Annotated in this window: 62 protein-coding genes and 2 tRNA genes (2 of these 64 cut by a window edge); 20 read left to right on the top strand and 44 right to left on the bottom strand. The window is 47.4% G+C overall.

Features of this window, described 5'->3' with window-relative positions:
• The 7 genes from hscA to uvrB form a co-directional block, all read right to left on the bottom strand.
• Window positions 1–388, bottom strand: partial view of a Fe-S protein assembly chaperone HscA gene (hscA, locus tag QUE62_RS02695; RefSeq protein ID WP_286224302.1) — the 5' end (the start) only. Its footprint begins 1475 nt before the window's first position; the window shows 388 of its 1863 coding nt (coding positions 1–388); the start codon lies at window positions 386–388; its stop codon lies off the left edge, out of view.
• 11 nt (window positions 389–399) lie between these two features.
• Window positions 400–924, bottom strand: a complete 525-nt coding sequence (gene hscB, locus QUE62_RS02690; RefSeq protein ID WP_286224301.1) for a Fe-S protein assembly co-chaperone HscB — start codon at window positions 922–924, stop codon at window positions 400–402.
• Window positions 902–1225: an iron-sulfur cluster assembly protein IscA gene (gene iscA, locus QUE62_RS02685; RefSeq protein ID WP_286224299.1), complete on the bottom strand. Its 324-nt coding sequence runs from the start codon at window positions 1223–1225 to the stop codon at window positions 902–904. The genes hscB and iscA overlap by 23 nt, the downstream gene beginning before the upstream one ends.
• An 8-nt stretch (window positions 1226–1233) precedes the next feature.
• Complete coding sequence (gene iscU, locus QUE62_RS02680; RefSeq protein ID WP_215371770.1) at window positions 1234–1620, bottom strand: Fe-S cluster assembly scaffold IscU; 387 nt, start codon at window positions 1618–1620, stop codon at window positions 1234–1236.
• 33 nt (window positions 1621–1653) lie between these two features.
• Window positions 1654–2913, bottom strand: a complete 1260-nt coding sequence (locus QUE62_RS02675; RefSeq protein ID WP_286224294.1) for an IscS subfamily cysteine desulfurase — start codon at window positions 2911–2913, stop codon at window positions 1654–1656.
• 2 nt (window positions 2914–2915) lie between these two features.
• Window positions 2916–3485: a Fe-S cluster assembly transcriptional regulator IscR gene (gene iscR, locus QUE62_RS02670; RefSeq protein WP_108508047.1), complete on the bottom strand. Its 570-nt coding sequence runs from the start codon at window positions 3483–3485 to the stop codon at window positions 2916–2918.
• 148 nt (window positions 3486–3633) lie between these two features.
• Window positions 3634–5796, bottom strand: coding sequence for an excinuclease ABC subunit UvrB (gene uvrB / locus QUE62_RS02665; RefSeq protein ID WP_286262120.1), 2163 nt, complete (start codon window positions 5794–5796; stop codon window positions 3634–3636).
• A 133-nt stretch (window positions 5797–5929) separates the two neighbouring features.
• On the opposite strand from uvrB, the gene QUE62_RS02660 reads away from it, so the two are divergent.
• Genes QUE62_RS02660 through QUE62_RS02635 form a run of 6 tightly spaced genes read left to right on the top strand, consistent with a single transcriptional unit; the run spans window position 5930 to window position 10923 of the window.
• Window positions 5930–7135, top strand: coding sequence for an amino acid aminotransferase (locus tag QUE62_RS02660; RefSeq protein ID WP_286262118.1), 1206 nt, complete (start codon window positions 5930–5932; stop codon window positions 7133–7135).
• 28 nt (window positions 7136–7163) lie between these two features.
• Window positions 7164–8435: a polyhydroxyalkanoate depolymerase gene (locus QUE62_RS02655; protein WP_286224290.1), complete on the top strand. Its 1272-nt coding sequence runs from the start codon at window positions 7164–7166 to the stop codon at window positions 8433–8435.
• A gap of 21 nt (window positions 8436–8456) precedes the next feature.
• Window positions 8457–9137, top strand: a complete 681-nt coding sequence (rsxB, locus tag QUE62_RS02650) for an electron transport complex subunit RsxB (RefSeq protein WP_286262116.1) — start codon at window positions 8457–8459, stop codon at window positions 9135–9137.
• Window positions 9134–9790, top strand: coding sequence for an endonuclease III (nth, locus tag QUE62_RS02645; protein ID WP_286262114.1), 657 nt, complete (start codon window positions 9134–9136; stop codon window positions 9788–9790). Before rsxB ends, nth begins: the two co-directional genes overlap by 4 nt.
• Complete coding sequence (locus QUE62_RS02640; protein WP_286262541.1) at window positions 9783–10205, top strand: DUF1841 family protein; 423 nt, start codon at window positions 9783–9785, stop codon at window positions 10203–10205. The genes nth and QUE62_RS02640 overlap by 8 nt, the downstream gene beginning before the upstream one ends.
• Window positions 10165–10923, top strand: a complete 759-nt coding sequence (locus QUE62_RS02635; protein WP_353506838.1) for a class I SAM-dependent methyltransferase — start codon at window positions 10165–10167, stop codon at window positions 10921–10923. Before QUE62_RS02640 ends, QUE62_RS02635 begins: the two co-directional genes overlap by 41 nt.
• Here QUE62_RS02635 and QUE62_RS02630 read toward each other — a convergent pair.
• The 4 genes from QUE62_RS02630 to clpB form a co-directional block, all read right to left on the bottom strand.
• Complete coding sequence (locus QUE62_RS02630) at window positions 10915–11343, bottom strand: HIT family protein (RefSeq protein WP_286262109.1); 429 nt, start codon at window positions 11341–11343, stop codon at window positions 10915–10917. The genes QUE62_RS02635 and QUE62_RS02630 overlap by 9 nt on opposite strands.
• A 99-nt stretch (window positions 11344–11442) precedes the next feature.
• On the bottom strand, window positions 11443–12741 hold the full coding sequence (aceA, locus tag QUE62_RS02625) for an isocitrate lyase (RefSeq protein WP_353506819.1): 1299 nt from the start codon (window positions 12739–12741) through the stop codon (window positions 11443–11445).
• 273 nt (window positions 12742–13014) lie between these two features.
• Entirely contained in the window at window positions 13015–14262 is a 1248-nt protein-coding gene (locus tag QUE62_RS02620) for an MFS transporter (RefSeq protein WP_286262107.1), read from the bottom strand.
• 40 nt (window positions 14263–14302) lie between these two features.
• The gene (gene clpB / locus QUE62_RS02615; protein ID WP_286262104.1) at window positions 14303–16906 is read right to left on the bottom strand and encodes an ATP-dependent chaperone ClpB; all 2604 of its coding nucleotides are present in this window, start codon (window positions 16904–16906) and stop codon (window positions 14303–14305) included.
• 94 nt (window positions 16907–17000) lie between these two features.
• On the opposite strand from clpB, the gene QUE62_RS02610 reads away from it, so the two are divergent.
• A complete protein-coding gene (locus QUE62_RS02610; RefSeq protein WP_286224281.1) occupies window positions 17001–17255 on the top strand; it encodes a GIY-YIG nuclease family protein in 255 nt (84 codons plus the stop codon).
• Here QUE62_RS02610 and moaE read toward each other — a convergent pair.
• The 6 genes from moaE to QUE62_RS02580 are packed head-to-tail and all read right to left on the bottom strand — an operon-like array spanning window position 17245 to window position 23257.
• A complete protein-coding gene (gene moaE, locus QUE62_RS02605; protein ID WP_286224280.1) occupies window positions 17245–17700 on the bottom strand; it encodes a molybdopterin synthase catalytic subunit MoaE in 456 nt (151 codons plus the stop codon). The two genes, QUE62_RS02610 and moaE, sit on opposite strands and share 11 nt — an antisense overlap.
• 1 nt (window position 17701) lies before the next feature.
• Window positions 17702–17959 (bottom strand): molybdopterin converting factor subunit 1, encoded by a 258-nt coding sequence (gene moaD, locus QUE62_RS02600; RefSeq protein ID WP_286224279.1) that lies wholly within the window; start codon window positions 17957–17959, stop codon window positions 17702–17704.
• 9 nt (window positions 17960–17968) lie between these two features.
• Window positions 17969–19231: a molybdopterin molybdotransferase MoeA gene (locus QUE62_RS02595; protein ID WP_286224278.1), complete on the bottom strand. Its 1263-nt coding sequence runs from the start codon at window positions 19229–19231 to the stop codon at window positions 17969–17971.
• 2 nt (window positions 19232–19233) lie between these two features.
• On the bottom strand, window positions 19234–20676 hold the full coding sequence (thrC, locus tag QUE62_RS02590; RefSeq protein WP_286262100.1) for a threonine synthase: 1443 nt from the start codon (window positions 20674–20676) through the stop codon (window positions 19234–19236).
• Window positions 20677–20690: 14 nt separating this feature from the next.
• Window positions 20691–22001: a homoserine dehydrogenase gene (locus QUE62_RS02585; RefSeq protein ID WP_286224713.1), complete on the bottom strand. Its 1311-nt coding sequence runs from the start codon at window positions 21999–22001 to the stop codon at window positions 20691–20693.
• A complete protein-coding gene (locus tag QUE62_RS02580) occupies window positions 22001–23257 on the bottom strand; it encodes a pyridoxal phosphate-dependent aminotransferase (protein ID WP_286262099.1) in 1257 nt (418 codons plus the stop codon). The genes QUE62_RS02585 and QUE62_RS02580 overlap by 1 nt, the downstream gene beginning before the upstream one ends.
• Window positions 23258–23341: 84 nt before the next feature.
• Here QUE62_RS02580 and QUE62_RS02575 point away from each other — a divergent pair, with 84 nt between their 5' ends.
• The 10 genes from QUE62_RS02575 to QUE62_RS02530 all read left to right on the top strand — a co-directional run bounded on the left by QUE62_RS02575 (window position 23342) and on the right by QUE62_RS02530 (window position 33390).
• The gene (locus QUE62_RS02575; protein ID WP_286262096.1) at window positions 23342–23719 is read left to right on the top strand and encodes an Mth938-like domain-containing protein; all 378 of its coding nucleotides are present in this window, start codon (window positions 23342–23344) and stop codon (window positions 23717–23719) included.
• A 4-nt stretch (window positions 23720–23723) separates the two neighbouring features.
• Complete coding sequence (locus tag QUE62_RS02570; RefSeq protein ID WP_286262095.1) at window positions 23724–25418, top strand: glycosyltransferase family 39 protein; 1695 nt, start codon at window positions 23724–23726, stop codon at window positions 25416–25418.
• Window positions 25419–25422: 4 nt separating this feature from the next.
• Window positions 25423–26580, top strand: a complete 1158-nt coding sequence (locus tag QUE62_RS02565) for a DegT/DnrJ/EryC1/StrS family aminotransferase (RefSeq protein WP_286262093.1) — start codon at window positions 25423–25425, stop codon at window positions 26578–26580.
• 28 nt (window positions 26581–26608) lie between these two features.
• Window positions 26609–27571, top strand: coding sequence for a glycosyltransferase (locus tag QUE62_RS02560; protein WP_286225808.1), 963 nt, complete (start codon window positions 26609–26611; stop codon window positions 27569–27571).
• A 3-nt stretch (window positions 27572–27574) separates the two neighbouring features.
• A complete protein-coding gene (locus QUE62_RS02555) occupies window positions 27575–28474 on the top strand; it encodes a formyltransferase (protein WP_286262090.1) in 900 nt (299 codons plus the stop codon).
• 40 nt (window positions 28475–28514) lie between these two features.
• On the top strand, window positions 28515–29555 hold the full coding sequence (locus QUE62_RS02550) for a bifunctional UDP-4-keto-pentose/UDP-xylose synthase (protein WP_286224266.1): 1041 nt from the start codon (window positions 28515–28517) through the stop codon (window positions 29553–29555).
• Between the two features lie 11 nt (window positions 29556–29566).
• Entirely contained in the window at window positions 29567–30502 is a 936-nt protein-coding gene (locus QUE62_RS02545; RefSeq protein WP_286262087.1) for a polysaccharide deacetylase family protein, read from the top strand.
• 21 nt (window positions 30503–30523) lie between these two features.
• Window positions 30524–30991 (top strand): peroxiredoxin, encoded by a 468-nt coding sequence (locus tag QUE62_RS02540; RefSeq protein ID WP_286262085.1) that lies wholly within the window; start codon window positions 30524–30526, stop codon window positions 30989–30991.
• Between the two features lie 220 nt (window positions 30992–31211).
• Entirely contained in the window at window positions 31212–32876 is a 1665-nt protein-coding gene (locus tag QUE62_RS02535; RefSeq protein WP_286262083.1) for a PhoH family protein, read from the top strand.
• Window positions 32857–33390 (top strand): C40 family peptidase, encoded by a 534-nt coding sequence (locus QUE62_RS02530; RefSeq protein WP_286224260.1) that lies wholly within the window; start codon window positions 32857–32859, stop codon window positions 33388–33390. Before QUE62_RS02535 ends, QUE62_RS02530 begins: the two co-directional genes overlap by 20 nt.
• Here QUE62_RS02530 and dnaB read toward each other — a convergent pair.
• From dnaB to QUE62_RS02500, 6 genes are all read right to left on the bottom strand, one after another.
• Complete coding sequence (gene dnaB, locus QUE62_RS02525; protein ID WP_286262540.1) at window positions 33387–34790, bottom strand: replicative DNA helicase; 1404 nt, start codon at window positions 34788–34790, stop codon at window positions 33387–33389. The two genes, QUE62_RS02530 and dnaB, sit on opposite strands and share 4 nt — an antisense overlap.
• A gap of 64 nt (window positions 34791–34854) precedes the next feature.
• A complete protein-coding gene (rplI, locus tag QUE62_RS02520) occupies window positions 34855–35307 on the bottom strand; it encodes a 50S ribosomal protein L9 (RefSeq protein WP_286224259.1) in 453 nt (150 codons plus the stop codon).
• A gap of 13 nt (window positions 35308–35320) precedes the next feature.
• Complete coding sequence (gene rpsR / locus QUE62_RS02515) at window positions 35321–35602, bottom strand: 30S ribosomal protein S18 (RefSeq protein WP_108508018.1); 282 nt, start codon at window positions 35600–35602, stop codon at window positions 35321–35323.
• 9 nt (window positions 35603–35611) lie between these two features.
• A complete protein-coding gene (gene priB / locus QUE62_RS02510) occupies window positions 35612–35917 on the bottom strand; it encodes a primosomal replication protein N (protein WP_286225802.1) in 306 nt (101 codons plus the stop codon).
• A 45-nt stretch (window positions 35918–35962) separates the two neighbouring features.
• Window positions 35963–36334 carry a 30S ribosomal protein S6 gene (gene rpsF, locus QUE62_RS02505; protein ID WP_286224257.1) on the bottom strand — a complete coding sequence of 124 codons (372 nt, stop codon included), beginning with the start codon at window positions 36332–36334 and terminating at the stop codon, window positions 35963–35965.
• Window positions 36335–36436: 102 nt separating this feature from the next.
• Entirely contained in the window at window positions 36437–37426 is a 990-nt protein-coding gene (locus tag QUE62_RS02500; RefSeq protein ID WP_286262081.1) for an asparaginase, read from the bottom strand.
• 64 nt (window positions 37427–37490) lie between these two features.
• Between QUE62_RS02500 and lexA the strand changes: the two genes are divergently transcribed.
• Window positions 37491–38195 (top strand): transcriptional repressor LexA, encoded by a 705-nt coding sequence (lexA, locus tag QUE62_RS02495; RefSeq protein WP_286262080.1) that lies wholly within the window; start codon window positions 37491–37493, stop codon window positions 38193–38195.
• Here lexA and QUE62_RS02490 read toward each other — a convergent pair.
• The 5 genes from QUE62_RS02490 to uvrC all read right to left on the bottom strand — a co-directional run bounded on the left by QUE62_RS02490 (window position 38192) and on the right by uvrC (window position 41499).
• Window positions 38192–38650 carry a hypothetical protein gene (locus tag QUE62_RS02490; RefSeq protein WP_286224254.1) on the bottom strand — a complete coding sequence of 153 codons (459 nt, stop codon included), beginning with the start codon at window positions 38648–38650 and terminating at the stop codon, window positions 38192–38194. The genes lexA and QUE62_RS02490 overlap by 4 nt on opposite strands.
• An 81-nt stretch (window positions 38651–38731) precedes the next feature.
• Window positions 38732–38805 (bottom strand) — tRNA-Cys (locus QUE62_RS02485).
• Window positions 38806–38877: 72 nt separating this feature from the next.
• A tRNA-Gly gene (locus tag QUE62_RS02480) sits at window positions 38878–38953 on the bottom strand.
• A 65-nt stretch (window positions 38954–39018) separates the two neighbouring features.
• Window positions 39019–39588 carry a CDP-diacylglycerol--glycerol-3-phosphate 3-phosphatidyltransferase gene (gene pgsA, locus QUE62_RS02475; protein WP_286224253.1) on the bottom strand — a complete coding sequence of 190 codons (570 nt, stop codon included), beginning with the start codon at window positions 39586–39588 and terminating at the stop codon, window positions 39019–39021.
• A gap of 30 nt (window positions 39589–39618) precedes the next feature.
• Complete coding sequence (gene uvrC / locus QUE62_RS02470) at window positions 39619–41499, bottom strand: excinuclease ABC subunit UvrC (protein ID WP_286262078.1); 1881 nt, start codon at window positions 41497–41499, stop codon at window positions 39619–39621.
• Between uvrC and earP the strand changes: the two genes are divergently transcribed.
• Both earP and efp read left to right on the top strand, forming a co-directional pair.
• Window positions 41498–42541 carry an elongation factor P maturation arginine rhamnosyltransferase EarP gene (earP, locus tag QUE62_RS02465; protein WP_286262075.1) on the top strand — a complete coding sequence of 348 codons (1044 nt, stop codon included), beginning with the start codon at window positions 41498–41500 and terminating at the stop codon, window positions 42539–42541. The two genes, uvrC and earP, sit on opposite strands and share 2 nt — an antisense overlap.
• A gap of 79 nt (window positions 42542–42620) precedes the next feature.
• Window positions 42621–43181 (top strand): elongation factor P, encoded by a 561-nt coding sequence (efp, locus tag QUE62_RS02460; protein WP_286224250.1) that lies wholly within the window; start codon window positions 42621–42623, stop codon window positions 43179–43181.
• Here efp and nagZ read toward each other — a convergent pair.
• The 16 genes from nagZ to rpmF form a co-directional block, all read right to left on the bottom strand.
• Complete coding sequence (gene nagZ, locus QUE62_RS02455) at window positions 43178–44254, bottom strand: beta-N-acetylhexosaminidase (protein ID WP_286262074.1); 1077 nt, start codon at window positions 44252–44254, stop codon at window positions 43178–43180. The two genes, efp and nagZ, sit on opposite strands and share 4 nt — an antisense overlap.
• A 4-nt stretch (window positions 44255–44258) precedes the next feature.
• Window positions 44259–44693, bottom strand: coding sequence for a holo-ACP synthase (gene acpS, locus QUE62_RS02450; RefSeq protein WP_108508008.1), 435 nt, complete (start codon window positions 44691–44693; stop codon window positions 44259–44261).
• Window positions 44693–45439 (bottom strand): pyridoxine 5'-phosphate synthase, encoded by a 747-nt coding sequence (pdxJ, locus tag QUE62_RS02445; protein WP_286262072.1) that lies wholly within the window; start codon window positions 45437–45439, stop codon window positions 44693–44695. The genes acpS and pdxJ overlap by 1 nt, the downstream gene beginning before the upstream one ends.
• Window positions 45440–45447: 8 nt before the next feature.
• Entirely contained in the window at window positions 45448–46182 is a 735-nt protein-coding gene (recO, locus tag QUE62_RS02440; protein WP_286262070.1) for a DNA repair protein RecO, read from the bottom strand.
• On the bottom strand, window positions 46183–47103 hold the full coding sequence (gene era, locus QUE62_RS02435; protein ID WP_458574829.1) for a GTPase Era: 921 nt from the start codon (window positions 47101–47103) through the stop codon (window positions 46183–46185).
• Window positions 47104–47146: 43 nt separating this feature from the next.
• Window positions 47147–47938 carry a ribonuclease III gene (gene rnc, locus QUE62_RS02430; protein WP_286225791.1) on the bottom strand — a complete coding sequence of 264 codons (792 nt, stop codon included), beginning with the start codon at window positions 47936–47938 and terminating at the stop codon, window positions 47147–47149.
• Entirely contained in the window at window positions 47938–48741 is an 804-nt protein-coding gene (gene lepB, locus QUE62_RS02425; RefSeq protein ID WP_286262067.1) for a signal peptidase I, read from the bottom strand. Before lepB ends, rnc begins: the two co-directional genes overlap by 1 nt.
• Window positions 48738–50546: a translation elongation factor 4 gene (gene lepA, locus QUE62_RS02420; protein WP_286224711.1), complete on the bottom strand. Its 1809-nt coding sequence runs from the start codon at window positions 50544–50546 to the stop codon at window positions 48738–48740. The genes lepB and lepA overlap by 4 nt, the downstream gene beginning before the upstream one ends.
• Before the next feature lie 196 nt (window positions 50547–50742).
• A complete protein-coding gene (locus QUE62_RS02415; protein ID WP_286224242.1) occupies window positions 50743–52212 on the bottom strand; it encodes a DegQ family serine endoprotease in 1470 nt (489 codons plus the stop codon).
• A gap of 46 nt (window positions 52213–52258) precedes the next feature.
• Window positions 52259–53506: a beta-ketoacyl-ACP synthase II gene (gene fabF / locus QUE62_RS02410; protein ID WP_286225788.1), complete on the bottom strand. Its 1248-nt coding sequence runs from the start codon at window positions 53504–53506 to the stop codon at window positions 52259–52261.
• A gap of 19 nt (window positions 53507–53525) precedes the next feature.
• Entirely contained in the window at window positions 53526–53768 is a 243-nt protein-coding gene (acpP, locus tag QUE62_RS02405; protein WP_108508000.1) for an acyl carrier protein, read from the bottom strand.
• A gap of 79 nt (window positions 53769–53847) precedes the next feature.
• Window positions 53848–54591, bottom strand: coding sequence for a 3-oxoacyl-ACP reductase FabG (gene fabG, locus QUE62_RS02400; protein ID WP_286262065.1), 744 nt, complete (start codon window positions 54589–54591; stop codon window positions 53848–53850).
• Window positions 54592–54605: 14 nt separating this feature from the next.
• The gene (fabD, locus tag QUE62_RS02395) at window positions 54606–55544 is read right to left on the bottom strand and encodes an ACP S-malonyltransferase (protein WP_286224238.1); all 939 of its coding nucleotides are present in this window, start codon (window positions 55542–55544) and stop codon (window positions 54606–54608) included.
• 15 nt (window positions 55545–55559) lie between these two features.
• Entirely contained in the window at window positions 55560–56546 is a 987-nt protein-coding gene (locus QUE62_RS02390) for a beta-ketoacyl-ACP synthase III (RefSeq protein WP_286262063.1), read from the bottom strand.
• Between the two features lie 2 nt (window positions 56547–56548).
• Window positions 56549–57559 carry a phosphate acyltransferase PlsX gene (gene plsX, locus QUE62_RS02385; RefSeq protein ID WP_286224236.1) on the bottom strand — a complete coding sequence of 337 codons (1011 nt, stop codon included), beginning with the start codon at window positions 57557–57559 and terminating at the stop codon, window positions 56549–56551.
• A 72-nt stretch (window positions 57560–57631) separates the two neighbouring features.
• On the bottom strand, window positions 57632–57671 hold the 3' portion of the coding sequence (gene rpmF / locus QUE62_RS02380; RefSeq protein WP_108507995.1) for a 50S ribosomal protein L32. Its footprint extends 140 nt past the window's final position; only the last 40 of its 180 coding nucleotides appear in the window; its start codon lies beyond the right edge, outside the window; the stop codon is at window positions 57632–57634.

Here is a 57671-nt window from a genome sequence, read left to right as displayed (position 1 = left end):
CTGCGCTCACCTCCACCGGGCTTTTATCCCCTGCAGCAGTTCGTAACTTAACCATGCCTGGCTCATCGATGAACGTGTAAGGGAAATCGTGACCCGTGAAATCATTTAAACCGCGTCCCATGAAACGCTTAACTGAGACAATCGTATTTTTTGGATCCTCGATCACATGTTCTAAAGCCTCAAATCCACCCTGCGTTCTGCCATTTGGCAAATACCGAACCACCGAGGGAAATAGAGCCTGACCAGCAGCATCCGTTAAGACTTTTGGTAAGGCATCACGAACGACCGCAACCAAGGAGTTCGTCGTTCCTAAATCGATTCCAATGGCCACCTTGCGCTCATGGGGCGCCAATGCCATTCCAGGTTCAGCAATTTGTAGTAGAGCCATATTTGTTTGTCTTAGACCAGTTGCGCGATTGCATCATCGAGCTCGGTAGCAAATTTGTTGATAAAGAGTAAGCCACGCAAGATATCGACCGCTTTGGAATAAGAGGACTGCTCAAATGCATTGGTAAGCTGCTGTAATGAATCGCTACGAGAGGCTTCAACCTCAGTTGCAAGTTGCTCCAGAGCCTCCAAATCATCGGCATGGTCATCCAAAGCTTCGCGCCACTCCATTTGCTTCATGAGAAACTGGGCTGGCATTGCAGTATTAGTCTCGAGATCAGCTTCAACGCCCTGGAGCTGACAGAGGTAGAGGCCACGCGCGATGGGGTCTTTCAGGGTTCGGTAAGCGCTATTGGCATAAGTCGCCATTTGCATCGCTAAGCGTTGCTCGGCATCAGACCCCGAGGCGTGACGATCGGGGTGAACTTCCTTTTGAATCGCTAAATAGGCCTGATCCAATGCCGACGTATCAAATACGAATCGGGGAGTGAGGCCAAAAAAAGTGAAGTAGTTGTCAGACGCGGAAAGATTCGCCACAACCACACTCATCTTTCACATTGGGATTCTGAAACTTAAATCCTTCATTTAAGCCCTCGCGGACAAAATCAAGCTCGGTGCCGTCGATATAGGTCAGGCTCTTTGGATCAACAAAAATCTTGATGCCATAGGATTCAAATACTTGATCTTCTGGAGCGGCCTCATCAACATATTCCAATTGATAGGCAAGGCCTGAGCAGCCAGTGGTGCGCACGCCCAAACGCAAACCACAGCCTTTACCGCGTTTTTGCAAACTACGGTTGACGTGGTTAGCGGCCTTTTCAGTGAGGGTGATGGGCATAGTAGTTTTTATTTAACAGGATGCTTGTCTTTGTAATCTTTTACTGCTGCCTTAATGGCATCCTCAGCCAAGATCGAACAATGAATTTTCACGGGTGGCAATGACAACTCTTGAGCAATTTGGGAGTTCTTAATCTCCAAAGCTTGATCAAGAGTTTTACCTTTTACCCATTCGGTCACCAATGAGGAGGATGCAATCGCAGAACCGCAACCATAGGTCTTGAATTTCGCATCTTCAATGACACCATGATCATTCACGCGAATTTGCAATTTCATCACATCACCACATGCGGGCGCACCAACCATTCCGGTGCCAACCTGCTCATCACCCTTGGCAAAGGAGCCAACATTTCGGGGGTTTTCATAATGATCAATTACTTTATCGCTATATGCCATTTCAAATTACCTCGTTTAGAACAACAAACATCATTAATGCGCTGCCCATTGAATCGTATTGAGATCAATGCCGTCTTTGTACATTTCCCATAAGGGAGAAAGTTCCCGCAATTTTGCAATCTTGTCTTTGACCAACGCAATCGTGAAATCTACTTCTTCTTCGGTGGTAAAGCGACCGATCGTAAAACGAATCGAACTATGGGCAAGCTCATCGTTACGCCCCAATGCACGCAATACATAAGAAGGCTCTAAAGATGCTGAGGTACAAGCAGATCCAGAAGAGATCGCAATGTCCTTTAATGCCATCAACATCGATTCACCTTCAACATAGTTAAAACTGATATTGAGGTTATGGGCAACACGGTGATCCATATCACCATTGACATAAACTTCTTCAATGTCTTTTAAACCAGCTAACAAACGATCACGCAATTTGCGAATCCGCGCGGCTTCCTCAGTCATCTCAATCCGAGCAATCCGGAACGCCTCACCCATGCCAACAATTTGGTGAACAGGTAAAGTTCCCGAACGCATTCCGCGCTCGTGACCGCCGCCATGAATCTGCGCTTCAATTCGCACTCGGGGCTTGCGTCGCACATATAGAGCACCAATCCCTTTGGGGCCATAAGTCTTATGTGCTGAGAAACTCATCAGATCGACTTTGAGCTTTTCTAAGTCAATCTCAACCTTGCCGGTTGCTTGCGCAGCATCCACATGAAAAATGACTCCGCGCGAGCGGCACAATTCGCCAAGTCGTGGAATGTCTTGAATCACTCCAATTTCGTTATTGACATACATCACCGATGCCAAGATGGTGTCTGGACGAATAGCAGCCTCAAACTGAGCAAAATCAATTAGACCGTTTTCCATGACATCGAGGTAGGTAACATCATATCCCTCGCGTTCAAGCTCACGACAAGTATCAAGGGTCGCTTTATGCTCAGTCTTCACCGTAATAATGTGCTTGCCTTTTTCTTTGTAGAAATGGGCTGCGCCCTTCAGCGCTAAATTAATACTCTCGGTTGCGCCACTGGTCCATACGATCTCACGAGGATCGGCATGAACTAATTTAGCAACCTCAACCCGCGCTTCCTCGACCGCTTCCTCGGCCGCCCATCCAAATGCATGGCTACGGGAGGCTGCATTACCAAATTGCTCCCGCAAATAAGGCAGCATTTTGTCAACCACGCGCTGATCAATCGGCGTCGTCGCCGAGTAATCCATATAGACCGGGAAATGCTTGGGGCTATATATGGAAACGGGTTGTAAAGCTGCCTTCATGGGAGCGTTCATACTTAACCTTGTCTTGCTAAATTGAATACTGAATTAATTAAGGGCCGCTTAGGAGCCTCTTCTTTTTTAGCAACTGCAGCGACTGCGGGCTTTTTCAACTTCGCAGGCTCAACGCGCACTTTTTTCTCGCGCATATCAGCAATCACCACTCCGCGGCTTTCTTGCTGTTTGACCAAATCGCGTAAGGTGACCGAGTCTAGATACTCAACCATCTTGGCGTTCAAATTGGTCCATAAGTCATGGGTCATACAGCGACTATGGGTGTCTTCCTCGCTATGGCAATTTCCCTTGCCGCCGCACTGGGTAGCGTCTAAGGGCTCATCCACAGCCACAATGATGTCGGCCACACTGACCTCCTCGGCTTTGCGGGCTAATGTATAGCCGCCACCTGGACCGCGAGTACTCTCAACAATGTTAAAGCGACGCAATTTTCCAAAGAGTTGCTCTAGATACGAAAGCGAAATCTTCTGGCGCTGGCTAATTCCAGCTAGGGTTACGGGACCATGCGCTTCGCGCAGGGCTAAGTCAATCATCGCGGTTACAGCAAAACGACCTTTAGTAGTAAGTCTCATAAATCACCTTGGTTGTGGGTTGATATGGACAGCCATTGCCAGAGGGGTAATACCTGACAATTCCACTCAAGTATAACATATTCCCGAGTATTTTTATCAGGAATAAGCCATAGGAGTAATGTGGGGATAAAAACGATAAGCGCTTGATTTATATAGAATCTTTAGCAAGCGCTCCAAATGCCAACTCCTTAATTTTAGCAATCTGGTCTCGAGTTGCGGCCGCCTTCTCAAACTCGAGATTTTTGGCCTCAGCCATCATTTGCTTCTCGAGACGATTAATTTCGCTCGCTAACTCACGCTCACTCATCATCTCATACTGGGCCTTACGCTGCGCAACTTGCAACTCCGCGCGCTTTTCCTGAACATCGTAAACGCCATCAATAATGTCTTTGATTCGCTTCTGAACACCTTTGGGCTTAATGCCATGCTGCAAGTTAAACGCAATTTGCTTATTTCTGCGACGCTCAGTTTCCCCCATCGCTCTTTTCATGGAGTCCGTTATCTTGTCGGCATACAAAATCGCTTTGCCATGAACATTTCGCGCCGCCCTTCCAATGGTCTGAATCAAACTCCGCTCTGCTCGTAAAAATCCCTCTTTATCCGCATCCAAGATTGCGACGAGAGATACCTCGGGGATATCAAGACCCTCGCGCAATAAATTGATACCAACTAACACATCAAAAACACCTAAACGTAAATCACGAATAATCTCGACACGCTCAACCGTATCAATATCCGAGTGAACATAGCGTACTTTTACGCCGTTATCAGCCAAATATTCTGTTAATTGTTCGGCCATACGCTTTGTAAGCACTGTGACCAATATGCGCTCACCCGCTTTCACACGCTCATGAATTTGACCCAGTAAGTCATCCACCTGAGAGCTGGCGGGTAGAACCTCAATTTCAGGATCGACCAGACCTGTAGGACGTACGACTTGCTCAACCACTTGGCCCGTTTTTTGGTTTTCATAATCGGCTGGAGTTGCTGAGACAAAAATTGCTTGGCGCATCTTCGTCTCAAACTCTGGAAATTTCAGCGGTCGGTTATCCATCGCCGATGGTAAGCGAAAGCCGTACTCCACCAAGGTATGTTTACGAGAGCGGTCCCCGTTATACATCCCATTCAATTGCCCAATCAAAACATGGCTCTCATCTAAAAACATGAGCGCATCATCTGGCAGGTAATCAACTAATGTGGGTGGCGCTTCACCCGGTTTTGCACCCGATAAATGTCGTGAATAGTTTTCAATCCCTTTACAAAAGCCGAGCTCTGAGAGCATCTCCAGGTCAAAACGGGTACGCTGCTCTAAACGCTGCGCCTCCACTAACTTATTCCCTTTAACAAACTCATCCAAACGCTCCCGTAACTCAGCTTTAATAGTTTCAATCGCTCTTAAAACTGTTTCTCTTGGGGTTACATAATGCGAGCTTGGATACACCGTAAAACGCGGTAATTTTTGCTTAATCTTTCCGGTTAATGGATCAAAGAAATGAAGTGATTCAACTTGGTCATCAAATAGCTCAACCCGAATCGCCAGTTCATTATGCTCGGCCGGGAAAATATCGATCGTATCGCCGCGGACCCGAAAAATGCCTCGCTGAAAATCCATCTCATTGCGCTCATACTGCATGGAAATCAATCGAGTCACGATATCGCGTTGACTTAATTTATCACCGGGTCGCAAGGTCAACACCATGCTGTGGTAATCACCTGGATTGCCAATGCCATAAATGGCCGATACGGTTGCCACAATCACCACATCTCGACGCTCTAATAAACTTTTTGTGGCCGATAAACGCATCTGTTCAATATGCTCATTAATTGATGAGTCTTTTTCGATGAACAGATCGCGCTGAGGTACGTAAGCTTCTGGTTGATAGTAGTCGTAATAACTCACAAAATATTCAACAGCATTTCTGGGGAAGAATTCCCGAAACTCAGAATACAACTGTGCTGCGAGAGTTTTATTGGGCGCAAAGATAATGGCCGGCCGGCCCATTCTCGCAATGACATTCGCCATGGTGAATGTTTTGCCCGAACCGGTAACCCCTAATAGAGTTTGAAACAACAATCCATCCTCAAGTCCTTCGCATAACTGATCAATCGCAGTCGGTTGATCACCGGCGGGGGGAAATGGTTGATAGAGTTGATATGGTGAATTTGGAAAGGTAACAAACTTCGATTCATCCAGAGTCGTCGCCTCCTCAATCTGTAGAACAACATCCTCTGCGACTCCAGAAGAATCGGTAAAAACGACCGGATCTGGGTTCTTTTTTTTGCTGGTCGATTTTGGATTGAGCTTTGGCATCTCGGCTATCATTTATGGCCAGGGATGAATTACCTAGCAATTTATAAATAATCTTCAATTTTGCCGTTTTTATTCCGTTTATACCAACCGCTTCTAAGAGCCTGATTTACAACAACTAATCGAAATTTCCACCATGAATCTGTTTTCTTCCGTCCAGCTTGCTCCCAAAGATCCAATTTTTGGCCTAACCGAGGCTTATAACGCTGACCAAAGGCCCGGCAAAGTTAATTTAGGTGTAGGGGTTTATTACACCGATGAAGGCAAAGTTCCGCTCTTGCGCGCTGTCCTGGAGGCGGAGAAAGAAGTCGTTGCCAAAGAAGCGCCTCGTGCCTACATTCCGATTGAAGGACCCAATCCATATAACTCAGCTGTTCAGAACTTACTTTTTGGCAAAGACTCAGCATTGATTCAGGCTGGGCGAGTGGTCACTGCAGAGTGCCTTGGTGGCACTGGAGCCCTCCGAGTTGGTGGAGATTTTGTTAAACGCCTTGAACCTACTGCAAAAGCAGCCATTAGCTCCCCAAGCTGGGAGAACCATCGCGGTATTTTTGAAGCTGCTGGATACGAGGTTTTGGAATACACCTACTTTGACCCAAAAACACGGGGTGTTAACTTTGATGGCATGGTGAAATCGCTGGAGTCTTTTCCTGCGAAAACCTTGGTCATCCTTCATGCCTGCTGTCACAATCCAACGGGTGCGGATCTCAACAAAGATCAATGGCAAAAAATTATTTCGATTTGCCAACAAAAACAGTTAATTCCATTTCTTGATATTGCTTACCAAGGCTTTGCGGACGGTATTGAACAAGATGGTGCTGCCGTACGCATGTTTGCTGATTCGGGAATGTCTTTCTTCGTATCGAGTTCTTTCTCCAAATCATTCTCTTTGTATGGTGAGCGTGTTGGTGCTTTATCCATCGTGACACAAAGCAAAGAAGAGTCTGCCCGCGTTCTGTCGCAGCTCAAACGCGTGATTCGAACCAATTACTCAAACCCACCAACGCATGGTGCAGCGATTGTGGCAACGGTTCTCAACTCACCAAAACTGCGTCAAATGTGGGAAGATGAATTAGCCCAGATGCGCGATCGGATTAAATCCATGCGTCAAGGCCTAAAAGAGAAATTGGCAGCAGCTGGCGTATCGCAAGATTTTTCATTTATTGAAGCACAACGGGGAATGTTCTCCTACTCAGGGCTGACCTCTGACCAGGTCGCCAAGCTCCAAGAACAGGATGGCATTTACGCTCTGTCCACGGGACGCATTTGCGTGGCTGCTTTAAATACTAAAAATATAGATCGGGTCGCTCAGGCAATTGCCCGGGTTCTCATGTCAAAATAAGATCTTTGCTGGTTCTGGAGAGTATTCAATGCTTTATCAAATCTATGATTTTCAAAAAGCATTATTGCAACCCCTAACAGAGTGGGCTAAAACGACCGCTGAGACTTTTGTTAATCCCGCGAACCCGCTCTCACTGGTGCCGGGTGCCGAACGTCTAGCAGCCAGTTATGAACTCTTGCACCGTCTTGGCAAGGACTATAAAAAACCCGAGTTTGGAATTCGGAGTGTCAAGGCACACGGCAAAGAAGTGGTTGTCCAAGAATTTACTGCTCTAGCCAAGCCTTTTTGTAATTTGGTTCGCTTCAAGCGGTTTTCAGATGATATTGAAGTCATCTCCAAAATGAAGCAAGACCCTGTTGTTTTAATTGTTGCCCCACTCTCGGGTCATCACTCGACCTTATTGCGCGATACCGTTCGCACCATGTTGCAAGATCACAAGGTCTATATCACCGACTGGATCGATGCCAGAATGGTTCCAAATGACCAAGGTGTATTCGGCCTAGATGATTACGTCCATTACATTGAAGATTTCATTCGCCACATTGGCGCTGAAAACTTGCATGTGATATCGGTGTGCCAACCAACCGTACCAGTACTGGGCGCTGTATCTCTGATGGCTTCACGTGGTGAGAGCACACCTCGCTCACTGGTGATGATGGGCGGACCAATCGATGCACGCAAATCACCAACCGCAGTGAACTCTCTAGCGATGAGTAAATCGATTGAGTGGTTTGAGGCAAATACGATTCATAACGTACCGCCACCCCATCCTGGTGTCGGGCGACGAGTTTATCCAGGGTTCTTGCAGCACATGGGTTTTATTGCCATGAACCCAAGCAACCATCTGCAATCACATTGGGATTATTTTCAAAACTTAGTACGTGGTGACGAACAAGATGCGCAAGCCCATATCCGTTTTTATGACGAATACAACGCGGTGCTGGATATGGATGCTCACTACTACTTAGATACCATACGTACGGTCTTCAAAGACTATGCACTACCAAATGGAACTTGGATGGTACGCAATGAGCTCGTTAAACCTCAAGATATTCAGGAGTCAGCCTTACTGACGATCGAAGGCGAGATGGATGATATTTCTGGGAGTGGTCAAACACGTGCGGCTCATAAACTGTGCAAGGGAATTGAGGAATCGAGGAAAGAGCATTACGAAGTAAGCGGTGCCGGACATTACGGTATTTTTTCTGGAAGTCGTTGGCGCAATAAGGTCTATCCCCGCATCCAGCAATTTATTCGGGCTCACCACTCATCGAATCCTAGCAATCAAGACGCGAATTAAATTGCATCGGATTTAAAGTCCATGCCCTCAACCAAGCTGGCCGGCCTACTCGAAGACGCACTTCCGCAAACACAATGCACAAAGTGCGGCTACCCCGATTGCCGCGGTTACGCAGAGGCGCTCGCTGAGGGAGAAAAACCCAATCGTTGCCCCCCGGGCGGTGTCGAGGGAATTATTCGTCTTAGCCAAATCCTGAATTACCCCTTGGATGATGAGACCCGCACCATTAACCCAGAGTGCGGGGTTGAGCGTCCCCGCCCTGTCGCTTGGATTGATCCGAAAGCCTGCATTGGCTGCACACTCTGTATCCAGGCATGTCCCGTCGATGCTATCGTTGGCGCGTCCAAACAAATGCATACCGTTCTTCCCGAGTGGTGTACAGGCTGCGATTTATGTGTTGCCCCTTGCCCAGTCGATTGCATTCACATGCTCAATGTAACGGGTGAACAAACCGGCTGGAATGCCTGGTCAGCCGCCCAAGCCGATCTTGCGAGAGCTCGCTATGAGTCGCATTTAAATCGATTAGGACGTGAAGAGCGTGATCAGCAAGAGCGATTGGCCACTAAAGCCAAAGCTAAATTGGCTGCACTGGATCAAAATGAAGCCACTAGCCAAGCACAACTCGATGAAATCAAACGGAAACGGGCGATTATTGCTGCAGCCATTGCACGAGTAAAGCAATCAGGCTCATCAACATCATGAATCTTGAGCAGCGCATTGCCTTTTTTGAGCAATTGAAGGCAAATAATCCAAAGCCGACTACTGAACTCGAATACAGCTCGCCATTCGAACTATTAACTGCGGTCTTACTATCTGCGCAAGCAACCGATGTATCGGTGAATAAGGGAACTCGTCGATTATTCGTAGTCGCCAATACTCCTAGAGCCATCCTAGAGCTCGGCGAAGAAGGGGTACGTCCTTATATTCAACATATTGGACTGTATCGAACAAAAGGTAAACATTTACAGGAGACCTGTCGAATCCTGCTTGAGCGCCATGGTGGTGAAGTACCCAGAAACCGATCTGACCTTGAGGCACTTCCTGGGGTTGGGCGCAAAACCGCCAATGTGATCCTCAATACGGCATTTGGGGAACCAACGATTGCGGTAGATACTCATATTTTCCGAGTATCCAATCGGACAGGTCTTGCCCCTGGTAAAAATGTCATTGAAGTTGAAAAAAAACTCATGAAACGGATTCCGAAGGACTACCTCATGGATGCTCATCATTGGCTGATTTTGCACGGCCGCTATGTATGCAAAGCTCGCAATCCAGATTGCGCGCAATGCATCGTCGAGCCTTTATGCTCCTATCGATATAAAACCAATCAAGGAAGAATACGTGGCACTGTTTAACCCAAGCCGTGATGAGGTTCGACAATTCTTTTGCGGGGCATGGCAAAAAGAGTTATCTGGGGGTGTATTAACGCCCCTGGAGATGATGGCCTGCTCATGGATCAAGCTTCACCCTGAGTACCACGCTATTTTGACAAGCAATGAAGTGCTCTCTCATGAATTCACGCCCGAACAAGGGCAAACCAACCCTTTTTTGCATTTATCGATGCACCTATCGATTAGCGAGCAGATTTCAATTGATCAGCCCCCAGGAATCAAGTTGGTAGCTGAGCAACTTAGTCGAAAATTAGATTCCGAGCATGAGGCCCAACACCAAATCATGGAATGCCTAGGTCGGGCACTTTGGGAATCACAGCGAAATAGTCAGGCTCTCGATGCGCATGCATATATTGAATCGATCCGAAAATTACTCTAGGTTTTCAATGAATCAAGCGTCTGAATCTGACCCAATCACTTTATTTCGCTCCAATTGGGCGACATATCAAAAACTACTTGAGCATAACTACATGTTTCATCACGAATTGGTTGATGCCAGTCAACGGCTGATTCAGGCAATTGATCGACCAATATCCCTTGTAGATCTTGGTTGTGGAGACGCCACTCTCAGTCAAACACTTTTTAAGCATAATCAAATCTCGCGCTACATAGCATGCGATCTTTCACAACCAGCGCTACAGCTTGCTAAAACTAATTTGGCACCCTGGTCTTCGCAATTGGAATTAAATTGTCTGGATATGCTTGAGCAACTTCGTCAAATACCGGACTGTGCCCTGGATTTAGTATTTTCAAGTTATGCCATTCATCATTTGAATGATCAATCCAAGCTGGCTCTTTTTAAGGAATGCTTTCGAGTCTTAAAACAGTCGGGGTCGTTTGTGTTGATCGATGTAATGCGCAATGATCGACAAAGTCGAGATGATTATCTTGATCAATATTTATGCATGATTGAAAATGATTGGGTAGCAATCAGCTCCATCGAACGTGCCCGCATTACTGAGCATGTGCGAGCCAATGACTTTCCTTTGAGTCCCTCTGAATATCAATCGCTCGCGCGCCAGGCAGGCTTTCATCAGGAAGATTTACTAGACGCCCACGGCTTTCATCAAGCCTGGGGCTACCAACGCTTAAGATAAGTCAGCAATACCTGATCGGATCGCTTCTGGAACTCCCTTAGCAAGCTCACGTCGCGACTTCAGTACAGCTTCAGCTGTATCGCGCTGCCTTGAAGACCAAATTGACTCTGGAAAATATGGATCATCGGCAAAACGGGGGATCACATGCCAATGAAGATGGGGAACTTGATTACCCAATGAGGCTAGGTTTATTTTTTGGGGTCGCATCACACGGCGGACTGCAAACTCAACCACGTCCACCAAGGCCAGCAAGATTTCTCGCTCAACTCGTGATAGCTCACTCATCTCAGCAGTATGTCGATTCCAAATCACCCGGCAATAGCCAGGCAAATCGGGAGCATCGACCAGAACAACGCGCGCATCATCACCGCGCCATACTAGATGCCCGCCCTCGTCTTTGCAAAGAATGCAATGGTTCATAGTTACTACTGTAAAACAGAAAGGCGCCTAAGTCACCCTTTTGGGATGCTAAAGGCGCCTTCCATAACTGCATTAGCCGCAGATTAGGCGAATGAATGATTAATGAAATTGCTCTTCTTCGGTCGATCCAGTCAAGGCAGTTACCGATGATTTCCCACCTTGAATCACGGTTGTAACGTCATCGAAGTAGCCGGTGCCAACTTCTTGCTGATGTGAAACAAAGGTATAACCCCGATCGCGTGCTGCAAACTCGGGCTCTTGAACCTTCTCAACATAAGCCGTCATACCGCGCTTGACATAGTCTTGTGAAAGGTCATACATGTTGTACCACATCGAGTGAATACCGGCCAAAGTAATGAACTGGTACTTATAACCCATCGCACCTAGCTCGCGCTGGAACTTAGCAATCGTTGCATCATCTAAGTTTTTCTTCCAGTTAAATGACGGCGAGCAGTTGTAGGCCAACATTTTTCCGGGGAACTTCTCACGAATGGCTTCAGCAAACTTCTTCGCAAAATCCAAATCTGGGGTACCCGTCTCGCACCAGACCATATCGGCATATTCTGCGTAAGCCAAACCACGAGAAATCGCCTGTCCGAGCCCTTTACGAGTTTTATAGAAACCCTCAGGTGTTCTCTCACCAGTCAAGAACGGTTTATCGTTTTCATCATAATCCGAGGTTAATAGGTCAGCAGCCTCAGCATCGGTTCTTGCCAAAATAATGGTTGGCACACCCATGACATCGGCAGCCAAACGAGCAGCAATTAATTTCTGCACGGACTCTTGGGTTGGTAACAGCACCTTGCCACCTAAGTGTCCGCATTTTTTAACGGATGACAACTGATCTTCAAAGTGCACGCCGGCTGCACCATTTTTAATCAATGCTTTGCTTAATTCATAGGCATTCAGAACACCACCAAAGCCAGCTTCAGCATCGGCAACGATGGGTGCGAAATAATCGATGTAACCAGGATCGCCTGGATTAATTCCTTTTGACCACTGAATCTGATCTGCGCGCTCAAATGTATTATTAATTCGCTCAACCACCTTAGGTACTGAATCCACTGGATAGAGGGATTGATCAGGATACATTGCTGCATAGGTATTGTTATCAGCAGCTACTTGCCAGCCTGACAAATAGATTGCTTTAACACCTGCCTTCACTTGCTGCATGGCTTGACCACCGGTCAATGCACCCAAGCAATTTACATAGGCTTCGTTATTCACTAAATTCCATAACTTCTCAGCGCCCTGTTTCGCTAAGGTGTGCTCTGGGCGAACAGAACCACGAAGACGAACGACATCTTCTGCGGTGTAGCCACGCTTTACCCCCTGCCAACGTGGATTGGTATCCCAATCCTTCTGAATAATTGCTGCTTCTGCTTTGCGAGTCACCATATTGCTCTCCTTCATTCACGATAAAAATGGATATCGACGAGGGCTTGAGAAACCCAAACTCTTATGTCTTATATAAGAGTTTAGAAAGCAATTGATTATTAATGACTAAATCTACTAATGATATAAAAATAAATTAACTCAACAGATTCAATTACTTATTGATAAAATTTTGCTTTATGAAATAAAGAATTAGAAAATGAAATGGGGTAACAATTTTCATTTTTCTATCTTTCCATCTAATGAAATTTTGATTTCACTAGATGGAAATTAGATTTAATCCGCCGTAGCTGGTCGATTGGGGATGCTACTTGCAACCCTAAATGCGGTAAAGATAATTAAGCATTGGATAAAGGCAACCCCTAAGAAGAGCCAGTTGGGCCTGCCAGCATCGAGCAAAATTCCAAAGGCAAGAGGGCCGACTGAGGCGCCAAGGTCAATGCCTGAGTAGACAATGCCATAGACTCGACCAGAGGCGCCTTGCGGCGTTGCTGACCGAATCATTAAGTCGCGTGATGGCGCAGCAATACCCAAGCCAATTCCGATCACAACAAACAAGGTTGGAATGAAGGCAGCCGATACTAACTCTGCACCGATGATCACCGACATAAGCGCACTAACAAATAAGCAGATCACAACCGTTCGTTCCGGGGCAGCAAAACGACTTGCCAGATAACCGCCTAATAGCATGCCGCCAGCGGTTCCAAGTGCTAGGAGAGTTAGGAAAAAGTTTCCGGAGGCAACCGAGATTTCATAAGTCTTAAACAGGGCACTAGGGGCAAATGATTGAATACCTGACATCGCCACCATGCTAAAAAAGAAGAAGAGCCAGCATAGCCAAACGGCAGGCAACTTTAAGAAATCAAAAGTTCCCAAGGGGCTATGGTTTGGGTCTTCCTTACGCGCATTCGCTAAATTACTAGCTTGACGCTCTTTTGCATCATCCGTTAACAAGTCACGGTTAAACCAGAGCAACAACAGAACCGATATGGCTAAGATGGCTGCCGCCATCATCGCCGTTCGCCAGTTTGCCAATTCGGCAATCGCCACCATAAAGACTGGGGCTAAAGCCCAGCCTAGATAACCTGTGACCCCATGGAAGGAATACGCATACGGTAGTCGTTTTGGCGAAATCTTATGATTAATTAGGGTGTAATCAACAGGATGAAAAACGCCGTTACCACACCCCATCAAAATTGCACCAATCATCAACCCCAAATAGCTTGAACTCACAGCATAGGTCACTGCGGATAGAGCCAATAGTCCGATCCCGGCGAAAAGGACTGGTCGCGCGCCTTTGTGATCCACCAGAAAACCAGACGAGGCCTGAACAATGCAAGACACCACAAAGAAGACGGTCATCAATAAACCGAGTTCGGCGTACGACAAGCCGAACTCAATCTTGAGCCAAGGAAATAGTGGGGGAAGAACTAAATGGTAAAAATGTGAGGTACCGTGCGCAAGGCTAATTAAGCCAATCGTACGGTTATCACTAGAATAAAAACTGCCTTGGGCAAGCGACATGGCACTAGTTTAGCGCCAGTCGCTCAATCCGCCAAAACGCTTAATGCACGAGACGCGAAAAGCTGAAATCGCCCTTTTTATCGACATCCACCGGAATTACATCCTGCGGGCCAAATTTACCCTCCAAGATCATCTTCGATACCGGATTTTCAATATGTTGCTGAATCGCTCGCTTGAGTGGTCTTGCTCCAAAAACAGGATCAAAGCCAACCTCGGCTAACTTATTCAACGCGGCATCACTAATATCCAATTGCATATCAAGACGCGCCAAGCGCTCGGAGAGGTTTTGCAAGAGGATTTTTGCAATCGAGGCAATATTCTTTTGGTCAAGTCCATGGAAGACCACGATCTCATCGACCCGGTTTAAGAACTCAGGACGGAAATGATTCTTAAGTTCGCCAAAAACTGCTTCTTTCACTTCTGCTTGATTTTTTCCAGTCATGGACTGGATCAAATGAGAACCAATATTACTGGTCATCACAATCACCGTGTTTTTAAAATCAACCGTGCGACCCTGACCATCGGTTAAGCGTCCATCATCCAAAACTTGTAGTAACACATTAAATACATCAGGATGTGCTTTTTCGATCTCATCAAACAAAATCACGCTATAGGGTTTGCGACGCACCTGCTCAGTAAGATAACCACCCTCCTCATAACCCACATACCCAGGGGGCGCACCAATTAAGCGAGCGACGCTGTGCTTTTCCATGAACTCACTCATGTCAATACGTATGAGTCGGTCATCACTATCAAACAAAAACTCAGCCAATGCTTTGCAGAGCTCCGTTTTGCCGACGCCAGTAGGCCCTAAGAACATAAATGAGCCATAGGGTTTATTTTCCTCAGAAAGACCGGCACGCGAGCGACGAATCGCGTCCGATACCGCGCGAATGGCTTCATCTTGCCCCACCACGCGTTCGTGCAAATGTTCTTCCATTTTGAGCAGTTTGTCCCGTTCACCTTGCATCATTTTAGAAACAGGGATACCAGTGGCGCGCGAGACCACCTCAGCAATCTCTTCGGCACCAACTTGAGTACGAAGCAATTTCGGCCGGCCTGTATCTTTTTGTTCTGCTTTTGCCTCAGCAGCCGCCGCTGACTTGAGCTTTTGCTCAAGCTCAGGCAATTTACCGTATTGGAGTTCAGCTACTTTCTCGAGCTTACCCTCACGCTGCAGCTTGGCGATTTCTGCTTTAACGCGTTCAATCTCCTCCTTCACAGAGGCAGCACCCAAGGCCGCACCCTTTTCTGCCTTCCAAATTTCCTCAAGGTCAGCATACTCGGCGCCCAAACGGGTAATTTCTTCTTCAATGAGATCTAGGCGTTTTTTGGAAGCATCGTCCTTCTCTTTCTTGACCGCTTCACGCTCGATCTTTAATTGGATCAGGCGACGATCCAATTTATCCATCACCTCAGGCTTTGAATCAATCTCCATCTTGATGCGAGAACCAGCCTCATCGATAAGATCAATTGCTTTGTCCGGTAAAAATCGATCTGTGATGTAGCGGTGAGAAAGCTCAGCTGCGGCCACAATCGCTGGATCGGTAATCTCAATGCCGTGATGTAGTTCATATTTCTCTTGTAAGCCACGCAGAATCGCAATCGTTGCCTCAACACTTGGCTCATCAACCATCACTTTTTGGAAACGACGCTCTAGAGCGGCATCCTTTTCAATATATTTACGATATTCATCCAGTGTGGTGGCACCAATACAGTGGAGCTCACCCCGCGCTAGTGCGGGCTTTAACATATTGCCAGCATCCATTGCACCATCGGCCTTACCAGCTCCAACCATGGTATGAATTTCATCAATGAACATAATGGTGCGGCCTTCATCTTTTGACACATCATTAAGAACGGCTTTTAAACGCTCTTCGAATTCACCGCGATACTTTGCGCCTGCTAGTAACAGTGCCATATCCAACACCAAGACGCGTTTGTCTTTTAAGGTTTCCGGCACTTCACCGTTCACAATACGTTGCGCAAGGCCTTCAACGATGGCCGTCTTACCGACACCTGGCTCACCAATTAAGACCGGGTTATTTTTACTACGCCGCTGAAGAATTTGAATCGCACGACGGATCTCATCATCGCGCCCGATCACTGGATCAAGCTTTCCAAGTCGAGCACGCTCGGTCAGATCAAGGGTGTATTTCTTTAGAGCTTCGCGCTGCCCTTCGGCATCCGCTGAGTTCACCGACTCTCCGCCGCGCACTAAATCAATGGCTGCTTCTAAGGCCTTTCGACTCAGCCCATTCTCACGGGCTGCTTTGCCAAGCTCGCCTTTATCGTCTGCCAAAACCAATAAGAATAGCTCGCCAGCAATAAATTGATCTCCGCGTTTACTTGCTTCCTTTTCGGTTTGATTGAGCCAACTTAATAAAGTCCGACCGATCTGAACGTCGCCCCCGGTACCCTGCACCTGAGGTAATTTGGCGATCATCGCCTCGGCAGCCTTTTCAAGGCCAGCAACATTGGTACCGGCCCGAGTTAATAAGCTACGCGCCCCCCCATCTTGCTGGCGCAACATGGCAAGCAACAAGTGCTCGGGCTCAATGAACTGGTTATCGTTAGTTAGGGCAAGGCTTTGTGCGTCCCCTAACGCCTCTTGGAATTTAGTAGTTAATTTATCGATTCGCATGATTTAAATGAATTTATTTACTAATGAATAAGTCTACTTAGAATATGGGGGTAAAACCCCATTATTCAAGTTTTTTATTTCAATGCAAACTGCGATGCCCTGGTTCCTTTACCTCCTCGAATGTGCTGATGGTAGTTATTACACTGGCATTACCAATCAGCTGGAGGGGCGGATACTTGCACACAATCAAGGGCTTGGTGCACGCTATACGCGTGGACGAGGGCCAGTGAGGTTACTGGAGGTAAAGACCTATCCTGACCGCTCAGAGGCCTCTAAAGCGGAATGTGCCGTGAAACGTTTACCACGAGCCCAGAAAAGAGGGTTCTTTAGCAATCAGCCTAGCTTTTAGACCAGCGGGCCAAAGCGGCATCATCTGAAACGCGGGCATCGACCCAACGAGCGCCATTTGGAGTATCTTCTTTTTTCCAAAAAGGCGCTTGTGTCTTTAGGTAATCCATCATGAACTCGCATGCAGCAAAGGCCTCGCCACGGTGGGCGCTGGTAACGGCGACCAGCACAATCTGATCGAGCGGCTGCAAGGGACCGACGCGATGAATAATCAGGGCTTGATTCAAATCCCAGCGACCCTTAGCCTGATCAATAATTGACTGTAAGGCTGCTTCGGTCATCCCCGGGTAATGCTCCAAGGTCATTTGCCTCACAGCGGAACCGTCATTCAGATCCCGAACCGTACCAACAAAAATAGCGACCGCACCAACTGCACCGTCGCCAGCTCGTAAATTTGCAATTTCTGTACTGAGGTCAAAATCCTGCTCTTGAATACGAACCGGCATATCAGCCTCCAGTGACCGGAGGGAAGAAAGCAACTTCAGCGTCCTCCAATAGAGCGGTGTCTGCGCTGACCATTTGCTGATTGAGAGCACATCGCAAGACGCGATCCTTCGACAACACATCGGACCACGGCGCGCCTCGCGTTGTTAAGAAGGCGCGAAGATCTGCAATAGTTTTGACCGAGTCGGGAATCACAATCTCTTCTTGCGCCACACCTAGGCCTTCTCGTATCGAGGCAAAAAAACGCAGATGCAGTTTCATGGCGATGAATTAATAAAGTAGTCCACTAAAGGGGATATATCGAACCATATCACCCTTTTTGAATCCCTGTCCGGCCGGACAATCAATCAAGCCATCCCCCCAAGCTGCGCTTGTCAAAACACCCGAGCTCTGATTGGGAAATAGGTCAAGACCACCTTCTGCGTTCATTTTGACTCGCAAAAACTCATTACGGCGATCTGGCTTTAGCCAATCAAAGTCGGCTCTCACCTGAAAAGATGGTGGTGCCAAATCGGACCGCCCCTGAAGTTTTAAGATAAATGGACGAACAAATAGAATGAAGGTCACAAAACTAGATACTGGATTACCAGGAAGACCGATAAACCATGCCTCGCGATTTGCCTGATTTTGTTTGCGAACCGCGCCAAATGCCAGCGGTTTACCTGGCTTAATACCAATCTGCCATAAATCCAGTCGACCTTCCGCATGAACGGCTGGCTTAATGTGATCCTCTTCGCCCACGGAGACTCCGCCTGAGGTAATAATCAGATCATGATCTTCGCTAGCAGTTCGTAAAGCTTGGCGGGTTGACTCCAATCGATCAGGAACAATCCCATAATCTGTCCCAACACATCCCATGCTCCGAATAAGCCCCAATAAGGTGTCCCGATTCGAGTTATAAATACCGCCAGGCTTTAAAGGTTCGCCTGGTAAGGACAACTCATCACCAGTAAAGAATGCTGCTACTCTTACCTTACGTTTAACAGGCAGCTGTGCATAGCCAGCAGACGCAGCGACGCCCAGATGTTGAGGTCTTAAAACGGTGCCAGCCGATAAAGCAACTTTTCCGACACTTAAATCCTCCCCGCGTCGACGAATCCATTGTCCCGCGTTAGGAATAGAGTTAATTTGTACCAAATCGGATTGGGCCTGAGTTACACAATCCTCTTGCATCACAACCGCATCTGCCCCTGGGGGTATCGGCGCACCCGTAAAGATTCTGGCAATGGTCTTTGGCTTAAGCGGCTTACCGACCGATCCCGCTGGAATGCGTTGATCCACTTTTAAGATTACGCCTGGCTCCGAAATATCCCGAGTAGCTAGCGCATAACCATCCATCGATGTGTTGTCGAGTGGCGGCACATCAACTGTACTAACAATATCCTCAGCAAGTACACGCCCTAGTGCATCTTGGGTTGGCACTAACTCTTGGGCCTCAACCGGCACAGGGTTTTTCAGTAAATGTGATAAAGCATCGGCTGCACTTAGTAGTGGTGGTTTATTACTAGAGCCTGAGGATGAGCTGATGGCCATGATCAATCGACGTGATCTTGGATAAAGGCCTTCACCGTTGGGGTGCTAGCCGGTACATTCGTCACACGTTGTGGCTTATTTTTAATGTCACGAAATGCGGGTGGGCAATCGGCAGGCCGACCCAATGCTTCTTGGATCGTTTCTTCAAATTTAATTGGCAAGGCGGTCTCCAGCACTAGCATCCGAATGCCATCCTGCAAATACTCACGCGCCACTTTAATGCCGTCAGCGGTATGGGTGTCAATCATGACACCGTAGCGCTCATCAATATCCCGAATCGTTTCTAAACGATTTTGATGTGTACTTCGACCCGAGACAAATCCAAATTGAGAGATGTTTTTAAATGCCGGATCATGCGATAAATCAAAGCCGCCATCCGTTTCTACTTGTTTAAATAATTGGGCAGTTCGCTTACCGTCACGACCAAGTAGATCGAAAATAAAACGCTCAAAATTACTTGCTTTCGAAATATCCATCGACGGGCTTGAGGTATGTAAAGTTTCGGCAGATTTGCGTGCTCGGTAAACGCCGGTTTTAAAGAACTCATCGAGGACATCGTTTTCATTGGTTGCAACTACTAAGTGCGCAATCGGCAAACCCATCATCCTGGCGATATGACCTGCGCAAACATTACCAAAATTACCGGATGGCACTGCATAAGATATTTTTTCCTCACTCGAAGCTGTTGCTAATAAATATCCCTGAAAGTAGTACACCACCTGCGCTAAAACACGTCCCCAATTGATAGAGTTCACTGTTCCAATTCGATATTTAGCTTTGAACTCCAAATCATTACTAACCGCCTTCACAATATCCTGGCAATCATCAAATACTCCGTCGACCGCGAGATTAAAAATATTGGGGTCTTGCAAGGAATACATTTGCGCCGACTGGAACGGGCTCATCTTGCCACGCGGCGACAGCATAAACACTTTAATGCCCTCTTTACCTCGCATAGCGTACTCGGCCGCACTTCCAGTATCCCCGGAAGTGGCCCCCAAGATATTGAGATCCTGCTTGGCATGTTTTAATGCGTATTCAAAGAGATTGCCTAACAACTGCATCGCCATATCTTTGAAAGCAAGGGTTGGGCCATTCGATAAACTTAAGAGTCCCAACCTTGCACCATGCTCCTCACCTAACCAATGCACCGGGGTAATGTCACTTGCTGCGTCAGCAGGACGACCATTGCAATAGACCTGCGGAGTATAGGTCTTGTGAAGTAAGGCTTTTAAATCATCAGCGGGAATATCATCGCAATACAAACGAATAATTTCAAATGCCAAGTCGGGGTACGACAGACCCCTCCAAGAATCTAACTGCGCCTTGGTCACCTGAGGATAGTGAGTTGGCAAATACAAACCCCCATCGGGTGCCAGGCCACCTAATAAGATTCCCTGAAAAGTTTGTTCTGGGCTTGCGCCTCGGGTTGATTGATAAAGCATATGTAAAACTGGGTCTAGGAAAGATTTTCAAGACGAATCTTCACGATCTCACCAATCACGGTTTTTAGATCTTGCATCTCTAACAAAGCCGCCGTCATATTTTTTTCTTTGGTCTCATGGGTCAGAATCACGAGATCGGTTTGGCTTTCACCTTCGGCAGCTTCTTTTTGCAAGAGAGCATCGATGGATACGCCATGCGCAGCCAAAATTCGTGTGATATCGGCCAAAACGCCAGCCTGATCAGCAACTGCTAAGCGCAAATAATAACTGGTCGTTACTTCTGCGATCGGCAGAATCGGAGTATTTTGCAAGGCATCTGGCTGAAACGCCAAATGGGGCACCCGATTTTCAGGATCTGCCGTTTGCAAACGTGTCACATCGACCAAATCGGCAATCACGGCAGAGGCTGTTGGCTCTGAACCAGCGCCCTTCCCGTAATAAAGAGTGGTACCTACCGCATCACCAAATACTTGTACCGCATTCATGGCGCCTTCAACGTTAGCCAACAAACGCTTAGCGGGAACCAAGGTTGGGTGCACACGTAACTCAATACCACTTGGGGTTTTCTTGGTAATCCCTAAAAGCTTGATGCGGTAGCCCAATTGCTCAGCATACCGAATGTCAGTGGCAGAGAGCTTGGTGATTCCCTCAACATGCGCTTGCGCAAATTGCATCGGCACTCCAAAAGCAATAGCACTCATGATAGTTGCCTTATGAGCCGCATCAATTCCTTCAATATCGAAGGTTGGGTCCGCTTCAGCATAGCCTAAGCGTTGCGCCTCTTTTAGGACGACATTAAAGTCCAAACCCTTATCGCGCATCTCAGAGAGAATAAAGTTAGTCGTACCGTTAATAATTCCAGCAATCCATTCGATCCGATTGGCACTCAAGCCCTCACGCAAGGCCTTAATAATTGGAATGCCGCCAGCGACCGCAGCTTCAAATGCGACCATCACTCCCTTAGCATGCGCTGCTTTAAAGATCTCATTACCATGCACAGCAATTAAAGCTTTGTTGGCAGTGACCACGTGTTTTCCATGTGCAATGGCTTCAAGCACCAAATCCTTGGCGATCCCATAGCCACCAATCAGCTCGACCACAATATCTATCTCAGGATTCTGAATCACCTTACGTGCATCGTTGACCACCTCGGCCTGGCCCTGTACAAGCTCTTGCGCGCGCTGGGTATTTAAATCCGCCACCGTATGAATCCGTATACCGCGCCCTGCGCGCCGCTGTATTTCCTCTTGATTACGAGCGAGAACGGTAAAAACTCCGCTACCAACGGTGCCAATCCCCAGAAGACCAACTTGAATAGGTTTCATCATGCTTTTACTGTAGTTACTGTGACCGAATTGCTTGCGTGTTTCGTACGATAGCGTTCAAGAAAGTGAGCAATCCGCTTGATAGCCTCACGCAAAGTATCCTCATGGGGTAAGAAAGTAATCCGGAAATGATCTGGTTTGGGCCAATTAAAACCCGTGCCCTGCACCAAAAGAACTTTCTCCTCTTTGAGAAGATCGGCAATAAATTGCTGATCATCTTTAATCGGATACATCTGTGGGTCGAGTTTTGGAAATAAATAGAGTGCTGCTTTTGGCTTGGCAACACTGACCCCTGGGATCTCACTCATGAGTTTGTAAGCCAAGTCGCGTTGACGAGTTAATCGACCATCCTTGGCCACCAGGTCATTGATGCTTTGGTAGCCGCCTAATGCCGTTTGAATCGCATATTGCCCTGGAACATTAGCGCAGAGCCGCATTGAGGACAGCATGTTTAAACCCTCAATGTAATCAGCAACCATTGCTTTGTCGCCAGACACAACCATCCAGCCCGAGCGGTAACCGCAGGAGCGGTAGTTCTTTGATAAACCATTAAACGTAATGGTGACTACGTCGGTCGATAGCGATGCCAGCGAAATGTGTTTCTCGCCATCAAAGAGCATTTTGTCGTAGATCTCATCGACAAATAAGATCAAATTATGCTGGCGCGCAACCGCAATGATTTCTAGCAACACTTCTTTGGAATACAAAGCACCGGTTGGATTATTAGGATTGATTACCACAATAGCTTTGGTTCGCGGAGTGATTTTGGAGCGCATATCCTCAAGATCAGGCTGCCAATCCTTAGACTCATCACACAAGTAGTGATGCGGGGTCCCGCCTGATAATGAAACAGCGGCAGTCCATAGTGGGTAATCGGGTGCTGGCACCAACACTTCATCGCCATTGTTCAAAAGCGCATTCATCGCCAGAACAATTAACTCAGATGCACCATTGCCGGTGTAAATATCATCCAAGGTAACACCTTGAATCCCTTTTTCTTGGCAATACTGCATGATGGCTTTACGAGCCGCAAAAATCCCCTTGGAATCCGAGTAAGCGGACGCATTTCCAAGATTACGAATCATATCGAGCTGGATTTCTTCCGGAGGATCAAAGCCGAACACACCGACATTGCCGATGTTTAGCTTGATAATTTTGTGCCCTTCCTCTTCCATGCGTTGAGCAAGTTCAAGTACAGGGCCACGAATGTCGTAGCAGACGTTGTTTAGTTTGTCGGACTTTTGTATGGGTTTCACAATCAGATCTTCTACAGGGTTAAGCCATTGAAATTTAGGGATAATTTGCTAGCTATAATCCTCTAATTATGACAGAGCCTCAGCGTGAAGTTACATTCTGACCCACAATCTAGCCAAAATACGATTACCGGCTACGGAATTGGCTTTATTGAGGTCAATAAAACCCCGTATTCGCAAGCCCTTATCGTTCAGCCTGATGGCGAAGTGATGGTGTGGCCAGTTGAAGAAAGTCTTGACCTTACAGAAGATCATTTCTCGTTAATTAGTGGTTTGCAACCTGAGTTGGTGATCATAGGCACCGGCAAGAAGCAGGTATTTCTGAACCCCAAAATTCTGCAACCACTGATTAAGGCCAAAATTGGTTTTGAAATGATGGATTCCCAAGCAGCATGCCGCACCTACAACATCTTGATGGGCGAGGGGCGGAAAGTGCTTGCCGCCATCATCTTGGAGAAAAATTAGTTAGATGTTTGCTGAACGCCAACTCACACCGCTCAATACAGTTGCACTACTGATTGTCTTCGTCCTTGCGAGCATATTATGGTTTGCCACTCTGGACTATCGGCATCTGATTCCAACGGATGAAGGTCGTTATGCGCAAATGGCCCGCGAGATGATGGTGAGCGGCGATTACATCACACCCCGTTACAACGACTACAAATATTTTGAGAAGCCACCTCTGCATATTTGGGCTTCAGCAATTACGTTTCAACTCTTCGGACTAGGGGAATGGCAAGCACGCTTTTGGAGTGGACTGACCGGCTATCTTACGATTTTATTGGTTGGATTTACTGCGGTTAAATTATTTGGGCGGGTTACCGGATATCTATCCGCACTTATTCTGCTATCAAGCCCCATGTGGGTCGTGGGCGGACATTTCAATGCGCTCGATATGGGCTTATCGGCTTTTTTAAATTTAGCCCTATGCTCACTTTTATTAGCTCAACATGCGTATCAACAACATCGCCCACAATCCGGCCGCCTTTGGATGTGGGTCTGCTGGTTGGCAATGGGTCTTGCCACCCTATCAAAAGGACTGATCGGCATTGTGATTCCAGGAATGGTGCTATTTGCGTATATCGTGACGCGCTTTGACTGGAAACTGTTAAGCTGCTTACATATTCTCAGTGGATTAGTGATTTTTCTGATCGTGACTGCGCCCTGGTTTATTGCGGTATCGATTCAAAATCCAGAGTTTGCTCACTTCTTTTTTATTTACGAACATTTCGAGCGCTTTACAGCAACAGCTCATGGGCGCACGGCACCGGCTTACTTTTTCTTACCATTAGTCCTTGTGGGCTTTTTACCCTGGATGCCCCAGTTCTTTCGGTCCGCCTGGCAAACCCTCAAGGAATATAGAATCGGATCATTCTCGGCAGAGTGGATGCTCTGGGCATGGTTCGCAGTTATCCTTATTTTCTTTAGTATCTCGCGCTCAAAATTACCGGGCTACATCATGCCGGTCTTTCCAGCCTTGACTATTTTGGCAGCCAAATCAATCGCTGATTATTTAGAATCGCATGCGCACCTTTCCATAGGTTGGCGATTACAAACCTTATTTTTTGCCTTACTCGCGCTCACCGGCTTCTTCTTTTTGTCCGAAATTGGTCGCAATGGTCAGCCTGATGAAGTCGCTGCCTATCAGGCTTACACCGTTTGGATTGTGATCGCTCTATCTTGCTTATTGGCATTTAGTCTGGTAGCAAGCCTGTTTGCGAAGCGCAATTCACTGCTCAGCATTGCCCTATTTGCTTTTGGCTTTTTCTTAACCGCCACCATTGCTGGAACGGGACATGAAACTTTGGGTCGCGCTGTCTCTGGCTATGACCTGGCACAAAGAGTGAAATCACAAATCCCAAAGGATGCCAAGATTTACTCGGTTCGCTTACTCGATCACACTGTTCCCTTTTACCTGGAGCGCAACACCATCATGGTCGAGTTTACCGATGAACTGACCTTTGGTGCCAAACAAGAACCCCAGAAATGGGTACCGACTCTCAGTGAATTTATCATCGTCTGGAATCAAGATCCCAATGCCATCGCGCTAATGCGCCCCGATCAATTTGTTGAGCTAGAAGGTCTCGGGCTTCCCATGGAGGTATTGGGTCGCGATAGTCGACGGGTTGTGGTTCGACATCCACAAGAGCCTTTGCGACAATAGGCAGATGGAGCAAATGAGCCAGCCATTTATTCCTTTTACTAAGCCAACGATTGATGAGGCCACGATTGCAGCAGTAGCCGATGTGTTGCGCTCTGGCTGGATTACGTCCGGCCCAAAGGTTTTAGAGTTTGAAGCGGCTTTGAGTCAGTATTTAGGTGGCGCGACTGTTCGTTGCTTTGCAAACGGCACGGCCACCATGAAAATCGCCCTTCAAGTTGCTGGGATTGGTCCAGGCGATGAGGTGATCACAACTCCAATTTCGTGGGTCGCCACTTCCAATGTGATCTTAGCTGTGGGCGCAAAGCCTGTTTTTGTTGATATTGATCCGAAGACCCGTAATTTAGATCTTCGTCAAGTTAGCTCTGCCATTAACGCCAAAACCAAAGCTATTATGCCGGTGTATTTGGCTGGATTGCCTCTTGATATTGATGCGCTTTACGCGATTGCGGAGCATCATCAATTGCGCGTGATTGAGGATGCCGCTCAAGCACTCGGATCCTCGTGGAACGGGTTGCGCATTGGCACAAAAGGTCGGCATGATTTAGTCAGTTTTAGTTTTCAGGCAAATAAAAATCTAACCACCATCGAAGGTGGTTGCTTAGTTTTTAACACCGAGCGCTTTGGCGAGGGTCAAGTCAGTCTGGCCGAGAAATTACGGTTGCAAGGATTGGTGCGTCATGGTCCTGATGGCATGGAGGTCGATGTTCTGGGTGGCAAAGACAACCTAACCGATGTCAATGCTGTTATTGGTCTTCATCAATTAAAACAATTGGACCGGTTTCAAGGGCAACGCCTCGCTCTCGCCCGTCATTATTTTGATCAGTTCGAACAATCGGGTTTGAGCAAAATAGGTTTAGGTCTGCCAATCGCCGATTTTGCAAATAGTAATTGGCATATGTTCCAGGTCTTACTGCCCTTGGAGCGCTTAGGCCAATCACGTAGCCAAATCATGCTTGCCTTAAAAGAACGTGGTATTGGTACTGGGGTGCATTACCCAATCATTACCAGCTTTGCACTGTATCGTGAGCGTGGGTACTCGGAACAGGCAACCCCAGTTGCCAATATGATTGGTCAATCCATCTTAACTCTGCCACTTTTCCCCACCATGACCAATGCCGACGTTGATCGTGTGGTCAAGGCACTACAAGAGGTTTTAGCGTAAACGCCTCTAGATCAGGCAAAATGGTGTCATGAACAGCTTTGCTCATCCACGCTTAAGTGTCGTGATCCCGGTTTATAACGAGGAAGAGGGCTTACAGGCTCTATTTGATCGCCTATACCCCGCACTTGATCATGTTGCGAGTCAGTATGCACTCAGCTACGAACTTATATTTATTAACGATGGCAGTAAAGATCGGTCTGCTGCCATGCTCGCGATGCAATACGAAAAGCGGCCTGATGTAACGCGCGTGGTTTTATTTGCAAATAACTTTGGCCAACACATGGCGATCATGGCTGGTTTTGAATATGCACGCGGTGAATACATTGTTACCTTAGATGCGGATCTACAAAATCCTCCGGAAGAGATTGGGAAAATTGTGCGTCAGCTGGAGGAAGGTCATGACTATGTTGGCACGATTCGAGAAAATCGCCAAGACTCATGGTTCCGAAAGACGGCCTCGCGTGCCATGAATCGATTACGCGATAAGCTCACTCGCATCACCATGACCGATCAAGGCTGCATGATGCGTGGCTACCATCGCCGCATCATTGATTTAGTGCGGCAGTGTGAGGAAGCGAATACCTTCATTCCTGCCTTGGCTTACACCTTCGCCAACAATCCAATTGAAATTACCGTTAAACATGAAGAACGGTTTGCTGGAGAATCAAAATACAGCCTGTATCAATTGATTCGTCTTAATTTTGATTTGGTCACTGGCTTCTCAGTGATGCCACTGCAACTCTTTTCGATCCTCGGCATGCTATTAGCTGGAGCAGCAGGTTCCCTATTCCTTCTCCTTTTAATCCGTCGTTTTGTATTGGGCGCTGAAGTTGAGGGTGTGTTCACACTCTTTGCGCTCACCTTCTTTTTAATTGGCGTCATGCTATTTGGCCTGGGCCTCTTAGGGGAATATATCGGGCGGATTTACCAACAAGTTCGTCAACGGCCTCGCTATATGGTGAGCGCGGTCTTAGAGCAATCTAAACCCTAGATCTTGAATCAAACACCAAAGCGCGCAGTTGTTTTTGCCTACCATGATGTCGGTGTTGCTTGTTTGCAAGCATTAATCGATGCAGGCATGCAAGTTGATTTAGTCATCACCCATGCCGATGACCCCAATGAGAGGATTTGGTTTGGCAGCGTTCAAAAACTCTGCGAACAGCGGGGTTTGCCATGTCGAATAGTGCAACAGAGTGAGTTGTTAACGTTGCTGCCCGAGATCAAGGAGATTGCACCCGACTATCTCTTTTCTTTTTATTACCGCTTCATGTTGCCCACTGAGTTACTTGAGACCGCAACCATTGCGGCTCTCAATATGCATGGCTCGCTCTTACCGAAGTACCGCGGCCGTGCTCCTGTGAACTGGGCCGTGTTACATGGCGAGACTGAAACGGGAGCAACCCTACACGTCATGGAAGCAAAACCCGATGCCGGTGATATTGTGGGACAAGTGGCTGTTCCCATTGAAATTCATGAGACAGGCAAAGAGGTGTTTGACAAAGTCAGTCAAGCCGCAAAACGGGTGATGGAGAATGTGCTACCCCAACTCATGCAAGGAGAGCTTCCTCGACAAGCCAATCGATTGGCAGAAGGTTCTTATTTTGGGGGTCGCAAACCCGAGGATGGTCGCATCGATTGGACCAAGTCAGCCATGTCGATTTACAACCTGATTCGGGCGGTGGCGCCGCCCTACCCTGGTGCCTTTACCGAATTAAGTGGGCAAAAAGTGATTCTTACCAAAAGCTCCCTACCACTGGAACCTAGCGTAGACCTACCCCCCTCAATCGCAGCATTCCTCAAAAAATCCGGGTTGGGGATGCATCTCGTCGATAATCGTTACTTTGGCCTGTGCGGCGATGGCAAGGCTCTTGAGCTATTTTTAATGCAAGAGTAGTCGGTCGTTGGCCTCTGAAGTTCATCAAAGGAATGGTTTTATGAAAAAGATTTTGATTTTGGGTGTGAATGGATTTATTGGCCATCACCTCTCAAAGCGCATATTGGAGACCACGTCGTGGGAGGTCTACGGCATGGATATGCAAAACGACCGAATTGGTGATCTTCTCAACCACCCTCGTATGCATTTCTTTGAGGGTGATATCACCATTAATCGTGAATGGGTGGAGTATCACGTTCGTAAGTGCGATGTGATCCTGCCGCTCGTTGCAATCGCCACACCGGCAACCTATGTACAACAACCCCTGCGTGTATTTGAGTTGGACTTTGAAGCCAATCTTCCCATCGTGCGCTCGGCCGTGAAGTATGGCAAGCACCTCGTCTTCCCGTCAACCTCCGAGGTCTACGGCATGTGCACAGATACTGAATTTGATCCAGCCTCATCCAATTTGGTTTATGGCCCCATCAATAAACCGCGCTGGATTTATGCCTGCGCCAAGCAATTGATGGACCGAGTCATCTGGGGTTATGGCATGGAGGGCTTACGCTTTACTTTATTTAGACCATTTAACTGGATTGGCCCTGGTTTAGATAGTATCTACACGCCCAAAGAGGGTTCCTCACGGGTGGTTACTCAGTTTCTAGGCCATATTGTGCGTGGTGAGCCGATTAATCTGGTCGACGGGGGCTCTCAGAAACGGGCCTTTACATACATTGACGATGGCATTGATGCTTTAATGCGCATCATCACTAATCAAGGTGATATTGCCAATGGCAAGATCTATAACGTGGGTAACCCCAAAAATAATTACTCAGTTAAAGAGTTGGCTGCCATGATGCTTGCGATTGCCAAGCAAATCCCTGAGTATGCAGTTACGGCAGATCGAGTTCAATTGGTGGAAACAACCTCCAAAAGCTACTATGGCGCTGGATATCAGGATGTCCAAAATCGAGTTCCTGCCATCGAAAATACGATGGCTGAACTTGGTTGGAAACCCACTATTGCGATGAACGATGCACTTAGTAAGATTTTTGAAGCCTATCGCCATGATGTCGATAAAGCGCGACATCTGGTTGAATAGTACTGAGTCCCATGGCAAAAATTGCACTGAAAGTTGACGTTGATACATTACTTGGAACCCAAGTTGGAACTCCAAATCTAGCCAAGCTTTTTGCAGAGCTCGATATTCAAGCGACTTTTTTATTTAGTCTTGGGCCCGACCATACAGGTTGGGCATTAAAACGAGTTTTTCGGCCAGGTTTTCTGAAAAAAGTATCGCGCACTTCGGTGGTAGAGCACTACGGCATCAAAACCCTTTTATACGGGGTTCTCCTCCCGGCGCCTGACATTGGCAAAACTGCTGCGCATGAAATGCGTGCTGTTGATGAGGCCGGTCATGAGACCGGGATCCATACCTGGGATCATGTCTATTGGCAAGATCATGTTTATCAACGTGATGCAACGTGGACTCGAATCCAAATGCAAAAAGCCTATGATCGTTTTTGTGAGATATTCAAACACCCTCCACTTACGCATGGTGCTGCAGGCTGGCAAATGAATGAAGCGGCCCTGATGCAACTCGATGATTGGGGGATGCAATACGCCTCTGATGGGCGCTCTGAGCCCAATCTCGCGCCGTACCGTATTCAATTTAAGCATCAGCGAAGCAAGCATATTCAGTACCCCACCACACTTCCAACCTTTGATGAGCTCATTGGAGTGGATGGGCGGGATGCCTTTGGAGCGGCCCAAGCAATTCTTGGGCTCACTCAAAGCAATCCCAATGATCAAGTCTTTACCCTGCACGCTGAGTTAGAAGGACAAAAGTTGTTACCTGCCTTTAAATCATTGCTTCAGGGGTGGATGATGCAAGGTCACGAACTGGTTACGATGGGCCAATTGCACAAATCTTGGCTGGCGACTGGGCAACTCGATAAAATAGCCACCGAGCCATTCCAGTATGGCAGTATTGCCAATCGCAGCGGTGAACTGATGATCCAAATGCGCCATGCAACTAATTTCACATAACCATTGACGAGGGGAATTACGATGATGATTAAGATTGGGCAGACGATGCCAATGTGTGAGATTCCGGCAACATCAAACCTCACTTTCTCGCCAAAAGCGTATCAAGGTAAAAAGCTAGTGCTTTACTTTTATCCCAAAGATTCAACACCGGGATGCACGGTTGAAGCAGGAGAGTTTCGGGATCATATTGACGCATTTAATCAAGCAAATGCTTTGGTGGTTGGGGTGTCCCGGGATAATTTGCGTTCACATGAGAACTTTCGCCAAAAATTAGGTCTGCCTTTTGAATTGGTTGCCGATACCGAAGAAAAACTGTGCACGATCTTTAATGTCATCAAAATGAAAAATATGTACGGCAAACAAGTTCGTGGCGTTGATCGCAGCACCTTCCTATTTGATAGCAAAGGCGTTCTCCAAAAGGAGTGGCGAGGCATTAAGGTTGCAGGACATGTGGCCGAAGTACTCGCTGCCGCCAAGGCTATGTCCTAGGGATTTATACGGTACTTGCAAAGACATCAATTTGGGTTACAGTATGGCTATATGCACCGTAAGCGATGGATGCCATTAAACCCGCATCGGGGTCTATTTAGGCCACGACGGGAGACCGGCCCCCTAGTAAATCGTGCATATGATCCCGCCCTCTGCGTCACCCCTCAAAACCGCCTTTCGCTCTTCGTAGGCGGTTTTTTCATTTAGGAGAAGTTCTCGCATGCCATTACCTCCACTGCCCACCCAAATTGCCGATCAAGTCAATTTAAGTCGTCAGAAAACGCCGGATCTCAAAAATCCCCCTAAAAAGGTAAAAAAAGCACATGCGCCAAGCTGGGCCCAAGAGGTAGAACCCAATATTGATATGGATGATGATCTGTCAGCCGCGGAGGTGGCATTAGAACAGATTAAAACAATTGCTCCCACCCAACATCTGGAAAAGCAACTGGACTCCAAGCTAGAGCGACCAAAGCGCACAGTGCGTACAGGTCCACCAAGTTTATTTGTCTTAGATACCAATGTATTAATGCACGATCCGTCCTCGCTCTTTCGGTTTGAGGAGCACGATTTATATCTGCCCATGACAACTCTTGAGGAGCTCGACAACCATAAAAAGGGGATGAGTGAGGTTGCTCGTAATGCACGCATGGTGAGTCGCTCGCTCGACCAGCTGATTGCCGGTACCAGCGGTCAGCTCGACGAAGGAATCCCGCTCAATAAATTGGGTAATCAAGATGCAACGGGGAGGTTATTTTTCCAGACCCAGTTTTCCACCGCCCCCCTACCCGAGGGGTTGCCAGAGGGTAAAGGCGATAACCTGATTTTAGGGGTGGTTCGTGATCTGCAAAAAGCCAAACCTCAGCAAGAAGTTGTTTTGGTATCGAAAGATATCAATATGCGAATCAAGGCCAGAGCTCTGGGCCTTCCGGCCGAAGATTACTTCAATGACCAGGTCTTAGAAGATCGAGATTTAATGTACTCGGGCGTGATGGCGCTACCGAGTGACTTTTGGCCGAAGCATGGCAAGGCCATGGAGAGTTGGGCGGATGGCAAGAGCGGTACGATGTTTTATCGGGTTACTGGCCCGCTGGTGTCCAGCATGCTGATCAATCAATTTGTTTATCAAGAAAATCCAGACGGCACGACTCCCTTTTATGCCCTGGTGCGCGAAATCAATGGCAAAACTGCATTACTTCAAACTCTGAAGGATTACTCCCATCAGAAAAATAATGTGTGGAGTATCACCGCGCGCAATCGCGAGCAAAACTTTGCCATGAATCTCCTCATGAATCCAGACATTGATTTTGTGACTCTGCTTGGTCAAGCTGGTACCGGTAAAACTTTACTTGCCCTTGCAGCCGGCCTCGAGCAAGTATTGGATAGTAAACGCTATAACGAGATCATCATTACTCGAGCAACCGTTCCGGTTGGTGAAGATATTGGATTTTTACCAGGCACCGAAGAAGAAAAAATGCAGCCCTGGATGGGCGCTTTTGACGACAACTTAGAGGTATTACATCGGAGTGACGACACTGCAGGAGAATGGGGTCGCGCTGCCACTCAAGAACTAATCCGTTCTCGGATTAAGGTTAAAAGCATGAACTTCATGCGAGGTCGTACATTTGTGAGTAAATTTCTGATTATTGATGAAGCTCAGAACTTAACACCTAAACAGATGAAAACGCTTGTTACACGAGCTGGTCCCGGTACCAAAATCGTATGCCTTGGGAACATTGCCCAAATTGACACTCCTTATCTTACTGAGGGCTCATCCGGCCTTACCTATGTGGTCGATCGTTTTAAAGGTTGGCGTCACAGCGGTCACATTACCTTGGCTCGTGGCGAACGTTCGCGACTAGCCGATCATGCAGCTGAAGCACTGTAATACCAATTTACTAGTCACAGCGGTGGTTGCACTGAGTGTATTAACACTCAGTGCTTGCTCCACCACCCCAACTCGTAAATCTGGCGGGGTGGTAAGTAACCCGCGTATTGCGCACTTTAAGAACGATACAAGCGTTGGTAACGAAGGTATTTCGATTGCAGCAATGGGCTTGGTCGGTGTCCCTTATCGTTATGGCGGCAACACCCCAGCAGGTGGATTTGATTGCAGTGGATTAATTGTTTACGTCTACAAAAACAGCTCGGGCATCAAACTACCAAGAACGATTCAGCAAATGAGTAATGTTGGCACTGGTATTGGGCAACAGGCTCCTGCGCCCGGCGACTTGGTGTTCTTTAATACCACTGGTGAGCGCTACTCTCATGCCGGAATTTATGTTGGCCAAGGCCGTTTTGTACATGCGCCTAGCGCAGGTGGCACAGTCCGTCTTGAACGGATTGATTCACCCTACTGGGCAGCGCGCTATACCGAGGCGCGCCGGATTACAGGCAATTAAAAGGGGCTAAACCCACTGCCGTACGAAGGTGTATTGGGGGCCAAGTTATCGAACTTAGTGAACTGTCCTTGCCAACTCAAGCGGACTGTACCAATTGGACCATTACGTTGCTTACCAATAATGACTTCGGCCACACCTTTATCGGTTGTGGTGTCTGGGTGATATACCTCATCACGATAAATAAACAAAATTAAGTCAGCGTCTTGCTCAATGGCTCCAGACTCACGCAGATCAGACATAACAGGTCGTTTATTGGGACGTTGCTCAAGACCACGATTAAGCTGAGATAAGGCGACCACTGGGCACTGCAACTCTTTGGCTAGCGACTTTAAAGATCTTGAGATCTCAGAGATTTCGGTGGCTCTGTTTTCTCCACCGCCACCCGAGCTACCACTCATTAATTGCAGATAATCAACCACAACCATTCCTAGGGTGCCGCCATAATTGCGCGCAATACGACGAGCGCGGGCGCGCAACTCGAGACAGGTTAAGGAGCCGGTCTCATCAATGAGGATTTGGGTATTACTCAGTCGTGCAATCGCATCAGTAACACGTGGCCACTCATCATCATTTAACTTACCAGTCCGCATCCGACTTTGATCAACTCGACCGACTGATCCAAGTAAACGGGTTGCTAGTTGCGCTCCAGACATCTCCATCGAAAACACAACAACCGGGAGACCTTCATGCAAGGCCACATTCTCAGCAAAATTTAGGGCTAACGCGGTCTTACCCATCGAGGGTCTGCCAGCCACAATGACCAGATCGCCTTTTTGCAGACCACTGGTTTGTTTATCGAGATCAATAAAACCAGTTGCGATTCCAGTAATGTCGCTACCGCCATCACGGTTATATAACTCATCAATACGCGCAACCACCGCCTTTAAGAGAGGTTCGATTTCGAGATAATCTGCTTTGCGACTCCCCTCTTCACCAATTTGCAGAATGCGTGATTCAGCCTCATCCAGTAAGGTACGAACTGATCGACCCTCAGGCATAAATGCCGTATTGACAATACTGTCTGAGACCTCAATTAAGCGGCGTAAGATACTGCGATCCCGAATGATCTCTGCATAACCTTTGATATTGGCTGCACTAGGAGTATTTTGTGCTAAGGAATTTAAATAATCGATACCGATGAGATCTGCTTCGGGCTCATTCTTGATCGCCTCAAATACAGTAATCACGTCAGCCGGTCGGTTATCGCCGATTAAACGCTCGATAACTCGATAAATCAGCGCATGCTCGCTACGATAGAAATCCCGCTCGGAGAGGATACCGCCTAAACGATCCCATGCGGTGTTATCCAAAAGTAAGCCGCCGAGAACCGATTGCTCAGCCTCGACGGAATGGGGTGGGACTTTGAGAGCCTGCACAACCGCGTCACCAGGCCCAGGCATGCCTGGGTTCATTGGTACGGGACGGTTGCGAGGTTCGGCCATAGGGCTAGTGTACCGAAGTCAACTAGGCCTGCTCACCAATCACACGAATATTAATATCAACCACAACGTCCGTATGAACAGCAACAGCCACTGGGTGGTCACCGACTACTTTCAATGGTCCGGTTGGCATCCGAACTGCAGCTTTTTCAATTTGAAAACTCTTTTTCGCCAAAGCTTCAGCGATATCGTGATTGGTGACTGAGCCAAACAAACGGCCATCAACGCCGGCCTTTTGACTAATCTCCAACACTAAGCCTTTGAGCTTCTCGCCAATCGCTTGCGCGGCCGCGAGCTTCTCTGCAGCAATCTTCTCAAGCTCGGCACGACGTGCAGCAAAGTCAGCAATGGCTGCCTCGGTTGCGCGACGCGCTTTGCGCTGAGGAATTAAAAAGTTGCGAGCAAACCCGTCTTTGACTTTAACAACATCACCAAGGTTGCCCAAATTGGTTACTTTTTCAAGCAGAATAACTTGCATCGTGGGCTCCTAATTATTTCTTATGTTGATCTGAGAATGGCAGCAATGCCAAGAAGCGAGCGCGTTTAATTGCGGTATCCAACTGACGCTGATACAGCGCCTTAGTACCCGTTAAGCGAGCTGGCGTAATCTTAGCGTTCTCACCAATAAAATCCTTAAGCGTATCGACATCCTTGTAGTCAATTTGCTCAACGCCTCCAACCGTAAAACGGCAATAACGCTTGCGTTTAAAGAGTGGGTTCTGTGCAGGCTTCTTTTTGAAGTCTGTCTTTTTGTTCATTTTTCCAAAAGCCATGATGGTTTCCTATTTGTTCGATGTGATCTTTGTAATATGAAAAACGAGGCGCTCATTTCGTATGGTCTTTTGCGTTAAGAACCCCTCAAATACTGCTACTGCTCCTAAATCCATCGTTAGTAACTCTCGATGAATCTCACCAATTGCCACGGCTTCAACATTCATCCGAATTTGCCGAACTTGATTTGCTTCGCTTAACTCACCATCATGATGTAACTGACAATGAATCACGGGCAAACCCGCTGGGGTATATCGAATGGCGTCCTTGGCGATTAGAGAAGCAGTCAGGATGAGAAGGTTTGAACTACGCTTCACAATCAGACCGACTTTTACGAATCAAAGCCTCCTTTTCAACAATAATTAGGCTGCTGCCGGTGCGTCAGCTTGAGCGAGCTTGCGAGCTTCTTCACGCTGCACTTCTTTCATCATGATGGATGGCTCAGTCTCAGCCTTCTTCATCTTGACAATGAGGTGACGTAACACTGCATCATTGAACTTAAATGCATGCTCGAGTTCTTCAAGCGTTTTTTGATCGCATTCAATATTCATGCAAACGTAGTGGGCTTTAGCGAGCTTGTCGATCATGTAAGCCATCTGACGACGACCCCAATCTTCGATGCGATGCACTTTGCCACCATGGGTGGTTAGGATCGACTTGTAGCGATCAATCATCGCTGGAACCTGCTCGCTTTGGTCCGGATGGACGATAAAAACGATTTCATAATGACGCATTAATCACTCCTTATGGATAAAACTGCCTAGGCGTCTTGCTTAATTCCGCTGTCAAGAATTAAGCACCAGTGCAGCAAGGGTGGAACAAATTGTTTAAATTACTTACCGAAATTCCGGTAAGCCCACCATTCTAGCAAAATAATCCTGCCAACTCAATGGATTAGGACTTGATTGGGTGCTAGCGAATAAGGCTAGCTGCAGAGCAATACGGGCTTTTGCAGGATTTAAATTACCCGCGCTCAATGCCTTTGCTAATCGGCCATTTGCAAGACTTCCGCCAATATAGCCCCTACCGATTCGGGAGGCACGCACCACGGCTCCACCAGCCTCCATAAACTGCTCCAAAGCGGGCGCAAGGCTCTCATGAACGGTACTAGCACCAGTGCCTGCTAGAACAATGCCCTGAACCCCATGATTCTTTAAAAAGGTAATGGTTTCTGGTCTGGCCCCGACGTGACTTGTAATAATTTCAACCCAGGGCCATTGATTGTCTGGTGGTATCGGTAAGTCATTGCTAACTTGAACCCAATCATTAGGCAGCGCTTCACCAAAAAAGGCGTTCGTCTGAGAGCTATGTCCCTTGACCAAAGCAAGGCCCAGTATTGGCTTAGAGCCCATCACAGCCCAAATTCCACTCTGACTATCCCTTTTCCCAGCAAATTCAATCGCATCGGATAAATTCCCCGGACCATCAGCCTGTGGATGATCAGAGGGAAGCATCGCTCCAGTCAAAACCACCTTCTTGCCAAAATTTCTGGCAGATCCACCGCAGACAAACTCCAAAAAAGTAGCGGTTTCTTCCATCGTATCGGTGCCATGGGTAATTACGATCCCTATTACTTCGGGGTCTGCTAGTCCCATGCGAACCTGGACACCTAATTCGCTTAGAAGGGGCTCACTCAAATCACAGCTATCAATATTTGATAACTGCATGTTTTTTAAAGGAAATTTGCTATTGATCTGGGTCAAAAGGGTTGAAATCGGCACTTGACCAGCTTGATAACCCCCATTTCCTAAATCGGTCCTAAGGCCAGCGATGGTACCGCCAGTGCCTATCACCAAAATAGAGGGGGAAATAGAGGAATTTGACATCTAGGCATTATCCAACCAAGCAAAAGTTCTTGAAATGCCATTTTTTACTGTATACAATCCCAGTATGAACATAAATACAGTAATTGACAGCTCATCTTTACCAAAACTGACTGCTCGGCAGGAAGAGATTTTGGGGCTCATTACCTTGGCCATTGAGGAAAGTGGTCTTCCTCCCACCCGCGCTGAAATAGCAAATCGACTTGGTTTTGCATCTGCCAATGCTGCCGAGGAGCATTTACGTGCTCTAGCCAAAAAGGGCTATATCGAATTAAGTCCTGGAACGTCGAGGGGCATTCGAGTTACCAATACGCAGACTCTTTTACAAGGGCAAAATTTTCGTCAATTGAATTTGCCATCGGGCAGTTTGCAACAACTGACCCTTCCCTTAATTGGTAGGGTTGCCGCAGGCTCACCCATTACTGCGATTGAACATATTGAGAAACATATTCCAGTTGACCCTAGCTTGTTTAGTAAAGGCGCAGACTACCTGCTACGCGTCAAGGGGATGAGTATGCGGGATGCAGGCATTCTCGATGGTGACTATTTAGCCGTTAAAAAGACCACTGAAGCGCGTAATGGCGACATCGTGGTTGCTCGCATCGATGATGAGGTCACTGTAAAGCGCTTTTTGCAAAAGAAAGGGGCTGCTGGTTCATACCTCGAGCTCCAAGCTGAAAATCCAGATTTTGAGAACATCATCGTTCGCGCAGATTCCAACTTTGCCCTTGAGGGGCAAGCGGTTGGGCTAATCCGAGCAAACGGACTTTAAGGCTTACGGGTCGGCGCAATCACATTCGCATTTTTAGGCGAAGAGGTGATGGTGATGATGGATTTAGGGCCTGTTAGAGATCCCTCATTAATTTCAACCGTGCAAGTGCGTTCGCCTTTGGTAAAGACCAAGAAACTGGTTTTTGATTTCGTGGCGGTAACCGTGGTCCACCCCGCTTTGGGATATTCGGACTGAAAAAAAGCGTACACATCGGTTGCACCTTGTAATGCGCTGATATTAACGCGGCCTACCCAGCCATCACCACGACCAATAATTAATGAATCAGACCCAATAATTTTGGCCCCAGTTGGCAAAGGCATGTCGCCAAGCAACTGCGCCTGGATTTGATTGATTTCTTCCTGAGTTCCAGTAGGGCTATCACCAGTGGCACAGGCCCCCAACAGCGCAGCAGCGGCAAGAGTAACAAAGTGAGTTTTGGAGATCAATCGATTCATGGTTTTGTTCCAAGGCTAATGGATAAAAGTACCAACAGTCTCTATTTTAGGGCAGAGGGTTAATTCGTCAATGATTATGGGTGGAGGCGCGTGAGGGAATCGAACCCCCGTACGAAGCTTTGCAGGCTCCTGCCTAACCACTCGGCCAACGCGCCCTAATTGGTTTGGAATCCACCAAACAACAACTCAAACAAAATGGGAAGCTTTTGGGGCTTCCCATCAATGAATGGAGCGGGAAACGAGGCTCGAACTCGCGACCTCAACCTTGGCAAGGTTGCGCTCTACCAACTGAGCTATTCCCGCATTACAGGATCGACAGTTTAGCAAAGATTCAGGGATGGGGTCCTAATTAGCAAAATTTCCTAGTTTTACGGCTTATTGGTTAATTGCGGTAAAGCCTTTTGTAGATAGTAAAACATGGACCAAAGCGTGAGAAAAGCTGCAATCCAAATCAGCCAAGTCCCCAAAAGAGAGCTATGGATACCCAAAATTTGCCCATTAAAGAGCAAGAAGGGAATGGCAATTAATTGGGCAGTCGTTTTTAATTTACCGACCATATGGACGGCAACGCTGCGTGACGCACCAACTTGCGCCATCCACTCACGCAGAGCAGAAATTGTGATCTCACGGCCAATAATGACTAATGCGACCCAGGCCTGCACCCGATCTAAATTGAGCAATACCAGCAAAGCAGCAGCCACAATTAATTTATCTGCTACAGGATCTAAAAACTGACCAAAGGCCGACTCTTGGTTCATCCGTCTTGCTAAGAATCCATCTAACCAATCCGTAATGGCGGCAAATACAAAAAGGCCTGTTGAAACGATATTTTTTTCGGGCAGTGACAACCAATCATTGGGTAAATAGAAAATCCCCACCAATAATGGAATGGCTGCTACACGCAGCCAGGTCAAGGCGATGGGTAAATTAAATGGCATTTTTGGAGAATAAACGATTTAATTGATCGATTAATGAAGCTGGCGGTATATCTGCTCAGCGAGAGTTTGAGAAATTCCCTCCACGCTCGCTAACTCTTCAACGGTTGCATTTGCAACCCCCCGCAACCCACCAAAGCGCGCTAATAGTTTTTGTCGACGCTTGGCCCCAATGCCCTCCATCTCTTCAAGCCTAGAAACAGTCCTTGACTTAGCACGCTTGGCACGCATCCCGGTAATTGCAAAACGATGCGCTTCATCCCGAATCTGTGCAATCAACATGAGCGCCTGGCTATCCGAACCCAATCGGATGGGCTCCCGCTCATCAGCAAAGATCAGCGTTTCTAGACCAACCTTACGGTCCTCTCCTTTGGCAACACCAACAATTAGCCCAATATCAATACCGAGCTCACTAAAGACCTTCCTGGCTACTTCTACCTGACCCTTACCGCCATCAATGAGAACGAGTTGTGGCGCTTTGTCGGCTGGGATTTCCTGAAAATTTGCATAGCGGCGTTGTAATACTTGCTGCATCGCTGCGTAATCATCTCCGGCTGTAATGCCAGTAATGTTAAAGCGTCGATACTCACTGGGTTGGAGTTCATTTTTGGCAAAGACTACGCAAGATGCTTGAGTAGCTTCACCAGATGTGTGACTAATATCAAAGCACTCAATGCGTAATTGATCAAGCTGCTCCAAATCGATACCAAGTGCATCTGTAAGTGCTCGAACCCGAGCCAGTTGTCCGCCCGCTTCTGCAATGCGCCGCAGCAAGGCAATCTTGGCATTCCCCTCGGCCATCGCTAACCAATGCTTGCGCTGACCCTGTGGCTGGAACAAAAACGAAATGGGTCGTGCCGAGCGCTCCGTCAGTGCTTGACAGATCGCTTGCGCACGTTCGCCCTTGAATGGTACGTTCGTAATCATGACAGGGGGTGTGATCACGGCTAGGTCAGAAGATGAATCGGTCGATAAATAGTGTTGCTGAATAAATGTTTCAAGAATGATCTGGAGATCAATCGGCTCATCTTCGGATGACTTTAGACCCTTGGAAAAATAGGCACGATCCCCCAAATGACGGCCGCCACGAACCATCGCTAAATTGACACAAATTTGGCCATCGATTTCGGCAGCCGCCAAAATATCAACATCGCCCTCCCCTTCGGCCGCCACATCCATAGACTGCTGCTGAAGAACATTGGATAAGTCAGCAATACGATCACGAATTACAGCAGCCATCTCAAACTCCATAGCAGCACTATAGTTTTCCATCTCACGCTCTAGTTCAGCCAAAACAACTTGGTGGTTACCTTCCAAGAATCGCAGGGCTTGACCAACATCTTGAGAATATTGCTCCTTGGTCAACTTACCCACGCATGGTGCACTACAGCGATGAATTTGATGCAAGAGACAGGGGCGACTTCGATTACGAAAAATCGTATCCTCACAGGTTCGCAAACGAAATACTTTTTGCAAAATTTGCACACTATTACGAACTGCCCAAGAGTTCGGGAAGGGGCCAAAGTAACGATTGCGTCGATCAATCTTGCCGCGATAGGAGGCTAAACGAGGGTAATCATGCCCTGTGAGCATCAGGTAAGGATAGGATTTGTCATCTCTAAAAAGAATATTGAACGGTGGGCTGTATTCTTTAATCAGATTATTTTCAAGAATCAAGGCCTCCGTTTCGGTGCGAGTAATCGTGATTTCGAAACGGATAATGCGCTTGACCATTCGCTCAATTCGAGGGGAGTGGTTATTCTTTTGAAAATAACTCGAGACCCGCCGTTTGAGATCCTTGGCTTTGCCAACATATAAGATATGGCCTGACTCATCAAAAAAACGATAGACGCCTGGTAGCCCAGGAAGTCCCTTTAAATCAATTCGTAAGGATTCAGGAAGTAAATTAGTCATGCGTTGGGATATTTTCTGCCAAATTATCGATAACTATGGCGATGCGGGTATTTGCTGGCGTCTAGCACGATCACTGGCAACTCAATACGATCAAAATATACGCCTATTTTGCGATGATTTGCATACCCTACAACTCATCATGATGGAACAATCCCATCTTAAGGGTATTGAGGTTCTTCCCTGGGAAACCAGTTATCAAAATGCCCGGCATCCGCCAGAGCTTCCCGATGTTGTAATCCAAGCGTTTTCATGTGAGCTACCCACCCGCTATCTCAATAGCATTTTGGTCGCCCCCCAAAAGCCGATTCTGATTCATCTCGAGTACTTAAGTGCAGAGCCATGGGTTGCGGACTTTCATGGCAAACCATCCCCTAATACGCATGGCTTACAAAAGTATTTCTTCTTTCCAGGATTTCAAGCCAATACTGGAGGCCTATTGCTTGATCCCCTTCCAAAAAATGATCAAGAGGATTGCCCCAAGAGCCTAAAGACAATCTGGCAACAGTCTCGGGCCGATTCAAAAAAACTGAGTATTTTTTCGTATCCCGGGGCGCCAATTAAAGAATGGCTCGTAAACCTTAATCAACTGAGAGAGCCCTTTGATATTTTTTTAGCATTTGGTAATGCGCAACTGCTCAATCTACAACAACACCATTGGCCAAATTTAAATCTGATCTCGATGCCGTTTATTCCACAAGATGATTATGACTGGCTCTTGGCACACTGTGATTTCAACATTGTGCGCGGGGAAGATTCCTTTATTCGGGCGCAGTTAGCAGGCAAGCCCTTTATTTGGAATATCTATCCTCAAGACGACGGCGCGCATCACACCAAGCTCAACGCTTTTTTAGATCTCTACCTTGAGGGTGTCGATCCACGACTGCAAAACCTCATTACAGATGCAATGAATTGGCGGGGGGCTCAAAACTGGTGGGACCAACTACCGATGTGGTTAGAGCATGCCAAACACTGGCAAAGAGCCATAATTGATCGCCAATCCGATGGCGGCTTAGCGGGCAGATTAGTTCGGTTTGTCAGTTAAATCATTAACCAGTTAAAATACTAGGTTTGAATCAGTTGGCCCCAATAGGAGCCAATATCCGTAAATATCAGGAAATATTATGAAAATCGCTCAAGAACTCCGCGTGGGTAATGTTGTCATGATTAATGGTGACCCCATGGTGGTCCAGAAACACGAATACAGCCGCTCTGGCCGCAACTCGGCTGTAGTCAAAATGAAGTACAAGAACCTATTAACAGCGGCGCCAAATGAGGGTGTTTACAAAGCGGACGATAAATTCGATGTTGTGATTCTTGAGAAGAAGGATTGCACCTACTCCTATTTTGCAGACCCAATGTACACTTTTATGGACGGCGACTACAACCAATATGAGGTCGAGAAAGACAATATGGGTGATTCACTCAATTACCTCGAAGAAGGGATGGCGGTTGAGGTTGTTTTTTATGACGGCCGAGCCATCTCAGTGGAATTACCCACCACAGTAGTTCGCGAAATTACCTATACCGAACCCGCTGTTAAAGGGGATACCAGCTCCGGTAAGGTTCTCAAAAGCGCCAAAATTGCAACCGGCTTTGAGATTCAAGTTCCCTTGTTCTGCAATACTGGGGACAAGATTGAAATCGATACCCGTACCGGCGAATATCGTAGTCGCGCTAACTAATGAGTAAGGCCAAGGGTTTTTAATAAATCCTTGGCATGCAGATACTCATCGTTTTTATGCAACTCATCCCAGGACTGAGATTCACCCTTCGGAAATAATTTCTTGAGTTGCGTTGCAGACTCTGTGAATTTCTTTGGAGAAACGCTTAGTTCATTGAGTAAGCGATCAGCAAGATCGGGGCGATTACAAATCAGTACCGCGTCACATCCTGCCTTGAGTGCTAATTGAGCACCCTGCACCACATCACCAGCAACACTGGCCCCCTCCATGGAGAGGTCGTCACTAAAAATCACTCCACCAAACTTTAGCTTTTTACGTAAGATGGTTTGCAACCAAATACTAGAAAAGCCAGCGGGTAATGCATCAACCTTTGGATAAATCACATGAGCGGGCATCACCGAGGCAAGACTGATATCAAGCCACTCATACGGCTTCATATCATCACTCTCAATTAATTTTAGTGAGCGTTCGTCTTGGGGAATAGCAATATGAGAGTCTGCCTCAGCCCATCCATGTCCCGGGAAGTGCTTACCGCAATTAGCCATATCACCTAAGCGGAGTCCCTCATTCAAGCTTTTTGCTAGAACATACACAATTTCTGGGTTGCGATGAAATGAGCGATCGCCAATCACACCACTGCGGGCATAATCCAAGTCCAAAACGGGCGTGAAACTAAAGTCAACTCCACACGCTCTTAGCTCGGTTGCAAGCACGTAGCCGCATGCGGTTGCTGCCTTCATCGCGGAAATTGCAGAGCTTGCCCCAACTCCATTGCGCATCCATAGATCACCCAGGCGGCGCATAGCAGGAAGATGCGTAAACCCATCCGTTTTACAACGTTGTACTCGACCTCCCTCATGATCAATGCATATCAGAATGTCAGAGCGGACTTGCTTGATTGATTTAGTGAGTGCAGTTAATTGTTTACGAGATTGGAAGTTCCGCCCGAATAAAATTACGCCTCCCGTCAAGGGATTTTTTATGCGTCGGATATCGTGTTGGTTTAAGGTAAGCCCCTCAACATCCAAAATAATGGGGCCTGGGTTATAAGTCGATTTTTTTTGGGTTGCCACGGTCTCATCCAAGATAGTTTTGTGGATCAAAGCTGGTAACAATGGGTGTGCCGTAACTGACAACCACAAATGCCATCACCATTTCTTGCTCGTCAGTCACTGTCACATGCGCATGCCATTGTTTATCTTCCATAAACTGCAACAGAGCCCCAGAATATTTTGTATAAGGCTTACCACTGGGCTCATTGAGTGTTTGCAAAGATCGCCAACTCATTGGCATGTGCATACCCAAGCCAATTGCTTTTGAAAATGCCTCCTTAGCTGCAAAACGGGTAGCCAAGTAGGCCATTCCCCGCTTGTGATTACGGCTAAGTCGCTGTTGAAACACCTGATACTCCTCATCCCCCAAAACCCGCTTGGCTAAGCGACCTTGGGTGCGCTCATAAGCCGACTGCAGTCGACCCATCTGTAAGAGATCAGTGCCAATCCCGACAATCATTACGAACGCGCCTCATTCATGAGCCTGCGCATATCCCGAATCGCATTGGGAAGACCCTTAAAAATAGCCTCTGCAATGATCGCATGCCCAATATTCAGCTCGCTAATTTCAGGGATTTTGGCGATGGGCTGAACATTTTGCTCATTCAAACCGTGCCCGGCATTGACTCGAAAACCTAAACTCTTTGCATAGCGTGCAGCCTCTGTAATTCGCTGCAGCTCAAATGATTGATGCTCTATTTGAGCATCTGCATAGGCTCCAGTGTGTAACTCAATTACATGTGCTCCAAGCTCCTTAGCGACATCAATTTGGCGAGGGTCTGGATCAATAAAGAGTGATACCCGAATACCAGCAGCCTGTAGTTGTTTGGTAGCAGAATGGACTTGATCCTGATGAGTGATCACATCGAGCCCGCCTTCGGTAGTAATTTCGGTCCGCTTCTCAGGGACCAAGCACACATCCTGCGGCTTAACCTGAATCGCAATGCCCAGCATCTCCGTTGTAATTGCACATTCCAAGTTCATACGGGTTCGGATCAAGGGTCGAAGCGCAAATAAATCGGCATCTTTGATATGACGCCGATCCTCACGTAAATGCAAGGTGATCAAATCAGCGCCTGCTGCTTCGGCAATTTGTGCCGCCATGAGTGGATCGGGATAGGATGTCCCGCGAGCATTACGCAGGGTTGCAACGTGATCGATATTGATTCCGAGCTCTAGTGGGGCCATACCGAATATTAAAGCCATAGTCCCACTTAGATCTTTTTTAGATCAATCAAGATTTGACGAGTGGTCAAAGCCTGATCTTGCAAGTGAATTCCCAAGAGGAAACGCATTAATTGTTTGCTCTGGCTTAGGGTCTCTGATCCCGAAAAGTCTCCCTGCGCCATGGCTCGCAGTGCCGACCCCTCAAGTACCGGCCAATGACTGGGGTCATCGGGTTGCCATGGACGGATCCCCTTCTCGGGCTGATAGACATATCGCTCGCCATCAATTGGTTGCGAGCGGGTCTCCACACAATGATCAAGAGCTGCAGCATATCCAGTCTCTCGCAAAAGGGCCAGCTCAAATGGTCTTAAGGTTTGCTCGATCGATGGTCCGGCGGACTCGATTTGTGAGAGCGCATAAACTGTCTCGGCATAATGATCGTAGAGCGACTCGTAGGCATCTTCTCTAGCCAAAAACTTCACCAGCAACTCATTGAGATAGAAACCACACAAAAGTGCATCTCCAACCAAAGCCGGAGAACCTCCGACCCATTCTGATTTAGTGAGAGTTCTCAGTTCTGATTTACCACTCCACGAGATAAGAAGTGGCTGAAAGCGCTGCAGAACTGGTCGTAAGCTCGAATGAGGGCGCTTCGCACCTTTAGCGATTAATGCCAGTCGTCCGTGCGAACGGGTAAATACATCCAGAATTAAGCTTGTCTCTTTATAGGGAATACTGTGCAGTACAAATCCCGGCTCATCCAGAACACGAGTTCCTGCCATTTATTCTAAACCCTGAGCACGTAGTTCAGCAAGGTCATCCGCCCAACCCCGCTTCACCTTCACCCAAGTCTCCAAGAAAACTTTGCTATCAAACAATGCTTCCATGTCTAAACGAGCTTCGGTCGAGATCTTTTTTAGCCGCTCACCTTTCTGGCCAATGATCATTGCCTTATGACTGTCACGATCTACCAGAATGGTTGCAGCAATACGTCGCATTTTGCCATCTAGCTTGAACTGGTCTATCACCACAGAGCTTGAGTACGGCAACTCATCACCGGTATAACGAAACACCTTCTCGCGCAAGATCTCAGCAGCCATAAAGCGTTCGCTACGATCCGTCAGAGTGTCCGGTTCGTATCGCGCCTCGCCCTCCGGCAAATACTCTGCAATTAAATCCAATAAGCGTTCAATATCATCCTTGTTCTTACCACTCATTGGAATCACTTCAGCAAAAGTTTGCTCAGGACTTGCAATTGTTTGCGCTTCACAACCCTTGGTTTGCTCGGCAATTGCCCCCCATGGCTGTGCCATTTTTTTCATGAACTCAAAAAGTTCCAGATCACGAGCGTCGGAATTATCAAAACGCGACGCAAATAAATCCAGCTTATTTGCAACTAATAGTACCGGCTTGTCATTTGGTAATAAACGCAAAACGTTAACATCATCGGCACCCCAGCAACCCGCCTCCACAATGAAAAAGATAACATCAACGTCGTGCAAAGTGCTGGTCACGGTTCGATTGAGGGTTTGATTAAGGGTATTCATGACGCGCGTCTGAAAGCCCGGAGTATCGATAAAGATAAACTGCGCGTGCTCACGCGTTTGCACCCCCGCAATTCGGTAACGGGTAGTTTGCGCTTTGCGCGATGTGATGCTAATTTTTTGACCTACAAGTGCATTTAATAAGGTGGATTTGCCCATATTGGGCCTGCCCACTAATGCGATCGTACCGCACCTAAACACTTCAATCCTTTAACTTAAGAGGTAACTGCCCTTTAACCGGATCGGCTTTGGCAGCTTTCTTTTTTGCAGCACGAGTCTTCTTGGGCTTACGCGACTCTTGTGGCAAGGCTTTTTGTACAGCAACCAAAGCAATTTTTGCAGCGCCCTGTTCTGCAGCACGCCGCGATGCCCCTTCCCCTTTTACGCTCACTTTAAGATTTGGAACAATGCACTCGACCTCAAACTGCTGATTGTGAGCGGCGCCAGTCGTAGCCACCACGTTATATGTAGGTAGAGGTAGCTGAAAGCCCTGTAGATACTCTTGTAACAAGGTTTTATCGTCCTTACCTAAGGTTTTGGGATCCACGTTTTGCAAGATGGTGGAGTAAAGTTTACGTAGACTTGCCTTTGCCGCCTCGAATCCTCCATCAATAAAAATTGCCCCCGCAATGGCTTCAAGTGTATCGGCTAGGATTGAAGGCCTACGAAATCCACCGCTTTTTAACTCCCCTTCTCCAAGCTTGAGATAGTCCGATAGCATCAAGGCTTGAGCAATTTCATACAGCGCTTGTTGCTTTACCAAGTTGGCTCGTACCCGTGATAGATCGCCCTCATCAAGATCGGCATAACGCTCATACAAAATCTCAGCAACTACACAGTTCAATACAGAGTCTCCCAGAAACTCGAGGCGCTCATTATTCTTTTTACTATGACTGCGATGGGTTAAAGCTTGAGTTAATAAATCAGGCTTTTTAAATTGATATGCCAAGCGATCCTGCAGTGGGCCAAGATCGAGTGTTGCCCGGGCATTCATTACTGAAAGCTTCCAATTCGGCCAAGTGAACCCATGTTCAGCCAAATGAAAAAGGCGCGACCAACTAAGTTTTGATCGGGTACAAATCCCCAGAACCGCGAATCCAGACTATTGTCGCGGTTATCACCCATCACAAAATAATGGCCAGCTGGCACCTTACAGCGCAGTGCAGTTCCTTGATATTGGCAGTTCTCCGATCCAGGGAAGTTCTCGCCTTGGTAGATCGTGCTGCGATCGGGATCATTCAAAATCTCATGGACATTGCCACCAAGATCGGCTGGAAAGCTCTCTTGGTAGAGCTTGGCATACCGCATGCTCTCAGGATCAAGGTAAGGAGCTCCACCGGCGTATTGAAGTGGCTTCCCGTTAACAGTGACCTTTTTATCCTCGTAGAGGATGTCATCACCAGGAATCGCAATCACGCGTTTAATGTAATCAACCGACTGATCTTTGGGATAACGAAAGACAACCACATCACCCCGTTTTGGGGTACCGATATCAATAATTTTCTGATTGATTACTGGCAACCGAATGCCATAGGTGTATTTATTGACGACAATGAAATCTCCAATCTGCAGGGTTGGAATCATCGATCCGGATGGAATCTTAAATGGCTCAATCAAAAATGAGCGCAGAATGAATACCGCCAAAATAACCGGGAAAAAACTTGCCGAATACTCCAACCAAAGTGGCATCCGCTCAATTCCAACAGCTTTGCGTTGTGGGGCAAAGTAGAGTTTATCGGCAACCCATGCGATACCCGTGATGATGGCCAAGATGAATAAGATAAGGGCAAAGTTCATTTTTCTTCCACCTGAAGGATGGCCAAAAATGCTTCTTGCGGAATTTCAACATTACCCACTTGTTTCATGCGCTTCTTGCCCTCCTTTTGCTTCTCGAGCAACTTACGCTTGCGAGTAATATCACCACCATAGCACTTCGCCAATACATTCTTACGTAAAGCCTTGACGTTTTCTCTGGCAATGATATTGCTACCAATTGCCGCTTGAATTGCGACATCAAACATTTGTCTAGGAATAATGCCGCGCATCTTAGCAACCACCTCGCGACCGCGTGACTGGCTATTACTTCGATGCACAATAATGGATAGGGCATCAACTCGATCCCCATTAATTAGGATATCGACCTTTACTACATCAGCTGGCCGATACTCTTTGAACTCGTAATCCATCGAGGCATAACCCCGTGAGACGGATTTCAGGCGATCAAAGAAATCCAACACGATTTCTGCCATTGGTAACTCATAAGTGAGCTGTACTTGACGCCCTAAATAGGTCATATTGGTTTGAATGCCCCGCTTACCAGTACATAAGGTAATGACCGAGCCAACATATTCTTGGGGCATATACAGATTGACTGTCACAATCGGTTCTAAGATTGTCTCGATCTTGCTAGGGTCAGGCATTTTGGAAGGGTTATCCACCACAACCTTCGTGCCATCACGCTGCTCCACCTGATAAACAACCGTTGGCGCGGTTGTAATCAAACTCATATCAAACTGCCGCTCTAAACGCTCTTGCACAATTTCCATATGCAATAAACCTAAGAAACCGCACCGAAATCCAAACCCTAAGGCTTGAGAGACCTCCGGATCAAACTGCAAGGATGCATCGTTTAATTTGAGCTTTTCCAAAGACTCACGCAATGCATCGTATTGATTGGCTTCTACTGGATATAAACCTGCAAATACCTGTGGCTTAACCTCTTTAAATCCAGGCAGCGGCTGTGGCGCAGGGGTACGACCCTGTTGACCGGATGCATGGGTCACGGTATCACCCACCTTGGCAGCCTTTAACTCTTTAATGCCAGCAATAATGAATCCGACCTCGCCTGCACTGAGCTGGGGACGAGTCACTGACTTCGGAGTAAAAACACCAAGCTGTTCGACCAAATGAGTGGATCCAGTAGCCATCAAGGTAATTTTGTCTTTTGGTTTTAGGGTGCCGTTCACCACTCGGACCAACATGACTACACCCACATAGTTATCAAACCATGAATCAATAATTAAGGCTTGCAGAGGTAATGTGGCATCACCCTTTGGTGGCGGGACGCGCCGAATCATTTCTTCTAAAACATCAGCAACACCAAGTCCTGTTTTGGCAGAACAGGTAATAGCATCGGTTGCATCAATACCGATCACGTCCTCAATCTCTTTCTTAGCTGATTCAGGATCTGCAGATGGTAAATCGATCTTATTGAGGATTGGAATGACCTCTACACCCAGTTCAGTAGCGGTGTAGCAGTTAGCCACCGTTTGCGCTTCAACTCCTTGGCTGGCATCGACAACCAACAATGCCCCTTCACAGGCAGAAAGAGAGCGACTGACCTCATAAGAGAAATCGACGTGCCCTGGGGTATCAATCAAATTAAGGTTGTAGGTTTTCCCATCTTTTGCCTTGTACGTTAGGGCAGCGGTTTGGGCCTTAATCGTAATGCCTCGCTCGCGCTCAATGTCCATGGAGTCGAGAACCTGCTCCTCCATTTCACGGTCGGAAAGACCGCCGCACAGCTGAATAATACGATCGGCTAAGGTTGACTTACCATGGTCAATATGGGCAATGATGGAGAAATTACGGATGTGATCCATTGGCGCTGTTCGATAGAGGTCTTGATAAAACGCCTTGTCGCAACGCAACACAATGATGCGCTGCAATAAGATGTCTTTTCCCTATTGTACTGGGAGCAGAAAAATCAGCGCTTTTCTCCACCCCCAAAAGAAATAACCCAAGAAAAAGGGGTGACTTTTTGGTCACCCCTTGATGGTTTTGCTCCTATATCCGGATTTACTTCTGAGCGGGTCGGATGGGTACCACGATGGTGGCATCACCGCGACGCACAAAAATAGGTACCGCCTTACTGGGGTCGAGGGTTTTGGTTACCGACTCAAATTGCTTGATCCCTGTAATATCGGCATCTCCAATTCGGACAATCACATCTCCAACCCGTAAACCTGCTCTAGCAGCGGCACCATCACCCACATTGGTAATTTCAACCCCACCTTTGCCACCCAATTCCTTATTTTTGGCCTCAGTCAATTCGGCAACACTGATACCCAATGATTTGTTTGCCGTGCCAGCTTGCGGAGCTGGAGTCTCTGACTTGCGTGCAACCGCTTTATCGGGCTCTGCATCCGCAACCACAACCGTTAGGTCACGTGTTGTCCCTTTGCGCCAAACTTTAACCGTTGCAGAGGTACCGGGTTTTGTCTCACCCACAATACGAGGTAGATCGGTGGACTTATTAATATCACGCCCGTTAAAGCTCAAGATCACATCACCGGCCTCAATGCCGCCCTTAGCTGCAGGCGCACCAGGTTCCACATTGCGGACAAAAGCGCCGCGTGGTTTACCAAGCCCAAGGCTCTCAGCCACATCTTTATTGATCTCACCAATCGCCACGCCAATTCGTCCACGCACTAAACGGCCGGTAGTTCTTAATTGATCTGCGACCCGAATGGCCTCATCGATTGGAATTGCAAATGAAATTCCCATATAGCCACCTGAGCGACTAAAGATTTGAGAATTAATACCAATCACTTGGCCAGCAGTATTGAGCAATGGTCCACCAGAGTTCCCGGGATTGACTGCGACATCGGTTTGAATGAATGGCAAATAGTCTCCTGTGTCACGGCTTTTGGCCGACACAATTCCAGCAGTTACGGTATTCTCCAAACCAAAGGGTGAGCCAATCGCTACAACCCACTCGCCCACTTTCACCTTAGAGGAGTCACCTAAAGGCAGCCTTGGTAAACCGGTGGCATCAATTTTTAGGACCGCAAGATCGGTACGCTTATCTGCGCCAAGTAGTTTTGCCTTGAACTCACGCTTATCTGTTAGGGTGACATAAATCGTTGTTGCACCTTCAACTACGTGTGCATTGGTCATCACAATTCCGTTGGAATCAATAATGAATCCCGAACCAACACCGCGTTCAATTTCTTCTGGTTGGCCACGTCGATTACCCTGACCGCGAGGGGTATTGGGTGCTCCTGGAAGCGGTACCCCAAAAAAGCGACGAAAGAATTCCGCTTGCTCATCAGGTATGCCTGGGACAGAGCCTTGAGCCTGTTGATTGGATAACCTCTCGGTAGTACGGATATTAACCACTGCGGGACTAGCCTTTTCAACCAATTCCACGAAATCTGGGATCGCTACCCGAGGAGGCTGAGTGTTTGTCTGAGAGGAAACCGTCGGTGAAAACGACAGGATTCCCCAGCTAAATACTGAGAAAACGACCAATAGAATTTTTTTCATACCAAATTGAGCTTTGCTCAACCCATTAGTTGCAATACTTCAGATATTAGGGCTTTTTCCCAAATATCAAGGTACCGTTGGTACCCCCAAATCCAAAATTGTTTTTCACAGCGTAATCAATTTTGAGATCCCTAGCAGTATTGGCGCAGTAATCAAGGTCGCATTCGGGGTCTTGATTAAAAATATTGATAGTCGGTGGTGATTTTTGATGGTGCAATGCAAGAACTGTAAAGACCGATTCAAGGCCCCCAGCGCCACCCAATAAATGGCCCGTCATCGATTTCGTGGAATTCACCACCACTTTTTTGGCATGATCGCCTAAAGCTGCCTTGATGGCATCTGTCTCATTCTTATCGCCCAAGGGTGTTGATGTGCCATGTGCATTTACATACTGAATCTGATCTACCGTAATACCCGCATCACGCATTGCATTGACCATGCAACGGCGCGGTCCATCCATATTGGGAGCGGTCATATGATACGCATCACCGCTCATTCCAAAGCCACATAACTCCGCATAAATTTTGGCACCACGCGCTTTTGCATGTTCGTACTCTTCGAGAACCATTACACCAGCACCCTCACCCAAAACAAATCCATCGCGGTCTTTATCCCAGGGGCGCGAAGCAGTTGCAGGATCATCATTACGGGTCGACAATGCCCTGGCAGCTGCAAAACCACCAATGCCCAGAGCAGAAATGGTCGACTCAGCGCCGCCGGCGATCATGACATCTGCGTCGCCATACTGAATTAAGCGAGCAGCCAAACCAATACTATGCAAACCGGTCGTGCAGGCGGTCACCGCCGCAACATTGGGACCCTTCAGATTAAAGAGAATACTCAAATGCCCAGAAATCATATTAATGATCGAGCCTGGCACAAAAAATGGTGAGATACGGCGCGGGCCACGAGACAGTAACTCGGCATTGGTATCCTCAATCATTGGTAAACCACCAATTCCTGAGCCGACTAACACACCAATTCGCTCGGAATTTTGATCGGTGACCTCTAAACCACTATCTTTAATCGCTTGGGTTCCGGCTGCGATTCCATAATGAATGAAGGTATCCATATGCCGAGCTTCTTTGGCAGAAATGTAGTCCTCGACATTGAAATCTTTAACCTCACCGGCAAAATGCACACTAAGTGCTGAGTGGTCAAACTTAGTGACTGTAGCAATACCAGTCTTGCCCGCAATTAGGTTATCCCATGCGGTTGCGACTGAATTGCCAACTGGTGAAATCAGACCTAAGCCGGTGACCACCACGCGACGTGGTTGATTTGATGCGGGCACGGCTTAGCCTAGATACGAATTAAGCCTGTCCAGCTTTCGTTTTTGCGAAATCAATCGCAAGCTGTACAGTGGTAATTTTTTCGGCCTCTTCGTCTGGTATCTCAATACCAAACTCATCTTCTAAGGCCATTACCAATTCAACTGTGTCAAGAGAGTCTGCGCCCAGGTCGTTCACAAAAGAAGACTCATTCTTGATGTCTGCTTCTGGCACGCCTAACTGCTCAGCCACAATTTTCTTAACGCGTTGTTCGATGTTGTCCATTCATTCCCTCCGGGACTTGTTAAAACGAATTACAGGATTTTATCAGTTTGTTTGTGACACCGATCATTTGACGGGAGACTCAAGCCAGATATAGGCCACCATTGACATGCAGGGTATTTCCAGTGATATAACCTGCCGCGGGAGAGGCCAAGAAAGCGACTGCCTGAGCAACATCCTCAGGGGTTCCTAAGCGAGCTAGAGGAATATTGGCTTTGAGGCTATTTTGCTGGTCTTCACTTAAAGCGCGGGTCATATCGGTATCGATAAATCCGGGTGCTACGCAATTCACAGTAATATTACGGCTACCAATCTCACGCGCCAGAGCACGGGTCATGCCAGCAACTCCCGCTTTAGCAGCCGCATAATTTGCCTGACCAGCGTTACCCATATGCCCAACAATCGAGGTGATATTAATAATCCGGCCTGATCGAGCCTTCATCATGGGTCGCAACACAGCCTGTGATAATTTAAATACCGAACTCAGATTAGTAGCAATCACATCGGACCACTCATCTTCCTTCATGCGCATTGCTAATTGATCCTTAGTAATGCCTGCGTTATTGACCAAAACATCAATGCGCCCAAATTGCTTGACGATCTCCTCAATCATTGCCTCACAGGCGGCTCCTTGAGTCACATCCAAGACCTTACCAATACCCTTAGATGCGCTCAATCGCTCGGAGATTGCATTCGCGCCAGACTCTGAGGTTGCGGTACCGATCACGATTGCGCCACAAGATGCCAATTCAGTGGCTATTGCCTGTCCGATACCGCGCGATGCGCCGGTTACTAGTGCTACTTGATTTGTTAAATCGAGGTTCATAAGAATTTCACAAATTAGGTTTTTAACTGTTGCAATGCGTCCATCAAGCTTGATTCGTCGGTAATCGCCATGCCTTGAAGTCGATCATCAATTCGTTTTGTTAGTCCAGCTAGTACTTTACCGGGACCGCACTCGACAACCTGAGTAACTCCACGATCAGCCATAGCGCGGATGGTCTCTTGCCAACGCACTGGCTTAGCCGCTTGACGAACTAAGGCATCTTTGATTTGTTCTGGGGTCTCGAGAATAGATACGTCCACATTATTAATCACTGGCACACAAGGCGCATGAAATTCAATGCCCTCTAAATAAGTCTTCAGCTTTTCGGATGCAGGCTGCAGGAGCGAGGAATGAAACGGGGCGGAAACCGGGAGGGGTAGAGCACGCTTAGCACCAGCTGCTTTAAGAAGCTCACATGCTTTGGCAACTGCCTCGGTCGCACCGGCAATCACAATCTGGCCAGGAGCATTGAAATTAACGGCCTCAACAACCTTGCCGCACTCACGGCTTGCAAGCGCGCACACCTCGATCACTTGCTGATCATCAAGCCCCAAAATTGCTGCCATGCCACCTGTGCCAACTGGCACCGCAGATTGCATGGCCTCTGCACGAAATCGCACCAAAGGTAAGGCATCTTTAAAACGAATCACTCCGGCAGCAACCAAAGCTGAATACTCACCCAAGCTGTGACCCGCAACTACGCTGGGCTTGGGTCCACCAGAGGCCAACCAAGCTCGATAGCAGGCTACCCCAGCGGTCAGCATCACCGGTTGAGTGTTGGTAGTTAGGGCCAATGCCTCGGCAGGCCCTTCGGCAATTAACTTACCAATGTTCTCACCCAGTGCATCGGATGCCTCTTGCAGCGTGGCATGCACTTCTGTTCGCGAAGCCAGGGAATTAAGCATCCCCACCGATTGTGAGCCTTGACCTGGAAATACAAATGCAAATGTCATATCAATTTTTTCTCATTAATAGCGCAATACAACCGCGCCCCAAGCAAAACCGCCCCCAACGCCTTCTAACAAAATATGCTGACCGCGCTTAATTTGACCCGATCGAATGCCATGATCGAGCGCCAGGGGAATCGATGCTGCTGAAGTATTACCATGCTCATGCACCGTAACAATCACTCGATCCATGGACATTCCCATTTTGCGGGCCGTTCCTTCCATAATGCGGATATTAGCTTGGTGCGGAACGAGCCAGTCAATTTGCTCAGGCTGCATATTGGCCTTTTGCAAAACTTCATGGGCAACCTGCTCTAACACCTTCACGGCTAATTTGAAGACAGATTGACCATCCATACGTAAAAAGGGAACTCCTTCAATCCCGCCGCAGCTTGCTCGTCCAGGGACGCACAAAATGTCACGTTGACTACCATCTGCATGCAAAGCGCTCGCTAAGATTCCGGCCTGATCAGAGGCTTCGAGCGCAACAGCACCCGCTCCATCGCCAAAAAGTACACAGGTACCGCGATCTTTGAAATCCAAGATTCGAGAGAATACTTCAGCCCCAATGACCAAAATCTTTTGATACATACCAGCACGAATGAATGCATCCGCCGTACTCAAGGCATATGAGAATCCAGCGCATACCGCCTGCACATCAAAGGCAGCACAACCATTCCTTAGACCTAATTTATCTTGAATCACGCATGCCGTGCTTGGAAAACCGCCTAGATGATCGGGGGTTGAGGTCGCCAAGATGATTAACTCAATATCATCGGCATTCCATTGCGCTTCCATCATTGCGCGCTGTGCTGCCTTGACCGCTAAATCGCTCGTTAACTCATCGGGCGCAGCAAAATGCCTAGATGAAATACCGCTGCGAGTTTTAATCCAATCATCACTGGTCTCAACACCCTCTTTGGCCAAACGGTCCACCAAATCTTGGTTACTCAGCCTTAATGCGGGCAAGTAACTGCCGGTTCCTGCAATTCGAGCAAATCGACCCATACTTATGTGGACCTCAATGTAAATGACTCAGCAATTTTCTCAACCATCCGATTCTTAGCGGCATCGTATGCACGCTCAAGCGAGACCTTAAAGGCAAAACGATCGGCAGAGCCATGGCTTTTGATCACACAACCCTTGAGACCCAATAAAACTGCACCGTTGTAGCGCCGATGATCGACCCGTTGACGTACTCTTTTCAACGGCAATAGAGCAGCAAGACCCATTAATTTGGTTAATATGGATCGATTAAATTCTTCACGGATCATACCGCTCATCATTTTCGCCAAGCCTTCGCTAGCTTTTAAAACAACATTACCAACGAAGCCATCGCAAACCACAATATCCGTGGTTCCCTTGAAGATATCGTTGCCTTCGACGTTGCCATAAAAATGCAATTGGCTTTGGCGCAATAGTTCCGCAGTTTGTTTAACCACCTCATTACCCTTAATGACTTCTTCGCCAATATTTAAAAGGCCGATCGAGGGTTTTGGATTGCCATTGACCACGCGCAACATCACATCAGCCATTTGCGCAAATTGTAAAAGGTGAATTGGCTCACAATCGGCATTTGCACCCAGATCAAGTACGGTAGTGCCTTTCCCCAACTCATTCGGTATCGCAGTTGCAATTGCCGGTCGATCAATCCCATCCAAGGTTTTTAAGATATAGCGGGAGATTGCCATCAATGCACCCGTATTGCCCGCAGAAATGGCGGCATCTGCCTTGCCATCACGCACCTGCTCAATGGCGACTCGCATGGATGAGTCTTTCTTACGACGCAGAGCAACTTCAATGGGATCGTCCATCAAGACAATTTCAGAGGCACCGAGAATCTGGAAGCGATCTAGTAAGTTTGGATTAGATTTGCGAACCGACTGCTCAATCGCTTGGGCGTTGCCAATTGCAAGAATCTTAGCGTCAGGATGATCTTGCAGAAAATCACAGCAGGCTGGGATAGTCACTTCTACCCCAAAATCCCCGCCCATAGCATCAACTGCCAGAGTGATACTCATTGAATATGTATAAAACGTCGATTCTGTTTAAGAAAAAAGCGGCCTGAGCCGCTTCGATCAAACAATGAGGAATTAGTCGTTCTTTGTTTTAACGACTTTACGACCACGGTAG

Source organism: Polynucleobacter sp. HIN9 (assembly GCF_030297635.1).
In the GTDB taxonomy this organism is placed as follows: domain Bacteria; phylum Pseudomonadota; class Gammaproteobacteria; order Burkholderiales; family Burkholderiaceae; genus Polynucleobacter.
Note: the sequence above shows the minus strand (reverse complement) of the source record. Positions and strands in the feature narration are given on the sequence as shown.

Excerpts from the sequence above, each read along its gene's own strand:
- QUE62_RS02610 (WP_286224281.1), top strand. The coding sequence starts at position 17,001 with ATGCCCTGGTTCCTTTACCTCCTCGAATGTGCTGATGGTAGTTATTAC.
- QUE62_RS02545 (WP_286262087.1), top strand. The coding sequence starts at position 29,567 with ATGGCAAAAATTGCACTGAAAGTTGACGTTGATACATTACTTGGAACC.
- pgsA (WP_286224253.1), bottom strand. The coding sequence starts at position 39,588 with ATGCCATTTAATTTACCCATCGCCTTGACCTGGCTGCGTGTAGCAGCC.
- QUE62_RS02535 (WP_286262083.1), top strand. The coding sequence starts at position 31,212 with ATGCCATTACCTCCACTGCCCACCCAAATTGCCGATCAAGTCAATTTA.
- rpsF (WP_286224257.1), bottom strand. The coding sequence starts at position 36,334 with ATGCGTCATTATGAAATCGTTTTTATCGTCCATCCGGACCAAAGCGAG.
- moaD (WP_286224279.1), bottom strand. The coding sequence starts at position 17,959 with ATGAAACTGCATCTGCGTTTTTTTGCCTCGATACGAGAAGGCCTAGGT.
- QUE62_RS02675 (WP_286224294.1), bottom strand. The coding sequence starts at position 2,913 with ATGAACGCTCCCATGAAGGCAGCTTTACAACCCGTTTCCATATATAGC.
- QUE62_RS02660 (WP_286262118.1), top strand. The coding sequence starts at position 5,930 with ATGAATCTGTTTTCTTCCGTCCAGCTTGCTCCCAAAGATCCAATTTTT.
- thrC (WP_286262100.1), bottom strand. The coding sequence starts at position 20,676 with ATGCTTTATCAATCAACCCGAGGCGCAAGCCCAGAACAAACTTTTCAG.
- QUE62_RS02550 (WP_286224266.1), top strand. The coding sequence starts at position 28,515 with ATGAAAAAGATTTTGATTTTGGGTGTGAATGGATTTATTGGCCATCAC.
- QUE62_RS02595 (WP_286224278.1), bottom strand. The coding sequence starts at position 19,231 with ATGGCCATCAGCTCATCCTCAGGCTCTAGTAATAAACCACCACTACTA.
- QUE62_RS02390 (WP_286262063.1), bottom strand. The coding sequence starts at position 56,546 with ATGGGTCGATTTGCTCGAATTGCAGGAACCGGCAGTTACTTGCCCGCA.
- rsxB (WP_286262116.1), top strand. The coding sequence starts at position 8,457 with ATGCCCTCAACCAAGCTGGCCGGCCTACTCGAAGACGCACTTCCGCAA.
- rnc (WP_286225791.1), bottom strand. The coding sequence starts at position 47,938 with ATGAATGCCCGGGCAACACTCGATCTTGGCCCACTGCAGGATCGCTTG.
- dnaB (WP_286262540.1), bottom strand. The coding sequence starts at position 34,790 with ATGCCTGGGCCTGGTGACGCGGTTGTGCAGGCTCTCAAAGTCCCACCC.
- fabD (WP_286224238.1), bottom strand. The coding sequence starts at position 55,544 with ATGACATTTGCATTTGTATTTCCAGGTCAAGGCTCACAATCGGTGGGG.
- era (WP_458574829.1), bottom strand. The coding sequence starts at position 47,103 with ATGGGCAAATCCACCTTATTAAATGCACTTGTAGGTCAAAAAATTAGC.
- acpP (WP_108508000.1), bottom strand. The coding sequence starts at position 53,768 with ATGGACAACATCGAACAACGCGTTAAGAAAATTGTGGCTGAGCAGTTA.
- QUE62_RS02500 (WP_286262081.1), bottom strand. The coding sequence starts at position 37,426 with ATGTCAAATTCCTCTATTTCCCCCTCTATTTTGGTGATAGGCACTGGC.
- iscR (WP_108508047.1), bottom strand. The coding sequence starts at position 3,485 with ATGAGACTTACTACTAAAGGTCGTTTTGCTGTAACCGCGATGATTGAC.
- QUE62_RS02570 (WP_286262095.1), top strand. The coding sequence starts at position 23,724 with ATGTTTGCTGAACGCCAACTCACACCGCTCAATACAGTTGCACTACTG.
- rpsR (WP_108508018.1), bottom strand. The coding sequence starts at position 35,602 with ATGGCTTTTGGAAAAATGAACAAAAAGACAGACTTCAAAAAGAAGCCT.
- iscA (WP_286224299.1), bottom strand. The coding sequence starts at position 1,225 with ATGCCCATCACCCTCACTGAAAAGGCCGCTAACCACGTCAACCGTAGT.
- aceA (WP_353506819.1), bottom strand. The coding sequence starts at position 12,741 with ATGGTGACTCGCAAAGCAGAAGCAGCAATTATTCAGAAGGATTGGGAT.
- acpS (WP_108508008.1), bottom strand. The coding sequence starts at position 44,693 with ATGATTGTCGGGATTGGCACTGATCTCTTACAGATGGGTCGACTGCAG.
- lepB (WP_286262067.1), bottom strand. The coding sequence starts at position 48,741 with ATGAACTTTGCCCTTATCTTATTCATCTTGGCCATCATCACGGGTATC.
- earP (WP_286262075.1), top strand. The coding sequence starts at position 41,498 with ATGCGTTGGGATATTTTCTGCCAAATTATCGATAACTATGGCGATGCG.
- QUE62_RS02635 (WP_353506838.1), top strand. The coding sequence starts at position 10,165 with ATGCGCATGCATATATTGAATCGATCCGAAAATTACTCTAGGTTTTCA.
- moaE (WP_286224280.1), bottom strand. The coding sequence starts at position 17,700 with ATGCCGGTTCGTATTCAAGAGCAGGATTTTGACCTCAGTACAGAAATT.
- lepA (WP_286224711.1), bottom strand. The coding sequence starts at position 50,546 with ATGGATCACATCCGTAATTTCTCCATCATTGCCCATATTGACCATGGT.
- plsX (WP_286224236.1), bottom strand. The coding sequence starts at position 57,559 with ATGAGTATCACTCTGGCAGTTGATGCTATGGGCGGGGATTTTGGGGTA.
- nth (WP_286262114.1), top strand. The coding sequence starts at position 9,134 with ATGAATCTTGAGCAGCGCATTGCCTTTTTTGAGCAATTGAAGGCAAAT.
- rplI (WP_286224259.1), bottom strand. The coding sequence starts at position 35,307 with ATGCAAGTTATTCTGCTTGAAAAAGTAACCAATTTGGGCAACCTTGGT.
- QUE62_RS02565 (WP_286262093.1), top strand. The coding sequence starts at position 25,423 with ATGGAGCAAATGAGCCAGCCATTTATTCCTTTTACTAAGCCAACGATT.
- uvrC (WP_286262078.1), bottom strand. The coding sequence starts at position 41,499 with ATGACTAATTTACTTCCTGAATCCTTACGAATTGATTTAAAGGGACTT.
- QUE62_RS02560 (WP_286225808.1), top strand. The coding sequence starts at position 26,609 with ATGAACAGCTTTGCTCATCCACGCTTAAGTGTCGTGATCCCGGTTTAT.
- QUE62_RS02540 (WP_286262085.1), top strand. The coding sequence starts at position 30,524 with ATGATGATTAAGATTGGGCAGACGATGCCAATGTGTGAGATTCCGGCA.
- fabG (WP_286262065.1), bottom strand. The coding sequence starts at position 54,591 with ATGAACCTCGATTTAACAAATCAAGTAGCACTAGTAACCGGCGCATCG.
- QUE62_RS02415 (WP_286224242.1), bottom strand. The coding sequence starts at position 52,212 with ATGAAAAAAATTCTATTGGTCGTTTTCTCAGTATTTAGCTGGGGAATC.
- uvrB (WP_286262120.1), bottom strand. The coding sequence starts at position 5,796 with ATGCCAAAGCTCAATCCAAAATCGACCAGCAAAAAAAAGAACCCAGAT.
- pdxJ (WP_286262072.1), bottom strand. The coding sequence starts at position 45,439 with ATGGCTTTAATATTCGGTATGGCCCCACTAGAGCTCGGAATCAATATC.
- lexA (WP_286262080.1), top strand. The coding sequence starts at position 37,491 with ATGAACATAAATACAGTAATTGACAGCTCATCTTTACCAAAACTGACT.
- QUE62_RS02620 (WP_286262107.1), bottom strand. The coding sequence starts at position 14,262 with ATGTCGCTTGCCCAAGGCAGTTTTTATTCTAGTGATAACCGTACGATT.
- QUE62_RS02585 (WP_286224713.1), bottom strand. The coding sequence starts at position 22,001 with ATGAAACCTATTCAAGTTGGTCTTCTGGGGATTGGCACCGTTGGTAGC.
- QUE62_RS02630 (WP_286262109.1), bottom strand. The coding sequence starts at position 11,343 with ATGAACCATTGCATTCTTTGCAAAGACGAGGGCGGGCATCTAGTATGG.
- clpB (WP_286262104.1), bottom strand. The coding sequence starts at position 16,906 with ATGCGAATCGATAAATTAACTACTAAATTCCAAGAGGCGTTAGGGGAC.
- recO (WP_286262070.1), bottom strand. The coding sequence starts at position 46,182 with ATGGCAGGAACTCGTGTTCTGGATGAGCCGGGATTTGTACTGCACAGT.
- efp (WP_286224250.1), top strand. The coding sequence starts at position 42,621 with ATGAAAATCGCTCAAGAACTCCGCGTGGGTAATGTTGTCATGATTAAT.
- QUE62_RS02655 (WP_286224290.1), top strand. The coding sequence starts at position 7,164 with ATGCTTTATCAAATCTATGATTTTCAAAAAGCATTATTGCAACCCCTA.
- iscU (WP_215371770.1), bottom strand. The coding sequence starts at position 1,620 with ATGGCATATAGCGATAAAGTAATTGATCATTATGAAAACCCCCGAAAT.
- QUE62_RS02530 (WP_286224260.1), top strand. The coding sequence starts at position 32,857 with ATGCAGCTGAAGCACTGTAATACCAATTTACTAGTCACAGCGGTGGTT.
- QUE62_RS02490 (WP_286224254.1), bottom strand. The coding sequence starts at position 38,650 with ATGAATCGATTGATCTCCAAAACTCACTTTGTTACTCTTGCCGCTGCT.